Genomic DNA, 57,158 nt, shown 5'->3' on the forward strand with positions numbered 1-57,158 from the left:
AAGAAGAGTTCGATAGATATGTAGAGCATTGGAGTGCTTTTACATCTGATCATGACGCAAGATTTGATCGAGAAATTGTAATTGATGGTTCTGATATTTCACCTATGGTTAGCTGGGGGACAAATCCAGCAATGACAGCTAAAATAGAAGACGCTATTCCAACAATTGCAGATTACGAGACAGACATTGACAAGAGCTCACTTGAAAGAGCATTACAGTATATGGGCCTAAATCAAGGGCAAAAAATCGAAGACATTAAGATTCAGCATGTCTTTATTGGGTCTTGTACAAATTCAAGAATTGAAGATATCCGTAAAGCAGCAGAAGTTGTAAAGGGACAGAAGGTACATCCTAGTGTACGTGCACTAGTGGTTCCAGGATCTCAAGGAGTCAAGCTGCGAGCTGAAGAGGAAGGTTTACATCAAATCTTTATTGATGCTGGGTTTGAGTGGAGAGAATCAGGTTGTAGTATGTGCTTAAGTATGAACGATGACGTCGTTCCACCTGGAGAACACTGTGCTTCTACTTCTAATCGTAATTTTGAAGGCAGACAAGGAGCGGGAGCTCGAACTCACCTTGTTAGTCCGGCAATGGCAGCAGCAGCAGCACTTTATGGTCATTTTGTTGATATTAGAAAATTAACTCCTGCAGAAGTACGATAAGGAGGGAGGAAAAATAATGTTTACTATTTTTGAAGGCGAAGCCGTTGCACTAGATCGTGCACATGTAGATACGGATCAAATTATCCCAAAGCAATTTTTAAAAAGAATTGAGAAAACAGGATTTGGAAAATATTTATTTTTCGACTGGAGATATAACAGTGATGGCTCTGATAACCCTGAGTTTGAATTGAATCACCCGTCCAAGAAAAATGCTTCCATTCTTATTGCGAATGAAAACTTTGGATGTGGATCATCAAGAGAGCATGCTCCATGGGCCCTGTTAGATTATGGCTTTAAAGTAGTTATCGCACCATCATTTGCTGATATCTTTCACCAAAACTGCCTGAAAAACGGGATGCTTCCCATTGCATTAGATGAAGAAAAAGTGAAGGTGTTATTAGAAAAAGGGAAAAATCCAAGTTATAAATTAAAAATTGATCTAGAAAACCAAACAATAAGTGATGCTGAAGGTCTTTCAGAGTCTTTCGAGGTTTCTTCTTATTGGAAAAAAATGCTGATCAATGGCTGGGACGAGATTGAAATTACCCTTCAATTAGACGAGCAAATTAATAACTATGAAAACAACAGAGCATTGTTAACAAAGTAAATGAATGGTCACAGCACTAGCTGTGGCCATTTATTATTTTGTTTTTATAGTAGATTCTGCTAAACTTACCTCAGGTTAAGAATAAGGGGTATGGTAGATGAAAAAAAGGGAACGGGCTCGTAAAGACGGAAACGTAGTGTTTTTCCCCCATTTAGAAAAGAGGCTTTTCGAAAAAGGGTTAGATTTTATTCAAAGAAAGCAATTTAGAGAAGCATTGCCATATTTTGAAGAAGCAAAAAAACATGATCCGGAAAACAGTGATATTTGGTTTGCTTTAGTTCTGGCTTATTATGAATCCGGTGCATATGAAAAGGCAAAAGAATATACTGAAGAAATGCTCAGGGTAGGTATAGGAGAGTATTTCCAAACGGTGGATATGCTTATAATGGTTCTTGTTCAGCTACAAGAATACAATCGTGTCGTACATACCATAGAGGTTCTATTTGAGGAACATGAAGTTCCAGTTGAAAAATACGACCATTTTAAAAGACTGCTCGATTTTAGTAGAAGAATGGTTGATGCAAAAGAAGAAGAACAGTTAATAGAACCTGAATATGAAAAGGAAGTCGCTCCCCAATCGTTAAATTTATTCGATCCAAAGGATGAAAAGGAGCTATTGTTACAAGTGGCTAACCTTGCACATCAAAATATTCAACCTGTCCTAGGGGAAATACGAAACTATCTTCAGTCTAGTGATGGCCAACCTTTTATTAAAACGATGCTCTTACATGTACTTAAAGAACATCAATATCATGACCAAGTTACGGTGACTAAGCTAAGTTCGTCTATGGAGGTAACCCCTAAGGAGCTTTACGATTTGAGGGAGCATCCACAAAAGATAGAGGTTTCAAAGATTTTAGCGGAACAACTTGAACAAGAGAATCCCACGTTACTCGAACAAGCCATTAGTTTAATAGACCGACATCTATTTATATTGTACCCATTTCATTACCCTACGAGTGATATGAGAGCACTTGCTGCCGCTTATCATATACTAGTTTTGATGTTTTTCGCACAGGACTATACGATTGAGGAAATGAGTGATGTTTATCAGTCATCACAACAAGATATTGAAACATTATTACGATATATACAAGAAATTGAAGAATTTTCTTATCCTATTATTTAGTCTAGGATGTTGAAACGAATGCAACCTATGTTATAATGTAGTGGTTGTAATAACTGTATATTAAAAACAAGCTTACATATTCATCTAAATTAAGTAACGAATGAAAATGTAAATAGATTTTGGAGGGAAAGTTCGTATGTCTGTGAAGTTTGAAAAACTAGAAGGGAACCAAGGGGTTCTTACAGTTGAAGTAGATGCAGCAAAGGTTAATGAAGGATTAGACGCTGCATTCAAAAAAGTAGTAACAAAAGTTAATGTACCTGGTTTCCGTAAAGGGAAAATGCCTCGTGCAATGTTTGAAAAGCGTTTTGGAATTGAGTCTTTATATCAAGATGCAATTGATATTCTTCTTCCAGAAGCGTATGCAAACGCAGTTGAAGAATCAGGTATTGATCCAGTTGATCGCCCTGAAATCGATGTAGAGCAAATTGAAAAAGGCAAGAGCTTTATCTTCAAGGCAACTGTTACAGTTAAGCCTGAAGTAAAGCTTGGGGAATACAAAGGACTTGAAGTAGAAAAAGTTGAAACAGAAGTTACTGACGAGGATGTTGCTAACGAGTTAAAAACTCTTCAAGAACGTCAAGCTGAGCTTGTAGTAAAAGAAGAAGGCAAAGCTGAAAATGGAGATACAGTAGTAATGGACTTTGAAGGTTTCGTTGATGGTGAAGCTTTTGAAGGCGGAAAAGCTGAGAACTACTCACTTGAGTTAGGTTCAGGTCAATTTATTCCTGGTTTCGAAGAGCAATTAGTTGGTCTAGCTGCTGGAGAAGAAAAAGATGTAGAAGTTTCTTTCCCAGAAGAATACCATGCTACTGAGCTTGCTGGTAAGCCTGCAGTATTCAAAGTGAAAATCCATGAAGTAAAAGGAAAAGAACTTCCTGAGCTTGATGATGAGTTTGCAAAAGATGTGGATGAAGAAGTTGAAACACTTGAAGCGTTAAAAGAGAAGATTAAGAATCGTTTAGTAGATTCTAAAAAGCATGAAGCTGAGCATCACGTACGTGACACAGTTGTTGACAAGGCAGCTGCAAATGCTGAGATTGATCTTCCAGCTGTTATGATCGATACGGAAGTTGATCGCATGATGCAAGAATTCGAACAACGTTTACAAATGCAAGGTATGAACCTTGAATTATACTTCCAGTTCTCTGGCCAAGATGAAAATGCTCTGCGTGAGCAAATGAAAGAAGAAGGCGAAAAGCGTGTACGTGTAAGCCTAACTCTTGAGGCAATTGCGGCTGCAGAAAATCTTGAAGTATCAGAAGAAGATGTAGATGCAGAATTAACTAAAATGGCTGAAATGTATAATATGACTGTTGACAACATTAAAGCTGCATTAGGAAATGTAGATGGAATTAAGGGTGACCTTAAAGTAAGAAAAGCTGTTGAATTCCTAGTAGAAAACAGCAAAACTGTTTAAATCATATCATAAAAAATGAACAAGGCGCGATTGAATCGTGCCTTGTTTTATACAATTTACATACTTATAAAATCAGGTATCATGACATATACATAACTAATACAGAAAATGAAGTTTTTAAAGATTTAGTAAAAACTTCCGATTTAACTTTAGAATTTATGGTTAAGATTAACTAGTACATATTTATTTACTTTTGCAGATATGAAAATGTTTTCCTTTTCAAGAGTTATCATTTCCTGTCCACCTAGTAAATGTGATACAATGCAATACATAACTATTGATAACAATTGAATAAAGAATACTTGTACGTAAAGATAAAACAATGATATCTGCAGCAAATTATGTGTTTTAGACGCTTTTCAAGGGGTGAAGAAATTGTTTAAATTTAATGATGAAAAAGGACAATTAAAGTGTTCCTTCTGTGGTAAAACACAAGACCAAGTTCGAAAACTAGTTGCAGGTCCAGGTGTGTATATATGTGACGAGTGTATCGAATTATGTACTGAAATTGTGGAAGAAGAACTGGGAACTGAAGAGGAAGTAGAATTTAAGGATGTTCCGAAGCCAAAGGAGATCCGCGATATTTTAGATGAGTACGTAATTGGTCAGGATCAAGCAAAGAAGAACTTATCGGTTGCTGTTTATAACCATTATAAGCGTATCAATTCAAACAGCAAAATTGATGAAGTTGAGCTTTCAAAAAGTAATATAGCAATGATCGGACCTACAGGTAGTGGAAAAACGCTTCTTGCACAAACATTAGCAAGAATTTTAAATGTTCCTTTTGCTATTGCTGATGCCACATCTCTTACTGAGGCTGGTTACGTAGGTGAAGATGTTGAAAATATTCTACTAAAGCTTATTCAAGCAGCAGACTATGATGTTGAAAAGGCTGAAAAAGGAATCATCTATATTGATGAAATCGATAAGATTGCTCGCAAATCTGAAAATCCATCCATTACTAGAGATGTTTCTGGTGAAGGAGTTCAGCAAGCTCTACTAAAAATCCTTGAAGGAACAGTGGCAAGTGTACCTCCTCAAGGCGGTAGAAAGCATCCACATCAAGAATTCATACAAATTGATACTACTAACATTTTATTTATATGTGGTGGAGCATTTGATGGTATCGAACCAATTATTAAAAGACGTCTGGGTCAAAAGGTAATCGGTTTTGGATCAGATGTGAAAAAGAAAGAAGTAGAAGATAAAGATCTACTTTCTAAGGTATTGCCAGAAGACCTTTTACGCTTCGGATTAATTCCTGAATTTATTGGTCGTCTTCCAGTTATTGCGAGTCTATCACCGTTAGATGAAGACGCATTAATCGAAATTTTAACGAAGCCGAAAAATGCTCTCGTAAAACAATACCAAAAAATGCTTGAACTAGACGATGTAGAGCTAGACTTTGAAGAAGATGCTCTAAAGGAAATCGCGAAAAAAGCAATTGAACGTAAAACGGGTGCTCGTGGACTTCGTTCGATCATTGAAGGAATTATGCTTGACGTAATGTTTGATCTTCCTTCAAGAGAAGATATTACCAAGTGTATCATTACGAAAGAGACCGTAGTTGATAACGGTGTACCAAAATTAATCCTTAAAGATGGAAGTATTCTTGAAGAAGAACGCAAAACATCTGCATAATATAAAGAAGAACCGTAGCAATGACTACGGTTCTTTTTTGCTCTCAAAAGTAAAATACATCAATCTTTGTTTATTCCCCTCTGCAGAAGGAGATACTAGCTTATAACTACTACGAAAAGTGCAGGAGGGAATGCAATGAGTTGGACGGGTATTGCCTTATTTATTCAGTTGTTTTTTGGCATCGTTATTGGACTCTATTTTTGGAACTTATTAAGAAGTCAACGGACACAAAAGGTGTCCATTGATAGGGAATCAAAAAAAGAAATGGACCAATTAAGAAAAATGAGATCCATTTCATTAACCGAGCCACTTTCAGAGCGTGTGAGACCGAGTACTTTTGATGATATTGTTGGTCAAGAGGACGGAATCAAATCGTTAAAAGCTGCACTATGTGGTCCGAATCCTCAACATGTGATCATTTATGGACCACCTGGAGTAGGAAAAACGGCTGCTGCTCGACTTGTTTTAGAGGAAGCAAAGAAAAATGCCAAATCTCCATTCCAATCTTCTTCTGTATTTATTGAGTTAGATGCAACGACAGCTAGGTTTGATGAGAGAGGGATTGCTGATCCTCTTATCGGATCTGTTCATGACCCTATTTATCAGGGTGCAGGAGCAATGGGACAAGCTGGAATTCCGCAACCAAAGCAAGGTGCAGTAACAAATGCGCATGGTGGTGTACTATTCATTGATGAAATCGGTGAACTTCATTCGATTCAAATGAACAAGCTTTTAAAAGTACTAGAAGATCGTAAAGTATTTTTAGAGAGTGCTTATTATAGTGAGGAGAATACGCAAATACCGACGCATATACATGATATATTTAAAAATGGATTACCAGCAGATTTTCGATTGATTGGTGCTACAACGAGAACACCAAGTGAGATTCCACCAGCAATTCGCTCTAGATGTATGGAAGTGTTTTTCAGGGAGTTAAGTAGGGAAGAAATCTCTTCCATTGCAGAAAAGGCAGCAGAAAAAGTAAAGTTGAAAATTGGTAAAAAAGGTATAGATACACTTGCATCATATGCTAGAAATGGTCGAGAGGCAGTAAATATGATCCAAATATCTGCGGGGCTTGCGATTACTGAGGACAGAGATTTTATAAGAGATGAAGACATTGAATGGGTAATTCAATCCAGTCAATTAACACCAAGAATGGAACAAAAAATTATGTCCTCCTCTACCATTGGACTTGTAAATGGCTTAGCTGTATATGGGCCAAACTCGGGAGCATTACTTGAAATAGAAGTAACGGTTATTCCTACAAAAGAAAAAGGTTCCATAAATATTACAGGCATAGTTGAGGAAGAGAGCATAGGTGGGCAAGGAAAATCAATAAGAAGAAAAAGTATGGCAAAAGGTTCAATAGAGAATGTTATAACTGTACTTCGTTCGATGGGAGTTCCAGCTGATGAATTTGATATTCACGTCAACTTTCCAGGTGGAGTTCCGATTGATGGACCATCTGCAGGGATTGCGATGGCAACAGGTATTTACTCAGCTATTTACAAGCATCCAATTGACCATACGGTTGCTATGACGGGTGAAATTAGCATTCATGGAAATGTAAAGCCGATTGGTGGAGTATATCCTAAGGTAAAAGCTGCGAAAAAAGCTGGAGCTAGTAAAGTCATTATTCCTAAAGAGAATATCCAATCAATGCTTTACGAGATTAAGGATATTGAGATCATCCCAGTTAGCCATTTGTCTGAGGTGTTCGAACATGCACTATTAAAGGAATACGCAAATGAAGAAGTAATCACAGCATCTATGCAAATATCAAAAAAAGAAAGTATTTAATGGAATGTAAAATAGAACTTCGGTTTGCAGTTTTAAGGAGCCGGGGTTTTTTGTTGGAAGCCAACGCTTTCGCCATAGGATTAAGATTATTGCTTGTAATTAGACACTACAGGTTAAATACGATAGAATTGTACAAAGAATTCCTTTATAAAGAGGGAAAGAAAGCATTTGGAGGTGCAAGGTAATGGCGAAAAAGACAGAAATCATTGTCCCCCTCCTGCCACTTCGAGGTTTACTTGTTTATCCGACAATGGTTTTACACTTGGATGTCGGAAGAGAAAAATCAGTTCAGGCTCTCGAGAAGGCAATGGTAGATGACAGTTTAATCTTTTTAACAACACAGAAGGAAGTTTCGATTGACGAACCTCTTGAAGATGACTTGTATAAGATGGGAACACTTACGAAGGTCAAGCAAATGCTCAAGCTTCCAAACGGTACGATTCGAGTACTTGTTGAAGGCTTAAAGCGAGCAGAGATTGTTACTTTTTTTGAAGAAGACGATCACTATTCTGTTGAAATAAAAACATACGAGGACCCAGTTGAAAAAGATGCGGAATCACAAGCGTTAATGCGAACAATGCTTGATTATTTTGAGCAGTACATAAAGATGTCTAAGAAAATCTCGGCAGAAACCTTCTCAACAGTCACGGATATAGAGGAACCAGGTAGAATGGCTGACATTATTTCCTCACATCTTCCTTTAAAACTAAAGGAAAAGCAGGAGATTCTAGAAACGCTCGATGTTAAGGAAAGAATCCAGAAGATCGTAGACATCATTCACAATGAAAAAGAAGTATTGAACCTAGAGAAAAAGATTGGTCAAAGAGTAAAAAAATCTATGGAGCGTACGCAAAAAGAATATTACTTGCGTGAACAGATGAAGGCCATTCAAAAAGAGCTTGGTGATAAGGAAGGTAAGACGGGTGAAGTGAGTGATCTTACTGAAAAAATCGAACAAGCTGGGATGCCAGAGCATGTAAAAGCAACAGCCATGAAGGAGCTAGAAAGATATGAAAAAGTTCCATCGAGCTCTGCAGAAAGTGCGGTTATCCGTAACTATATCGAATGGCTTTTGGCGATTCCTTGGTCTAAGGCAACGGAAGATGACCTAGATATTCATAAGGCGGAAAAAGTATTAAATAATGACCACTACGGCCTTGAAAAAGTGAAGGAAAGGGTTCTTGAATACTTAGCTGTTCAACAAATGACGAACTCATTGAAAGGGCCTATTCTTTGTTTAGCTGGGCCTCCGGGCGTCGGAAAAACAAGTTTAGCTCGTTCGATTGCGACATCATTAAATAGAAATTTTGTGAGAATTTCTCTTGGTGGGGTAAGAGATGAGTCCGAAATTAGAGGACACAGACGTACGTATGTAGGGGCTATGCCTGGTAGAATTATCCAAGGGATGAAAAAAGCAGGAACGATCAACCCTGTCTTCCTACTCGATGAAATTGATAAGATGTCAAGTGATTTCCGTGGTGATCCATCAGCTGCTATGCTTGAGGTACTTGATCCGGAACAGAATCATAACTTCAGTGATCACTATATCGAGGAAACATATGACTTGTCCAAAGTAATGTTTATTGCTACTGCGAATAATTTGGCAACCATTCCTGGTCCGCTTAGAGATCGGATGGAAATTATTACGATTGCTGGGTATACAGAGCTTGAGAAAATTCATATTGCAAAGGATCACTTGCTACCGAAACAAACAAAGGAGCATGGTTTAACGAAAGCTCAGTTACAAATTCGAGAAGATGGCATCCAGAAAATTGTCCGTTACTACACAAGAGAAGCTGGTGTAAGAAGTCTTGAACGACAGTTAGCGACCATTTGCAGAAAAACAGCTAAGATTATCGTTTCTGGCGAAAAGAAAAAAGTCATCGTTTCTGAAAAAAATGTAGACGAATTTTTAGGAAAGCCAACCTTTCGTTATGGTCAAGCAGAACTTGAGGATCAAGTAGGCGTAGCAACTGGCCTTGCTTATACAACAGTGGGTGGAGATACTCTTCAAATCGAGGTGTCGTTGTCTCCGGGAAAAGGGAAGCTCATACTAACAGGTAAGCTTGGCGACGTGATGAAGGAGTCTGCTCAAGCAGCATTTAGTTATATTCGTTCGAAAGCTGAGGAACTTGGAATTGATCCAGACTTTCATGAGAAAAATGATATCCATATCCATGTCCCAGAAGGAGCGGTTCCGAAGGACGGACCTTCTGCCGGAATTACAATGGCAACGGCTTTGGTCTCAGCTCTCACAGGGCGTGCCATCCGTAAAGAAGTTGGTATGACAGGTGAAATTACGTTACGTGGCCGAGTGCTACCAATAGGGGGCTTAAAAGAGAAATCTTTAAGTGCTCATCGAGCGGGATTAACTAAAATCATTTGTCCAAAGGATAACGAAAGAGATATTGATGATATTCCTGAAAGTGTTCGTGAAGAATTACAGTTTGTTCTCGTGTCACATCTTGACCAAGTGTTAGAGCATGCTTTGACTGGCGGTGCCGATCAATGAAAGTAACAAGCTCTGAAATCGTCATTAGTGCAGTTAAGCCAGATCAGTACCCAGTTGAACCAATCCCTGAATTTGCGCTAGCTGGTCGTTCCAATGTAGGGAAATCATCATTTATTAACAAAATGCTCAATCGAAAAGGATTAGCAAGAATTTCATCAAAGCCTGGTAAAACACAAACACTGAACTTTTATATCGTTAATGAAGTCCTTCATTTTGTTGATGTACCAGGATACGGCTATGCAAAGGTTTCAAAAAAGGAACGGGAAGCATGGGGGAAAATGCTTGAAACGTATTTAACGACGAGAGAGCAACTTAAGGCCGTGTTATTAATTGTTGATTTACGTCACCCTCCAACAGCAGATGATATTATGATGTATGATTTCTTAAAGCATTACGAAATTCCATGCATTGTGATTGCCACAAAGGCTGATAAAATTTCTAAAACAAAAAGAGCACAGCATTTGAAAATCACAAAAGAAAAGCTTGAATTACACCCGCATGATACGATTATTCAGTTTTCTTCTGAAACAGGAGAAGGAAAAGATAAAGCGTGGGCAACGATTGAAAGCTATATGTAGTGTAAAACCGTCAGAATAAAGTGTCTGACGGTTTTTTTGGTAGTTATTTTTTTCGAATAAAGAGTAAATAAAAGCCGATTATTACCAACACTACCGGCCAAGACTTCCAAGCAATCGATACCGTGTTTTCGAGAATACCGAGCCATGAGGTGATTTTATCGTAAAATAAAAGCAATAACGCGAGTACAAGAAATAATATTCCTTGGAAGAGTCCCGATCGGACCTTCTGGTAACGTAGTAAGAATCCAAGGGCAATAATGAGGATAAACGTTCCAATTTGATTTGGCCATAATTGAAAATGGTTAATAATATGGAAATGAAGACCAAAGCCTGTAAGTATGACACCAGGCAAGATGGCTTCGTAATCCTTTGCCCCATACCCTTGAGAGAGAAAGGAGATTCCAACGATTACTAGCAATGTTGGCCATGTGTAAAACTGTTGGAAAAGAGAGATGTCTGCCTGTTGTAAAAAGAAATAAACACCAAAACCAATAAGGATGATTCCAGGAAAGATTCGTTGATTTTTCATTAGCACCACTTCCAGTAAGGATTACTTGATAATCATTCTAATTTTTGTTACTGTACATATGGAGGCTTGTCGTAAAATGACGAGCAAGCAAGGTTTACCAATTAATTATAATAGCATATTTGCATCACAGTTGATTAATTTTTGTTCACATTTTATTCAAATATAGTCCAATTTCATTTTAATCTACAAAAATGGAACATGGTATAATGACTACAGCAAACATGCAAATATTCTGGGGGGTGTATTTCTGTATGCATATATTAGTGATCGGTCTTAATTATAAAACTGCCCCTGTTGAAATTCGTGAGCGTTTGACATTTAACCCTGAACAGTTAGGGGAAGCAATGAACGCTCTTAAAGAAAAAAAGAGTGTGTTAGAGAATGTGATTGTCTCAACATGTAACCGAACAGAAATTTATGCGGTTGTTGATCAACTACACACTGGCAGATATTATATAAAAGAATTTCTTTCAGAATGGTTTTCGATTGAGCAAAGCGAATTTTCACCATATTTATTTATATACGAACATGACGGTGCAATGGAACACCTATTTAGTGTAACATGCGGATTGAACTCAATGGTATTAGGCGAGACACAAATTCTTGGTCAAGTTCGTACAAGCTTTTTATTAGCTCAGGAAAATGTAGCAGTTGGTACAGTGTTTAACCAGCTTTTCAAGCAAGCAATAACCTTAGCTAAAAAAGCACATTCAGAGACAGATATTGGTGCGAATGCGGTATCGATAAGTTATGCAGCGGTTGAACTAGCGAAGAAAATCTTTGGTTCTTTAAATAAAAAGCATGTGTTAATTCTTGGTGCAGGTAAGATGGGGGAACTTGCCATACAGCATCTACATGCAAACGGAGCTAGCAAGGTAACTGTGATTAATCGCACGTATGAAAAGGCTCAAAATTTAGCTGAACGTTTCGAAGGTGAAGCTAAAACGCTAGAAGAGCTTCAGTGTTCTTTAATTGATGCAGATATTTTAATAAGTTCAACGGGTGCAAAAGAATTTGTTATTACAAAGGATATGATGACTCAAGTAGAAAAGATGCGTAAAGGAAAGCCTTTATTCATGGTTGATATTGCGGTTCCACGTGATTTGGATCCAGCATTAGCTGAGCTTGAGAGTGTCTTCTTATATGATATAGATGATTTGGAGGGAATCGTTGAAGCGAACCTTCAAGAACGAAAACGTGCAGCTGCACAAATTATGATGATGATTGAAGAAGAAATCGTTGACTTTAAACAATGGCTAAATTTACTAGGGGTTGTCCCTATTATTTCTGCTTTACGTGAAAAAGCACTTACGATTCAGTCCGGTACAATGGAAAGCTTAGAACGAAAGCTTCCTCATCTGTCTGACCGTGATTTTAAAGTATTAAATAAACATACGAAAAGTATTATTAATCAAATGCTAAAGGACCCAATCCTTCAAGCAAAGGAATTAGCCGCTCGAAAAGATTCAGAACAAGCGTTAGATTTGTTTGTGAAAATCTTTAACATTGATGAACTTGTAAAAGAGCAACAAGTTCTGAGAGAAGCGGAGCCCAATCGAGTGATTGTAACAAACCAACAGCCTTCCTTTCAATCATAAAAGAGGAGAAGCGAATGTTTGACTACTATATGACGAGGCTGCATGAGCTGACCGTTGTCCTGTATGCTTTCTGCGTGCTCTTATATTTTATTGATTTCTTACACCATAACCGGAAGGCAAATCGTGTTGCCTTCTGGTTACTTGCATTTGTGTGGTTACTTCAAACGATGTTTTTATTTTTGTACATGTTAAAAACCGGACGTTTCCCGGTACTTACCATATTTGAAGGGCTCTATTTTTATGCTTGGGTGTTAATTACTTTATCATTAGGAATCAATCGGTTACTTCGTGTTGATTTCATTGTATTCTTCACAAATGTTTTAGGGTTCATTATTCTAGCTATCCATACGTTTGCTCCAGTGCAATTTGAATCTCATGTGATGGCCGAACAACTCATCTCAGAGCTTTTGTTGATTCACATAACACTTGCGATTCTTTCTTATGGAGCTTTCTCTCTTTCTTTTGTTTTCTCTTTTCTTTATTTGATTCAGTACAATTTACTAAAGAAAAAGAAGTGGGGAGCTAGGCTGTTACGAATTACGGATTTATCAAAACTTGAGCATATGTCATATGTTTTAAATGTCATTGGTGTGCCTATGCTAATGCTAGCAGTCATTTTAGGAATTCAATGGGCATACTTGAAAATTCCTGAGATGTTTTGGTTAGATGCTAAGGTCATTGGCTCTTTCGGTGTACTGATTGCCTATAGCATTTATTTATACTTACGTGTTAGCAAGGAGCTGTACGGAAGATCATTGGCTCTTTGGAATATTGCTTCATTCTTAATTGTTTTGATCAATTTCTTTTTAATAGGCAACTTATCATCCTTCCACTTTTGGTACACTTAAGGATACATACATAGGAGGTTTACATGCGGAAAATTATAGTTGGCTCCAGACGAAGTAAGCTTGCACTTACACAAACAAACTGGGTGATTGACCAGTTGAAGAAATTAGACCCATCCTTTGAATTTGAGGTAAAAGAGATTGTTACGAAGGGGGATAAAATCCTTGATGTAACACTTTCTAAAGTTGGTGGAAAAGGGCTATTTGTTAAGGAAATTGAGCAGGCAATGCTTGATGAGGAAATAGATATGGCGGTACATAGTATGAAGGACATGCCAGCGGTCTTGCCAGAAGGTTTAGTGATTGGTTGTATTCCATTTCGTGAAGATCATCGAGATGCATTAATCTCTAAAAATCACACGCCAGTTAATGAATTAAAGCCAGGTTCTGTTGTTGGAACAAGCAGTCTTCGTCGCAGTGCACAGCTGCTTGCGATTAGACCAGACCTTGAAATAAAGTGGATCCGAGGAAATATTGATACACGATTAGCTAAATTAGAAACGGGAGAATATGATGCGATCATACTTGCTGCAGCTGGCCTTTCCAGAATGGGGTGGGCAAGTGAGGTAGTATCAGAGTTTATTGATGATGAAGTATGTATCCCAGCAGTTGGTCAGGGGGCATTATCGATAGAATGCCGAGAAAGTGATGAACAGCTACTTAACTTATTATCTCAATTTACTTGTGTGAAAACCAAACAAGCAGTGACTGCCGAGAGAGCCTTTCTACAAAAGATGGAAGGTGGCTGTCAGGTCCCGATTGCCGGGTATGCAAAAGTTGAAGAAAACGGTGATATTTCTCTTACAGGGCTTGTCGCAACTCCAGATGGAAAAACCATCTTAAAGGAATCAGCAAGTGGACAAGATCCTGAAAAGCTAGGGGAGCAAGTGGCAGATGCACTGATTGCTAACGGAGGAAAAGCATTAATTGACGCGGTGAAAGTGGAGCTTGATAGTGAATGAGTGATGACTACTCTCTCGATGGAATGAAGGTTCTTGTTCCTCGAGGAAAAAAGCATGCAAAACCATTTTCAGATTTAGTCAAGAAATATGGGGGGATTCCAGTGGAAATCCCTCTTATTTCCTTTCGACCAGTTACTTCAGCCAATCTGGCTATCTTCCTTCATAAAAAACTACATAAATATGATTGGATTATTTTTACTAGTAATGTGACAGTAGAAACCTTCTTTTCTTTTGGGATCAACCGGATCGTCCTTAATCATATACAGATTGCTGCTATTGGTGAAAAAACGGAGGAAGCCTTAGTAAGAAAAGGGGTAACAGTTGACTTTAAGCCAAAAGAATATGTAGCTGAAGCATTTGTGAAAGAATTCTCACCGTATATTAGCGATGGGGCGAATGTTCTAATTCCTAAAGGAAACTTAGCAAGAGAACTTATTTCTACTACCCTTGAAAAAAAGGGAGCACATGTGGATGAACTAGTTATTTATGAAACGTTTTTTCCTGACAGCAGTCGGGATGCATTAGTGAAGGCGCTAACAGAAAAGCAGCTAGATATCATAAGTTTTACTAGTCCTTCGACAGTGGATCATTTTATGGCTGTTGTGAAAGAAATGAATTTATTATCAACTATCGATCATTGCCTGTTCATGTGTATTGGGCCTGTTACTCTTCAACGGGCTAATGCTCTAGGTTTACATGTGGACGCCATGCCAGATACATACACAATTGATCATATGCTACAAAGTATAATGAAAATAATAAGAAAGAGGGAGAACAAATGAATCAATCATTTTCTCGTCACCGCCGTTTACGTTCGTCAGCAACATTACGCACAATGGTTCGCGAAAACCACTTACACCTTGAAGATTTGATATATCCAATTTTTGTTGTAGAAGGCGAAAATATAAAAAATGCCATTCAATCTATGCCAGGGGTTTTTCAATTATCTTTGGATCAATTAAGAACTGAAATGGATGAAATAGCAGCATTGGGGATTACAAGCGTCCTTTTATTTGGAATCCCAAATGAAAAAGATGAGTGTGGTACGGGGGCTTTCCATGATCATGGAATTGTACAGGAAGCGACTCGAGTGATAAAAGAACAATATCCTGATATCGTTGTTATTGCGGACACATGCTTATGTGAATACACTAGTCATGGGCACTGTGGAGTGATCGAAGGTGGTAAAGTTTTAAATGATCCTTCACTGAAATTATTAGCGGATACTGCCGTTAGCCAAGCAAAAGCAGGCGCAGATATTATAGCTCCTTCAAATATGATGGACGGATTTGTTGCGGCCATTAGAGCAGGCTTAGATGAGGCGGGCTTTGAGGATATCCCTATTATGTCTTACGCTGTGAAATATGCTTCTTCTTTTTATGGACCGTTTCGTGAAGCGGCTGAGAGTACACCTCAATTTGGAGATCGTAAAACTTATCAAATGGATCCAGCCAATCGAATGGAAGGTTTAAGAGAAGCGAGTTCAGATGTTCAGGAAGGAGCAGACTTCCTAATTGTGAAGCCTGGAATGCCATACTTGGATATTGTACGTGATATAAAAAATAATTTTCACCTGCCTGTAGTTGTCTATAATGTGAGTGGGGAATATTCAATGGTTAAAGCTGCGGCTCAAAACGGGTGGATTGATGAAAAAAATATTGTAATGGAAATGCTAACTGGTATGAAAAGAGCAGGTGCGGACCTTATTATCACTTATCATGCCAAAGATGCAGCAAGATGGTTAAAAGAAAACTAATACTTGATGAAACGAGGGGTACTTATGCGCTCTTATTCTAAATCTATTGAAGCCTTTGTTGAAGCAAAAACACTAATGCCTGGCGGAGTTAACAGTCCAGTTCGTGCGTTTAAATCGGTTAAAATGGATCCGATTTTTATGGAGAGAGGAAAAGGCTCGAAAATTTACGATATAGATGGAAACGAATATATTGACTATGTATTGTCTTGGGGACCTTTAATCTTGGGTCATGCAAATGATCGTGTCGTTGAAGCGATTAAAAAGGTGGCAGAACTTGGTACAAGCTTTGGTGCTCCTAGTTTGATTGAAACGAAACTAGCTAAATTAGTAAAAGAAAGAGTGCCGTCTATTGAAATCGTCCGTATGGTTTCTTCTGGGACAGAAGCTACCATGAGTGCTTTGCGCCTAGCTCGAGGATATACAGGCAGAAATAAAATTTTAAAATTTGAAGGTTGTTACCATGGTCACGGTGATTCTCTGTTAATCAAAGCAGGATCTGGGGTGGCAACTTTAGGTCTACCTGATAGCCCTGGTGTTCCAGAAGGAGTTGCCAAAAATACGATTACGGTTCCATATAATGATTTGGAAAGTGTTCGCTATGCATTTGAGCAATTCGGCGATGATATTGCTGGAATCATAGTAGAGCCTGTTGCAGGAAATATGGGTGTTGTTTTACCTAAACCAGGATTTTTAGAGGGTCTTAGAGAAATTACTACCCAATATGGGGCACTTTTAATATTTGATGAAGTAATGACAGGGTTTAGAGTTGGATATAACTGTGCACAAGGATATTTTGGGATTACTCCTGATTTAACATGTCTTGGAAAAGTTATTGGTGGGGGGCTACCAGTTGGAGCGTACGGAGGAAGAGCAGAAATTATGGAACAAATCGCACCAAGCGGGCCGATCTATCAGGCTGGTACGCTTTCTGGTAATCCTCTTGCTATGACAGCAGGGCTAGAAACACTAAGCCAGCTAACACCAGATCATTATGAGGAGTTTGCGCGTAAAGCGGCATTACTTGAAGAGGGAATAAGAGCAGCAGCAGAAAAATACGAAATTCCTCACACCATCAATCGTGTGGGATCGATGGTCGGATTTTTCTTTACAAACGAAGCTGTTACAAATTACGAGCAAGCCAAAACATCAAATCTTGATTATTTTGCTACTTATTATCAAGAAATGGCAAATCAGGGTGTATTCTTACCACCTTCTCAATTTGAAGGAATGTTCCTTTCAACCGCTCATAGTAACGAAGATATCGAAAAAACAATCCAAGCCATCACAATTGCCTTTTCAAAGCTAAGATAATTCTAAGGAAAGAGACTCTAATGGGTCTCTTTTTTTATGTAAACACGCTCTTAGCGATTACTTTTATTCATAAAAATATTCACTAGTTCATAGAGTGATAATGACATAGTGATTAAACGTATAGGATATGAAGGGAGGAGTCGCTTTGTCTCAGGGTAACGAGTCGTGCTTACGATTTTCATTAGAAGAATCGGTGTGGTTTCAAAAAGGACAGGAAGTAGAGGAGTTAGTTTCTATTTCACTTGACCCAAATATTACGATTCATGAAAACGAACAATATGTCACCATTCAAGGTGCATTAGAATTAACAGGGGAATATCAGCGTTACAATGATGGCTCTAATGAGGAGGAAGATTTGTTTGCTGCTCCTAAGTTCGTTCATCATGTGGAGGAGAGGGAAGAGGGACTCTATGAGTTTTCACACCGTTTTCCAGTTGATATAACCATTCCAAATAACCGTATCCAAAGCATTAATGACATCCATGTTGAAGTGGAGAGTTTTGATTATCTTTTTCAAGAAAGAAGCTGTATGAAGCTTACGGCAGATCTAACGATTACTGGTCTTTATGGAGATCAGCAGCACAAACCAGCACATGAAGAAGCAGAAGTAGAAGAAGTTCAACTTGAAGTTGCTTATCGCGAAGCAACCGTTGATGAGATAGACGAAAAGGTTGAAAGGTCTTATGAGCTTCGTACTGAAGAACAAGAGGAACCAACGATTTTGGAACATGAGTATGAACCATTCGCTGTGGAAGCGAGAAAATCAGCAGATGATACAGAGGAAAAAGTGGTTTCAATAAATAAAACGGTTGAACTATTTGAAGCACCACAACTTCCGGTAAATGAAGCAAAGGAACCTGAAATTACTTTTTCAGCAGCTCGAAGTGAAGGACCTCAAGAGGTTGCAGAAGAAATCGTTGAGGAAGAACCAGAGGTTGAGCTTCAGCAAGTTCCAGAAGCCGAACTTGAGCCTCAAGTAGAAACCCAACCAGAAGTGGAGGTAGAATCCTCTTCTTCTCCTCCTCCTCAGCCTAAGGTTAAGAAAAAGAAGTCTTCAAAAAAGGGGATGTCTTTAACCGAGTTTTTTGCTCGAAAAGAAGAGACGGAAGACTTAACAAAACTTCGTGTGGCTATCGTTCAAAGCGGAGAAACGGTCGAACAATTAGCGTCACGATATGAAGTCCCTGTACAACAATTACTTAAGGTAAACCATCTTGAATTAAATCAAGATATATACGAAGGGCAAGTACTTTATATACCTATTCCTATTGCCCATAAATAGAAGAACAACCATTGGGCAGGTGAAAACTCCTGCCCTTGTTGTTTTTAATGGAAGGGTTGAGCCTCCTTGTCGAATATTAATTATTTGCAGCAAATGGAGCCGGTGTTAAAAAATTACGGAGTAAAGGCACACTTTATTGAGAGATTTGGGAATATTTTTCGTATTTATTGTGATAAAGGAGTATTTGCACTAAAAAAGATAGCTCCTAAACACGGAACCGATTTTATTAGACATATTCAATATCTGTATCAGAAAGGATACAATCGTATTGTCCCTGTTTATCCAACGGTTGATGGACGCTATGCGGTTTTGCATAATCAAGCATTATATTATTTGATGCCATGGTTACCAAATGAGGAAAAAGAAAACAGGAATGAAAGAAATCAACAGCTTTTCCGGGAGCTAGCAAGGCTTCATACATTGTCACTTCATGAAGTGACCATTGATCCTCAAGAAAAAGAAGAACATTATTCTTCTCTTTCATCACTTTGGGAAAAAGAGACGGAATTTATTGAAGGCTATATTGAAGCGTGTGAAGGAAAGCAATATATGTCCCCTACCGAACTCTTGTTTTGCTTGTATTACAATGACATTCGTCAAGCACTAACGTATTCCAAAAACAAGCTAAAAGAATGGTTCGAGCTAACAAAGGAAGAAACAAAGGCCAGAGCGGTTGTGGTTCATGGTAAGATCTCTTCTGAGCATTTTCTGTATGATGATAGAGGATATGGATATTTTGTTAATCTTGAAAGCAGCAGAGAAGGAGCTGCCATTCATGATATATTACCTTTTTTATCAAGACTGTTAAATACGTTTCCAAAGCGTTGTGATGACTGCATAGACTGGTTATATGTGTATTTAAAGTACTTTCCATTAAAAGATGACGAAATGCTCTTATTATTAGGTTATTTTGCTCATCCTGGTCCTGTGTTAAGGGTGGTGGAAGAGTATTATAAATCAAAAGAACACAATGAAAGAAAGTTTGTTCAAAGACTACAGAAACAATATTGGTTATTAAAAAATTCTGAGTATGTTGTCATGCGTATAGAGGAAATTGAGAGACAAAAAAAACAAGCCGCAGCGGCAGCAGCGGCTCAAAGTAACGAGGGAGCCCAAAGTTAATGGGCTCCCTAAATAAATTCAAAGTGAAATGCAATAGCTAGAGCAATGAGTATGGCTAGAAACAATACATCAAATGTTGTGGGGAGAAAAATGGTTCGAATTCCTTGAAAGATACAAAAAGGGAGAATGAATTGTCTGCATACTCCTCTCACCGTCCTTAACCATGGTGGCAATGTATAAGGATTATACCGTCTTTTCACACCAATCCCTCCTAAGTTCATAAAGTAATACCAAAGACGAAAGTGAAAAAATGCTTCTACAACTACTCTATGTATGGTTATAAAAAAATATGGGTATCCTTATTGACGTTAACATACTTTTTTATGTAGTATATGGAGTATAAAATGAAGGTTTACATCTTTAAACTTACATAATTGAATACTGAAATCTGCTTTGAAAGGGAAGAGTAGGTTGGTTACTCGCTTTAAGAGAGGAAAACTCGCGTCTGAAAGGTTTTCTAAGCGTTCCAATTGAAGGTCGCCCTTGAGCATCTTTTACGAACAGCTATGCTTTGTAGTGAAAGACGGGAAGTCCGTTATCTATTTTGAGAGCCAATCATGGTTTATTTATTGATTGGAAAAAAGGTGGTACCGCGAAGCAAACTCCATTCGTCCTTTTTAGACGAATGGAGTTTTTTTGTATTTAGCTTAGGAGGGAACAAAATGGAAACAAATGAATTAACAATGCCAACCAAATACGACCCGAATACGATTGAACGTGGTCGGTACGATTGGTGGCTAAAGGGAAAATACTTTCAAGCACTAAATGACCAAGAGAAAGAGCCATATACAATCGTAATTCCACCACCAAACGTAACAGGAAAGCTACACTTAGGCCATGCTTGGGATACCACCTTGCAGGATATTCTTACGAGAATGAAACGTATGCAAGGGTATGATGTATTGTGGTTGCCAGGAATGGACCACGCTGGTATTGCTACACAAGCAAAGGTGGAAGAAAAGCTTCGTGCCGAAGGAAAAAGCCGATACGATCTTGGTCGTGAGGCATTTGTAGAAGAAACTTGGAAGTGGAAAGAAGAGTATGCGAGTCATATTCGTGAACAGTGGTCAAAGTTAGGTCTAGGTCTTGACTACAGCAGAGAGCGTTTTACGCTGGATGAAGGATTGTCGAAAGCAGTAAGAGAGGTTTTCGTTTCATTATATAAAAAGGGTCTTATCTACCGCGGAGAGTATATTATCAACTGGGACCCAGCAACAAAAACAGCGCTTTCTGATATTGAAGTAATTTATAAGGATGTTCAAGGTGCTTTTTATCATATGAAGTATCCTTTAAGTGACGGCTCAGGGTTCATTGAAGTGGCAACCACAAGACCAGAAACCATGCTTGGAGACACGGCAGTTGCTGTTCACCCTGAGGATGATAGATATAAGGACTTGATTGGGAAAACAGTTATTTTACCAATTGTTGGTCGTGAGATTCCAATCGTCGGTGACGATTATGTAGATATGGAATTTGGTTCAGGCGCAGTGAAAATAACTCCGGCACACGACCCGAATGACTTTGAAATTGGAAATAGACATAATCTTGAACGTGTACTAGTAATGAACGAAGATGGAACGATGAATGGAAATGCCGATAAGTACCAAGGGCTGGACCGTTTCGAGTGTCGTAAGCAAATTGTTAAGGATCTTCAAGCAGATAACGTATTATTTAAAATTGAAGAGCATATGCACTCCGTTGGGCACTCAGAAAGAAGTGGTGCAGTAGTTGAGCCATATTTATCAACACAGTGGTTTGTTAAAATGCAACCATTAGCAGATGAAGCAATCGCCTTACAAAAGAAAGAAGAAAAAGTGAATTTTGTTCCTGACCGATTTGAGAACACGTACCTGCGCTGGATGGAAAACATCCGTGACTGGTGTATTTCTCGCCAGCTTTGGTGGGGCCACCGGATCCCTGCGTGGTATCACAAGCAAACAGGAGAAGTACATGTTGACCATGAGCCTCCTGCAGATATTGAAAACTGGGAACAGGATAAAGACGTATTAGACACATGGTTCAGTTCTGCACTTTGGCCGTTTTCGACGATGGGCTGGCCAGATATTGAATCAAGTGATTACAAGCGCTACTATCCAACCGATTGTCTTGTAACCGGTTATGATATCATCTTTTTCTGGGTATCGAGAATGATTTTCCAAGGCTTAGAATTCACGGGAGAACGTCCATTTAAGGATGTCCTTATCCACGGACTTGTTCGTGATTCTGAAGGGCGTAAAATGAGTAAGTCACTTGGAAATGGTGTTGATCCGATGGAAGTCATTGATAAGTATGGTGCAGACTCATTGCGTTATTTCTTATCAACAGGAAGCTCTCCAGGGCAAGATTTACGTTATAGCACGGAAAAGGTAGAAGCAACTTGGAACTTTGCTAATAAAATCTGGAATGCCTCACGCTTTGCGTTAATGAATATGGACGGATTAACATATGAACAAATTGACTTAAGTGGTGAAAAGTCTGTAGCGGATAAATGGATTTTGACTAGACTGAATGAAACCATTGAAACCGTAACAAGACTATCGGATCGATATGAATTTGGTGAGGTTGGTCGTGTTCTATACAATTTCATTTGGGATGACTTCTGCGATTGGTATATCGAAATGGCGAAGCTTCCACTTTATGGTGAGGATGAAGCGGCAAAGCTAACAACAAGATCTATATTAGCTTATGTGCTTGATCAAACGATGAGACTTCTACACCCATTCATGCCGTTCATTACAGAGGAAATTTGGCAGAATCTACCTCATGAAGGAGATTCAATTACGGTTGCACCATGGCCTGTAGTAAATGAGGAGTTAACAGATCATCAAGCTGCTTCTGATATGAAGCTATTGGTTGAGATTATTCGTTCTGTTCGAAATATCCGTGCAGAAGTAAATACTCCGCTAAGCAAAAAGATCAACATGATAGTAAAAGGTAAAGACGACCAAATCTCTGCTGTGTTGGAAAAGAACCGTGCATATATTGAGCGTTTTTGTAATCCTGAGGAATTAGTCATTGGAACGGTAGTTGATGAACCAGAGAAGGCGATGACAGCTGTTGTAACAGGAGCAGAAATTATTCTTCCGCTAGCTGGCCTGCTAAATATAGAAGAGGAAATTGCTCGACTTGGAAAGGAATACGCTAAGCTTACCCAAGAGGTAGAACGTGTTCAAAAGAAACTCAGCAATGAAGGCTTTGTAAAGAAGGCGCCTGAGAAAGTAATTAATGAAGAGCGTGCCAAAGAGAAAGACTACATGGAAAAACGAGCACTAGTAGAAACACGTTTAAATGAATTAAAAGGACTATAATATTTAGTAGGACGAATCTACAATAGATTCGTCCTCACTATATTATGAAAGGTGAACCATCATGTTTTTGACTTATGAAGAAGCAGTGGCATGGATTCATGCTAGATTAAGGCTCGGAATCAAGCCGGGTCTTACAAGAATGGAATGGATGATGAACAGGCTTGGTCATCCAGAGAAACATTTTCACTCCGTACATATCGGGGGGACGAACGGAAAAGGTTCGACTGTTACTTTCCTAAGATCCATTTTAGAAGAGCAGGGCTATAAGGTTGGCACCTTTACATCACCGTATTTTGAGCAATTTAACGAACGAATTAGTGTGAACGGAAAGCCTATTGCTAACGATGATATTGTTCGTTTAGTCAATATTATTAAACCTTTAAGTGATGAACTTGAGCAAACGGAACTAGGGGGACCAACGGAGTTTGAAGTCATAACAGCTATGTCGCTCTATTATTTTGGTCAGTTGAGCTCGGTTGATATAGTACTATATGAGGTCGGGTTAGGGGGTAGGTTTGACTCAACAAATATTATTAAGCCTCTTCTGTCGATTATTACGAGTATTGGTCTGGACCATACTGCCATCTTAGGTGAGACCCATGAAAAGATCGCATTTGAAAAAGCTGGAATTATAAAGCCACATGTACCCATTATTACAGCTGTTCATCAACCGGAAGCGTTACAAGTAATAAAAAAGAAAGCACTGGAAGAGGAAGCGGATTGTTTGGTATTAGGGGAAGACTTTTATGTGATGAACCATCAATCATTAGCAAATGGAGAGGAGTTTGATTGGAAGATGGAGGTTAAAAACTGGCCTTCTATTCAAACGACGATGATAGGTAGACATCAAATTGAAAATGCTTCCTTAGCGATTATGGCTGCTCAGCTCTTAAATGATAAGAAGCAATTTCTAATTGATTCTACGTCTATTAGAAATGGCATAAAAAAAGCCTATTGGCCAGGGAGATTTGAAGTGGTAAGTAACAACCCTACGGTTATTATGGATGGAGCTCATAACGAAGAGGGAATTCACACATTGGTCCGTGAAGTGAAGAAACGCTACCATAATAAGGAAATTCACATCATTTTTGCGGCATTAAGAGATAAAAAGCTAGACGGAATGATTCAAGAGCTAGATGGGATCGCTTCTCAAATCACTTTTGTATCCTTTGATTTTCCACGTGCAGCAACAAGCAAGGAACTTTACTCGATAAGTATGTCTGAACATAAAAAAGAAAACATGGATTGGGAGACAAGTATTGAAGAGAAACTACTTCATCTAAGGGAAAGTCAAGTACTTGTTATTACGGGGTCGCTATATTTCTTAGCGGAGGTAAAACCCAAATTACTAAAGCTACTAGAATCAATGTAAAATAAGCTATGACAAATATCTGAATCTTTGATAAACTTAAGGTAAAATAAGTCTTTTCACCCATTAATAAAGGAGGAGGAAGGAATTGGATCAAAAAGCAAAGAAAATGATTTGGATATCTTGGTTATTTATTGTCCCAATTGGTCTCTATTTAACATATTCCTTTTTCCCACCATTAATTAGTGGGGTTGATTTTGATCTGTTTGCTTTTCTTTTGTTAATCTCTTTCGTAGCATCTGTCCCAATGGTTGTAAATAATACTCCTATTTTTCTTATTCAATGGGTATCCTTGGCGGTGTTTTTAACATTTGGTCTATTTTATGAAATGATTCTTGTGCAATTTGGTATCATTGTCCTTTTAATTAAACTCCGTGTCACCAAACAGCAATTATATCGATTTCCCCTTAATTCACTTATGTTTTTTATTTGCTCGCTTCTTAGTGGAGTGATTTATTATGCTTTAGGTGGCGTTCACGGCCTTGCTTTGGTAGAGAATCCAAAGCTCCTACTGATTTCGATTACATACGCAGTCGTTAATTATGCTCTTAATCAGTTGATTCTATCAGGTATAAGATATGCTTTATTTAAGCAAAAACAGCAGTACTTTGGTAAGGATTTTATTTGGGAGACTATTACTTCTACGCTTACATTGCCAATAGGGCTAGTGCTATACACGTTATATATTGAGGTAGGTGTTGTGGCTCTATTATTTGTTGGAGTACCGTTTGCTAGTCTATCGATCATATTAAACCTTTACTACTCCACAGAAAAGGTGAATAGTTATCTCCAAAAAGCGGCGAAAATTGGTCACGAGCTTGCTGAAAGACTGGATGTGGACGGGGTATTGGGACTCTTCTTACAAAAATTAAAAACCTTGCTTCCGGTAGATGAAGCGTATGTGTTAGATAAAGAGAATGGGCAATTACACATCATTCGGATGGAGAGGAATAACGAAGAGTATCGATCCTTTGAGACCATGAAAGCTTTAAAAAAAGGAGAAGGAATTGGTGGGAAGGTTTGGGCAGATAAGAATGCCCTTATTTTCTCGAGTAGCAAAGAGTGGAGACCTATAACAAAGGAGCCGCTTTCTCCGGGTATGGAGAGTGTTCTTTGCGTTCCTATTGTTAAAAGTAACGAAGTGGTTGGGATCTTATTGCTAGCTTCCTCTGAAAAAAGGGCGTATGAAAAATCACAGCTTATGATTCTTGAAATATTATGCTCTTACTTAGCTGTAGCGGTGGAGAACGCGAGACATTATGAGAAGACAAAAGAAATAAGTGAGCGATGTGCGCTTACCAATCTGTACAACTATCGATACTTAGATAATGAGTTGCAAGCAGAGTACAAGAAATTGGTGGCTGCTGAAAGAAAGAAAATCTCTCTTATTTTGTTAGACATCGACCATTTTAAGACTGTAAATGACACTTATGGGCACCAAAGTGGGAATGAAATTTTAAGAGAAATAGCAGGTCGATTAGAGAATTTGATTGGAAAAAAGGGAACGGTTGCAAGATATGGTGGTGAGGAATTCACGATTCTTTTACCTGATGTTGATAAGCAAGAGGCTCTCAAACTAGCTGAACTTGTACGATTAACGATTGCTAATTGGCCCTTTACCCTTGAACAACATATTTCGGATAGAAATAAAAAGCTGCTAGTGAACATTACAGCATCAATTGGAGTAGCTACTTCCCCGGACGATGCGGATGATCCTCAATCTTTAATACGACACGCGGACCGTGCATTATATGTAGGTGCGAAGCGAGCGGGAAGAAATAGAGTAGCTCAATACGTAAAATAAATGAGAAATTACAAAAATAACCAAGAAATTTGGCGAAATCATTCCATGACAAGACGACAAAAGTCTTGTTATTTTTTTTGTACTCTATGATAGGATGAAACAAGCACTCATCTTCGAAGGAGGCAAATGTAGTGGAAAACCAGAAAAAAAATACTATCACGATTAAAATTGATGGTAAATCAAGAATGTATCAAGAGAATAAGCAAAACTTAAAACCAGAAAAAATGACTTCTAGTAAAACTTTTGTCGAAGATGAAGGTCGAAAACTAGAATTCAATAAACGGGCAGTAGAAAAGGCAAGTATAAAGGAACCGAATTATGAGGAAGTTGCAGCGGCTTCTGCTGAGAAGAACGAAGAAGATTTTGACTGGATTCTGCCAGAAACTAGTGAGGAACCAGAACTAGAGGAGTACAAGATTGCTAGCTATACAAGTAAGCCAAATAAGGGAAAGAGCGTAATCAATGCCCTTAAGAAAAATAAGAACAATCTATCTCCTTCCATTTTCTTTGCCCTCTTTTTTGCCGTAATTATTGGGATGAGCTTCGGGTTTATCCTCTTAAGACTTGTCATAAGTGACCAGACGCTTGGAGGACAAGAAGTAGTAACGACTGTTCCCCCTACTGAACAACAAAGCGAGCAGGCAAATGTTGTGAGTTATTCATTACCGGTTGTATCTACTTTTGTAGTCCAAGAAAGTGCTTATTCTTCGGTTGAAGCAGCAAATGAAGGCAAAAAAGTTCTAGATCAAAAGGGAATTCCTTCATCAGTTGTTACAACGGATAGAAGTTATCTGCTTGTTGGCATTGGTATAACGAAAGAAAGTGCTAAAGCAATAGGAGGAAGTTTAACGGAAAAAGGTATCGACATATATGCCAAAGAAATAAAAGTTGGTGGCATACAACTTAACGAAATCACCAGTGCGGAACAAAAGCTACTAGAGCAAGCATCACAATTATATGCACCACTAGTGACAATTAGTACAAGTCTCACACTCGAACAAACCATTCCTGAAGAAGCTTCAAATAATGTCACACAAATGAAAGCCGAATGGGATAAAATTAATAGTAAAGAAATGAAAAGTGAAAGATTTATTCATCTCAAAGAGGAACTAGACAAAGCTATTACTATTGCCATAAATCCATCAAAGGAGAAGAACTCGGAGCTTCAGCAGCATTTATTAAGCTTTTTGTCTTTATACCAATCAGAAAAATAAAAATATCGACATTTTCGGATATTTTCCGGGAAATGGCGAGAAAATAGCAGAGTCTTGTCAATCCATTGACGAGCTCTGTTTTTTTAAGTAAAAAGTTCAGTTTAAAAATGACTATCATCCTAATTTTTGTTACGATAAAAAGGTATCTCCCCTATGATCCAAATAAAAAGGTAAGGTGATCTTATGCAAAACCTCATTTTAGCCTCTTCCTCTCCACGACGAAAGGAACTGTTATCCATTCTTCAAATCCCGTTTGAGGTAAAAGCAAGTGATGTGGATGAAACCTTTCATTCTGAACTTGCACCACATGAAGTAGTGATCCATTTAGCAGAGCGCAAGGCAAAGCATGTGTCAAAAAATGATTTTTCATCTATCGTCATTGGCGCAGACACGATTGTTGTTGCTGCTGGCGAAATTTTAGGAAAACCTAATAACCCAACTGAAGCTTTTGCGATGTTAAGGAAATTATCTGGTTTGACACATTCTGTTTACACAGGAGTAGCGATTGTATCGGCTGCTCGTACTACGACTTTTTTTGAAAAGACGGATGTAACATTCTGGGAGTTAACGGACGAAGAAATTCACTCCTATATAAGTACCGGTGAACCGTTCGACAAGGCGGGAAGCTACGGTATACAGGGATTCGGGAGCACATTAGTGAAACGAATTTCAGGTGATTATTTTACGGTTGTTGGATTACCTATAGCACGCCTTGTCCGCGAATTACAACCATTTAGGTGATGAAGGTTCAACGTCTACCTCCCAAAAAATTAGGAGGTACGATATGCGAACAGAAGCACTAATGATTAAGGACTATCCTCAAGAAGACCGTCCCCGGGAGCGCTTTGTTCAAAGCGGTCCAGAAAGCCTTTCAAACCATGAACTACTTGCTCTTCTTTTGAGAACGGGAACAAAGGAAGAGTCCGTTCTTCAATTGGCGAATCGACTATTAAATCATTTTGAAGGACTTAGACTTCTAAAAGAAGCGACCTTAGATGAAATGACACAGATTAAAGGGATTGGTATGGCTAAAGCTGTACAAGTACTTGCTGCCGTAGAGATAGGAAGGCGAATAACGAACTTGAATTATGATGATCGGTATGTGATTCGTTCACCTGAAGATGGTGCAAAGTATGTGATGCAAGATATGAGATTCCTTAGTCAAGAACATTTTGTATGTCTGTACTTTACACAAATACAAATAAAAGACGTTCAAAAAAAATGAACGTCTAATACCGTTACATCAAGGTTTTCTTCTTTTTGAAAGATGATTTTATCAATAAACATTGTGAGGAATTGTTTCTTCTCTTGGTCGTTTAAATAAAGCCAGTTCAATTCGAATTCTTTTACAATAGCAAGTATCTTTTCTGGATCCACTTCGTTTTTCTTTGTTTCTGGAGGAGCAATACTTTTCTGCTTTTCCATTAATTCATTTAAGACTTTTTTGGTTTCTTTCATACGTTCTGAAAACTCATCATCTGATATTAAATCAGTAGACCAAGCGCGTTGATATTTTTCACGTTGTCTTTCGACTTGTTTAATTTGATGTAAGACTTTTTGCAATTCTGAGTCAGTAGTATCTGGCTCAGGTTCTTTTGTTTGTGGAAGGTTATCTTTATTTAAGATTAGTCCGTTCATAAATTTTACAAAACCCTTTTCAACTCTTTTCTCACTTACCCTTACTGATCCCCGTTTATTAAGCGTACATGGTTGGCAGCGGTACCCGTTAACTTCAACCCGTTCATTTGTTTTTTTTCGAGTATATTTAGAACGCTCAGCTGATAAATGATTTCCACATACAGGACATATTAACTTCATTTGAAAAATGAATGTCGAGTAGGTCTCACGTTTCTTTACATTTTTTCTGTCAGCTAATACCTTTTGAATCTCTTCAAATTCATTTTTACTAACTATACCTTCATGAGCATTCTCAGTGAGCTCATCTAGCCATTGTACAGCTCCATAAATTGCCGGATTGTGCAATATGTCTAGGATGGTTCTAATATGCCATTTATAGCCTCGTATGGGATCAATGCCACTATCATTTAGATAATTAGATAATTGCCTGATTGAATACCCTTCTCTTAGCTTATTCACCATTTTAAGAATAATTTCAGCTTCATTTTTGTTTATTACTAACCTATGGTCATTGCCTTTATCAAAACCAAAAGGTGCTTTAGCAGCGTATTCCCCTTGTCGTGCTTTTTCAATTTGACCCATTCTTACACGTTCACCTAAGTTTTCACGCTCCCATTGTGCAAGAGCTGCTACTAGTGTGAGGAATAATCTCCCCATCGCGGTACTGGTGTCATATACTTCTGTTGCTGATTTAAACTTACAACCATATTGTTCAAATGTATCCAGTAATTTATAAAGGTCCAATACCGAACGAGTAAGTCGATCTAACTTATAAACTAGTACGACTGATATACTTCCTTGTTGTATATGATCAATCATTAATTGTAATTGTGTACGATTTGTGTCCTTTGCTGAGAGACCTTCATCGACATAAAAACGGTAATCAGACCATCCTTGCGACAAACAAAAAGCTACTAGTCGTTCCCTTTGAGCCGCGATAGAATAGCCTTCTTGCGCTTGTTCCTCGGTTGAAACCCTTATATATATTCCAACAGCCATTGCTTTTTATCTCCTTCGTTTTGTCGAAATTTAGGGTATGAAATTGTAAAACAATTAGGTATTTTGTAATATAATGTATCTATGTTCGCTAATGTTGCGAACTCGAACATTTCGGTCGGGACGGTGCAAAGTACAAAGTACATACCGTCCTATCTAGACTGGGTTCTCCTGGATTTTTTCCATTCATACAAATCCTCGATATGACAATTAAATACAGCAGCAATATTTTTAAGATTCTTTAGTTCAGGTTTACTATAATCGTTTTCATACTTAGAAATATTTGAACGATTAACTCCTGAAATATGCGCTAGTTCTTCTTGTGTCATATCAAGTTTTTGTCTCCAGTCGCGGATTAAACACCGTCCGACCGTATACAGTTTTCATCACCACCTAACGATTGAGGGGATACTGCTTATGAAAAAACTATCTGAAGAAAAAATTAAAAAATTGGTTGAGCTACTTTCTAGAAGTGTCCCGAATCTACATCTTCAGAATAAAGTTAGGGTTCAAAGATAACTCGAATGACTTTACCAATAATTCTCGAATCTTTATTTAATGCGATGGGTGCGTATTTTTCATTTGTTGATACTAACCATACGGATCCATCGTCGTATTTTTTTACTTTCTTTAAAGTAGCATCGTCTCCGTTTACATTAACCACAGCAATTTCACCGTTTTCAACTTCTGGTTGCGATTTAACTAATACTTTATCTCCAGGAAAGATCCTACTACCTATCATCGAATCACCTTTGACCTCTAATAGAAAATAACCATCTCCATAGACTCCTGGCATAAGCTCATATCCAACAATTTGTTCTTGAACCATAATAGGTTGTCCAGCTGCAATGTATCCAAGTATAGGAACATAAGCCGTCTCGACAACTGGTTGTAACTCATTTACATTGTATAAGTCATTCTCCACAGGTAGATCAATATCATCTTTGATTATTAATAGAAATTCTAATTTTTCTTGGAAAGTTAGATTTTCAAAAAACAACCTCCAAGTTGATGGCTTCTTTAAATCTTCATCAGTAAAAACTGAATATACTTCCGAACCTTTTGGCATGAGCATAATTCTGTAATTCTCATCAACTTCTCCATTTGTAGTAACGCTATTTATAAAAATATTAAAGGCATATTCAAATACATCTTCTATATTTTCAATGTCCAATAATTCTAATGAACCTTCGCTAATATCATCATTGATATGCCCAGCTGCTTTCATCAACTCTTTATAAGAAACGTTAAGATGTGGTGCTATTTTCTTAATAATATCTGGTGATGGTACTCCACGTTTACCGTTTTCAATTTGTGATAAGTAAGCGTGGGAAACACCTGATTTTTCGCTTAATTGACGGATGGATATTTTTCTTTCGACTCTTAGTTTTTTAAGATAAAGACCTACTTCTTTTATTTGGTGTTCGTTCATAAAATGTTCACCTCGGTTTTCATTATAAATGAATCTGTTTACTATTGTTAGCATTTATTTTTCTTTTTATAAAATAATGGTTGCAATAGTTTCCAATACGTGATAAATTTACCTCATAAGGTGGAAACAAAATCAAACAGAGAGGAGGTTGCTTATGAAAGTAATGTTTAAGGATAAGGTTGAATTCAAAAAAATATTGATCAAAAATGGTTTTTCTCAAAGTGGGTTCGCCAAATCAATTAATCTATCTCATCCTCATATGAGCCAAATTATTAATGGGGATCGTTGTCCGAGTGCTGAGGTAGCAGGTCGTATCACTACTAAACTAGGTTTAACTTTTGATGATATTTTTTTTATTGATGATGGTAACAATAGCAACCGATTGGATGATGAACATGAAAAGGCAGCCCAGTGAAGAAATGAAAGCTAAAATTGTTGATTTCTTTTTAAAAACATCCGTTCCTAGAATTCTAGAGAAAGAGTCTTTAGAAAAACAGAAGGAAGTTATCGAGGCTAAATAGCCTTCTCTTTTTACCAGATTAGCAGATTTTGATGAACGATTTAAGTTCTAAAAACTAGATTACCAGAATAGGAGGTTTGCTCAATGAATCCGGTAGCTATCTATTTCTTAATGACTCTTTGTTTAGTTGGTGGCATCTTGATTGGTTCTTTTCCTAATAAGGGTGATGAAAAGTGAAGTCGGCTGGATGTTATGCAGTCTACAAAGGTGATGATTTTATCTGTCTAGGTACCGTGAAAGAGTGCGCAAAAGAGTTAGGAGTTAAGGAAGATACAATCCGATTCTATATGACTCCTGTATATAAAAAGCGAATGACTAAAAGTTCATCTGGAAACTACATAGAGGTTTTTCGCGTGGAAGATGATGAGTAGTCAATCGACTCTTACTGCGACATAAAAGGAGATGGAGAAATGGATAAAAAAACAATGAAAAAGATAGAGATTGTAGATGTTGTTATAAATACATTAAACAGCCATCAAGATATGACAGGTGAATATAACACGAATTGTGATGTTGATTTTATGTTAAGCGAACAAATACAATTCAATATTTTTAATAAAGAATATGTGATTGATAGGGTGAAAATGGGTGTTAAATGGGATGTGGTTACAGTTGAATACGCTCAAAAAGACAAGGTGTTTTGTTGCTTTCCTGTATCTAAAATTTTCGTTCATAAAGTGTTAAATAGAGTTATACAAGAACAAAAGGGTGGAGTTTTATCTGGGTGGATGTTTGCTGACGACTTATTTGAAATTCTTACAGATGAAAATGAGTTAGCCAATTGTTATTACTAATGCACAGTGCGAAAATGTTGTGAACGTAAAGGAGGTAATTATATGGAATGGGTACTCTTAGCTCTCGTCGCTTTTGGATCACCATTCGTTTTAGGTTTAGCGATGGGAGTTAGCTTGCAGCAAAGAGCAATAAATAAAAAGTTAGGGAGGAAATAAAGTGATCTTCATCCTATGCTGTTTGGTCAGTGGAATGGTCGGTGCGTTTGGGATGGCAATAATTTCAGCAGGAGCTTATGAAAAAGGATATAAGGATGCCAAGAAAGGACTTTAAAGGAGGTGATATATATGTGTGAAGCGTGCAACCAATTAGTTGAACAAGAGTACCTAACGAAACACTGGGGCATTGATGCTATGGGTGATGAAATCTTAGAAGGTGATGAAATCATTGAGTTTCCAAATGGTGAAGTCGTTTTAACTACTAACCTAGAAGATTACTTAATTGAACATTTAGGTGCTGTTTACAAATCAGCACTTTGAGGAGGTGGTGTAAAAGAAGTGAGCAAGCTCGGTGCAGTGGAATACTATGGTGAAATCATACCAATCACCTGGAACGATTACATGAACCTCATGTGGCTTTCAGATCCTAATGTAGTAATCGTGAAAGTACCAGAAAGACCAAATCATTGAATGGAGGTTAAAGGGATGGACTTAAAAACACTTGAGTACATGGAAGAGCGTACTAAAAATGCTCGTAAATTAGTAAACAGAATCGAAAAGCTAGTGAAGGAAGTCGAAAAAATTAGGATCGCAGACAAGGTTATGTTCTGCACGAACAACACTAGCGGAAATTACGTTGAACTTACATCATCTTATGAGCTTATACAAGAAATAAGAAAGTCGACAATTGAAGCTATCACTAAAGAAATTACCCGTTTAGAAAAAGAACTTGCAGAACTATAAGAATCGAATGGAGGAAAAACGGTGAACATTAAGTTTCAATCTCTTAAACTTGAAAACTTTAAAAGCCACCAGGATCTTGAAGTTAAGTTTGGCGACCTGACCAAGATCACTGGTGACAATGCAAAAGGTAAAAGCTCCTTATTAGAAGCTATTACATGGTTATTTTACGGTGTAGACCCACTTGGAAGCAAGAACGATCCTACACCAATAACATATTCAGCAGAACAGACTTTAGTACAAGCTCTTTTAAATGTTGATGAAAAACCTTTATTACTAGGCAAGACACTGAAGAAAGGCAAAGCCTCTTATTACATTAATGAGGTGCCTAAAAAGGCTACAGAATTCAATGAGTTAATAGCTCAATTATTTGATAAGGACCTATTCCTTTCCCTGTTAAATCCGAATTACTTCTTCACTTTGAAATGGGAAAATCAACGGTCCATGTTACTCCAATATGTATCAGCACCAGCTAATAAAGAGGTGTTAAAACAACTTCCAGAAGTCCAATCTGAAAAGCTTGGAACCTTACTTAAGAAACACAACCTCTCAGACATAGAAAAGATTCATCGTGAAAATAAGACAAGCCTAGAAAAGAAACACATTGCAGCTCAAAGTCGGACAAAGACCTTGAAAGGTCAATTAGAAGTGTTCACCATTATGACACCTGTTGATTCTTTAAAGGTTGAGCTCGCTCAAATTGATAAACAAGTACGTGAGAAAGAAGCTCTTATGGATGAAGCATTCGAAAAGAACCAGGCTTATAACAAATGTCAGTCGGAACTAAGAAACATTCAGGATCAGATTGATATGTCTAAGGAACGTTGGCCATCCCTTAAAAATGAGGTCATTGAAGATACTTGTAAGACTTGTCAACGCCCATTGGATGAAGAATCGGTTGAAGCTGTTAAGGCTGATAAGGATAAGCGCATCGAGGAATACAAAGCGAAACATAATGAGTTGCTTAATAAGCGCGATTTGCTAAAGAAACAACTGGAGACATTAGAATACATCGATGTTTCAGAATTACGTGAAGAGATCCGTCAAATCGATTCTACTGGTACTCAATTACGTGAAGCTATTCGCTCTTACTCAGAATTTGAAAGACTCCAGACTCAAGTAAATGAAGCTCAGGAGGAAGAAAACAAGGTTCTTGAAAACCTTAATGACTCCATCTTTGTAATTGATTCAGTCAAAGCATTTAAAGCTAAGGAAGCTCAAATACAAGCTGAAAAGGTACAAGCCTTGTTTGAAACATTATCCATTCGTCTCTTCGAACAGCAAAAGAACGGAGAGTTTAAAAACACTTTTGAAATCGAGTTAGATGGCAAGCCATACAGAAAGCTTTCCTTATCAGAGGGCATTAGAGCAGGACTTGAACTTAGAGAAGTGCTCAGCAAACAAAGCGAAGTGAACGTTCCTGTCTTTGTAGATAATGCTGAGTCAATCACAAGCTTTAAACAACCTACTGGGCAGTTAATTACCTCTCGTGTGGTTGCTGGGCAAGACTTAACGATTGAGGTGGGAGAATGAAACATACACCAGGTCCATGGAAGTTAGGGGGAATTGGTGACACTGTTATTACTAATGCTGAAACACCAAGTTCAAAGGACACTTTTGAATATTACGGTGGACAGGTAATTGCTGAAAGTATTTCTTCTGATAATGATCGTCATTTAATTTCAGCTGCACCAGAACTTCTTGAGGCATGTATTAAAGCACATGAAGTATTAGAAGCAATATTGAGCTTCTATGGTCAGAGTCTCCAAGTACATGGGTGGCATTTAAACGGAGATGCAGAACCATTCGACAACTTCATAGACGAAAACATGGATGGAAATGAAGTGGAGTTACTATATAAGGCTATCCAGAAAGCTCGAGGTGATAAGGAATGAAATCAGGTAAAAAACCTACTCGTGCTCAAAGGAAGATTTTATTGGAAAACGGATTAAACCCACTTAACTGGCTAATCGTGAAGAATCAAGACTTGCAAATGGAAGTAGTCCACCGGGAAACAGGTCGCTTAAAAACTCTAAATCTATAAGAAAAGGATGATATCAATGTCAAAAAACTTACCTAGCACTTTACCTTTAACACCAGCCATTACAGAGGCTTTTGCTCCACAAGTTTTAGAGGTTATTCGTACTTCAATCGCTCCAACTGCTAATGACCAAGAGTTCTTATTGTTTGCACACAAAGCAGCATCTTATGGACTGGATCCATTCAAGAATGAAATCTTCTTTATCAAATATGGAAGTACTGCCCGAATTCAATTTGCTGCTGAGGCTTATCTTTCAAAAGCTCGTGAAAAGGAAGGGTTCCAACCACCAGATACTCAAATGGTTCATGAAAATGATGAGTTTAAGATTCGAATGAATCCTGAAACAAAGGAAATGGAAGTAGTCCTCCATGAAATTGGATTCCCTAGAGGAAAGATTATTGGTGCTTATTCAATTGCTTACCGTGATGGTTATAAGCCAGTTACGGTGATTATGGATATCGAGGAAATTGACCACATGTTTAAAGGTCAAAACAAAGATAACTGGATTAAATGGACAGCAGATATGTTCGGTAAGCATGTTCAACAACGCGCTCTTAAAAAGCAATATGGCCTTGAATTTGATGATGAAACCATTACTACTGGTGAAGCAGAATCAAACATTCCTGAATACAAGCCACAAGAACGAAGAGATATTACCCCTGAACAAGAAGTAATTGATGCACCACAAAAACCAAAGACGGAAGAAGACCCGGTTAAAAAACTTAGAACTGAAATTACTAAGAAACTGAAAAAACTTGGTGTAAACGGTAAAGAAGCTGTTTCAGATTATATCAACATGCATGCGCCTAACATGGGAGAACATCCTTCACTAGCTGAATTAACAGGTCTGCTAGACATCATTGATATGGACCTTGATATGAAACAAATGCAAGAGTCCAACGGAGATGAGCTTGTCTAATGAAAGTAGACATTCTAGCTTCTGGATCGAGTGGCAACGCAATTGCCATTCGGTCTGGTAACTCAGCGATATTAGTTGATGTTGGAATAGCCAAAACAAAGATTGAAGCCAGGTTAATGGAAGTGGGGATTGTACCAAACGAGATTAAAGGGATCTTCATCACTCATAGTCACGGAGATCACATAAAAGGTTTACCACTAGCGAATAAGTACAAGATACCTGTTTTTGCAGGTGAGAAAGAATGGCAGAGTTTAAACGTTGTAGATGAAGAGTTAAGAAGAATCATAAAGCCAGGACAAGCCACAGACTTCCAAGAGAGCTTTTACATAACGGCTTTTCGGACACATCATGACGCTTATGATTCATTAGGCTTTGCCATTCAGGACTATAACCGGGTCAAGTGCTCCATTTGTTTAGATACTGGTCATGTAGATGAAGAGATGATTGCAGCTATGGAATACTCACACATTTATGTTATTGAAGCGAACCATGAACCGAATATGCTCGAGGTTTCAAATTATCCAAACAGCGTAAAAGCAAGGATTCTTTCTCATATTGGACATTTAAGCAATTTACAGACTGCAGAAGCCCTTTCTAAGCTTGTGACAGGGAACGGAGAACAAATATACCTGACACATCTTTCGAGCTCTAATAACATGCCTAAATTAGCTCAAATGACGGTTATGAGAGAGCTCATTAAGAAGGGTTTGAAAGCAGATAAAGATTATAGGTTAGAGGTGATTTGAATGAACTTAAAAAAACTGCAAGCTCAGGCAGCATGGGAACAATTACAGATAGTAAAGGTTCTAAAGGCAGAAGAAGAAAAGAAGCTTGCACAAGATTTCGTCCGCGAATTACAACGTGTGCTCCATGAAAAGAACGTCCGGATTGAACAACTGGAAGATCAATTAAAAAAGGCAACTGCACCAATAAACATAACTATCAATTTGCCAAGTAATTGAGGGTGAGGTGAATGCAAGGCTACATCAAGCTTTATCGCAAGACCATGAACTCTCCTATCTGGCAGGATCCTTACTACTTAAAGCTCTGGCTTTATTGCTTGATGAAAGCCACGCATAAAGAACACGAGCAATTAGTTGGAAATAACATGGTCGTATTAAAACCAGGAGAGTTTGTGACAGGGAGAAAAGCTCTTGCTCTTGATTTAAATAGTGGTGCTAAACCAGAACAAAGGCTGTCTGATAAGACTTGGTATCGATACTTAGAAAATTTACAGTCTTTTGAGATGTTGAGCATTCGTAAAACCAACAAGTTTAGTATTATCACTATTTTAAAATGGGCGGAATACCAAGAAGGTGAGCAACAAGTTAAACCTCCAGGTGAAGGGAAGAAAAAAGGTACTAAGAAGAAATATGACGAGAATTCAAAGCCTTATAAATTAGCTAAGTACCTGGTCGAAGAAATTCGAAAAAATCTACCCGAATTTAAAGAGCCTGACCTTCAAAAGTGGGCTGACGATATGAGGAAGATTATTGAGCTCGATAAGAGAGATCCAAGACAGGCAGCTCAACTTATTAAATGGACTCAGCAAAATAATTTCTGGTGGAAGAACGTTATGAGCCCTTCGAAATTTAGAGATCAATACGACAAGTTACTTGCTAACGCAAAGAATGAAAAATTGAAACAGTCACCACAACAACCAGTGAAACAAAATGATTCAAGAGATAAAGAAATAGAATTCCAACGTTGGGTACAGGAGGGGAATGATCCAGATGCATTTAATTGGGGAGCATGACGTTGTCAGGGAGCAAGCAGAGGAATCAGTATTAGGAGCTGTGTTAGTTGATTCAAGTGTTCTCGATGAAATCACCTTTTTAGAACACCGCGACTTCCTCTCTGAGAGACACCAACAGATTTATAAGGTTATGAGATACCTAGAAAAAAAGAACGCTCCTGTGGACATTGTGACCATTACAGAAACATACGTAAAGTTTGGTCGCATTGAATCTATGGGAGGTGTTTCTTACCTCTCGAAGTTAGCTGAATCTTGTCCTACTACTGCCAATGCTGATTATTACGCTCGTATTGTTCGTTCAAAAGCATTGGAACGTAGAGCTAAAAACATGGGTGAGATTATTACAGGAATGTCCAGAGACGATTATGAAACGGATGAAGACTTTTTTACTAACATAGAGCAATTAGTGTCGGAAATGAGACCACAAGACACTGCCAAAATGAAGAGCTTTTCAGAGTCCAGGACAGATTACTTTGACCACTTAAAAAAGAAAGCTCAGGTAATCAAAACTGGTTTTAAACAATTCGATAATTGGGCGAAAGGTGCATGGAGAGGTTGGCTTTGGATTGTAGCTGGTAGACCATCGGTAGGAAAAACAGCCATGCTCCTACAAAGGTTGTTCGGAATGGCCAAACAACATGAAGGAGTAGTGCTGCTCTGGTCTCAAGAAATGGATGAGAATCAAGTGAAAGACCGAATGATTTCTAATATTACGGGTATTCCTTACAGCAAGTTTAGAGACAAGGACTTCGATGATAAGAAATGGGATACGGTCAAAATGGCTTATGAAGAGCTTGAATACTTGCCAATATTCATCCAAGACAGCGCAGGAGTAACCATTGAAGAGATAAAAGCAACTGCTAAGCAATTCAAGAAAAAGTACGGAAAAGTTGCTTGTATTGCAGTGGATTACTTACAGATCATGAGGATTCCACAAAAGAAGGGTGAAACCAGGGCGCAAGCCATTGGAGAAGTAACCAGAACAGCTAAGCAAATAGCCAGAGAAATGAATTGTTGTTTCCTTATGTTGAGTCAATTAAGTCGAGGATTTGAACAAGCACTAAAACCTCAGTTTTCTCACTTAAAAGAGTCTGGATCCATTGAACAAGATGCTGATGTAATTGAGTTTCTTTGGCACAATCCAGATGATACGGATAAAGAAGGCAAGGTCATTCAACAGACGTTTGCCAAAGGTCGGGATACTGGGCTGAATGAATTCCGGTTACTGTTTAAAGGTTGGATACAACGATTTGAAGAGATTGCTAAACCAAAATAAACGGAGGGGAGAACAATGGAACAAGAAGAGCTGTTAAAAATTGGTCAATGGGTTCAATTAACTGGTGTTTTTAGAATAATCAATGGTCATATCGGTTTTGTTGAAGCGTATAGCGATAAACATGAAATGTACTATGTAAGGTTTGTAAAAACCAGAGATGGGGTTCCGATTAAAGAAAAAGGATATTGGGTTGAAAATGAAAACCTAGATCCTCTTGATACATGGCCTCACTTAGATGACATAACAGAGTTAATAAATATGGCTTTGGACATGGGTGACAAAGGGTGGTTTGAAGAGTTAACAAACAAGTTAAAACCCCAGGAAATGCCATGGTGAAAGATATCTCAAAGGCTACTAATCAACAATTGTATACCATTGCAAGGGATAGCTCGGAAAGGTTAAGAGACCGATACGAAGCTGCTCGTGAATTACAAAAAAGAAAGGTGAAGAAACGTATGGCTAATCCCGTTTGTCCGAAGTGCGATACAGAAGGACATATTATCTCAATGCGCCATGCTAATAACTTAAAGATTGAATGCCCTAGTTGCAAGCACATATGGAAAAGTGAATCGGAAGTATGTCCATCTTGTTATAAATCTAATGGTTATGCGGTACCAGGACTTTGCATCAAGTGTTACGAGGAAACACGGCCATGAGTAAGAATCCGATAATCCAAAAAGCTAAAAAAGAAGCCTACGATATGGGTTATAAGAACGGTTTACTTACAGGCAAAACATTAGGACAGGATGCAGCAATCAATTTTATTGCTGATCGTTTTGACGGTTTAGATAAGATTCCTGGAATTGGACCTAAGCTTTATAAAAAGATTGTCCATCACTTTGGGATTGAATATTTCAAGAAAGTTGAGGTGGTCAAAGGTGGCAAACAAGGCAAAGCAAAGAAAACGTCTGGAAAAGTCTCTGAGACACAGACAGAAGGAAAATGAAGCCATTGTTAAGGAACGGATAGATAAAGCCTGGAGAAATATCTTTGTGAAAGCAGGGATACTCAAATGAGATTTGTAGGAATTGACCCTTCAACTAAAACAGGCTTTGTTGCAATGGACAGATACGGTAATATTCAGGTCCAGAAAGAGTTAAAAGGCATCGGTGCTGTAGATCCAAAACGAATTGTCACACTCACTGATGAGATTATGAGGCATATTCAACCAGGTGATGTCATTTGCATCGAGGGTGTCCCGTTTGACACTCAACGAGCTGCACAAGCCGGTTGGATCCATGGGAGTATTCGAAATGCTTTGTTTAGAAGCAAGTTTAGCTATTACGAGGCTACTCCAAATCAGGTTAAGAAGTTCGTGAATGTTACTGGATGGGTTGGAGATATAGGCAGCAAGAAACGGTTAACAGGTAAGGACAAAAAGAAGGCAGTTGCTGAAGCTGTTATTGAACATTATGGGTTTATTAATAAGAACGACAACATTGTGGATGCTTATGTATTAGCTCAAATTGCTTTTGCTTTGTGGACTCGAAAAACATATCAGTCTTATCAAGAAGAAGTCGTACAAGCCATTTTAAATCCAGTTAAAAAAGCTAAATAGGGAGTGTTGTAGATGAGAGAGAGACCGGAAACAAGTCAGATTGTAATTGATGGAATTGCTAGTGTAGTAGATGGTCAGGATTTAAAAGGTATTGTGAAATACAACGAAACCATCGATGAAGCAAAAGATGTTAATTACAACTGGGAGCTCATGGGCCTAGAGGAATCAGTGGACTTAAATAAGTATCTTGTAAAGAGAATAAAGCAATTGTACGGATTAACGATTGATCACCTTTGCCAAGAAGCTTTTGCAACAGCCATTAGCAAAGGTTGGCACGATGAAGAACGAGAAACAGGCACAATGTTAGCCCTAATACACAGCGAAGTAAGTGAAGCCTTGGAAGCCGACAGAAAAGGTGATGAAGAGAACTTTGCTGAAGAATTAGCCGACATTTGCATTCGGGTATTTGATCTTTCTGGAGCTAAGGATATTGATTTGCAGACTGCTATTCTCAAAAAGATGGAGTTTAATAAGTCCAGACCTCATAAACACGGTGGGAAGTTGTACTAATGGGGCATCCATTTAACTCTCCAAGAGTTTTGAAAAAGGTTGTTTATGCCATGACCGAAACAAAACTGGAGAAGAACGTAGATGCGCATAAAAGTCGAGGGTGGAAAGAAGTGAGTGAAGTAAAACCATATGGTTATGGTCTAGGTGTAATGATGGAATTTGATCCATATAATCGAGGTGAAATTAATGGCTAGTTACTCTAAAGAAGAGCAAGAAACTACATTGGTTTTTGATAACAGTACAGGCAAGTGGAACGTTTACTCCACTGTACCAAAACACATTAGAAAACTCTCTAATTTATGCGAGTTAATCACCTTAGATAACGAGGATGGTAGACCGACAGCCGTAAAAGGTGTTCTCGAAGAAAAGCAAGTGAGTATGAAACAATTAAGAATTTTTACGGAGGAACAAAAAGAACAAGCTGCCAAACGATTAGCTAAAGCTCGCGAAAAACAAATAAAGTAGCGTAGGAGTGAGGTCCATGCAAGACAAGGTTGGATATTTATTCTTCTGTCAGCATTGTGGAATACCTCAAAGAATCCCTGAATACGTGCTAAAAACTTACTTATGTAGTGACCAGGTAAAAAGATATTACTGCAGCAATTGCAGTAGTGAAAACTCTATTCCAGAGTACGTAAAAAAACTTAAAAACGAATTATAAAGGAGCTAATATCATGCAAGTAACGGTCAAAGCCAATTTCAATAAGCAAACAAAGGACAGCAAAAAGGAGCTCGTTCAGTTTTATGTCAAAGGTGAGGATGAGAAAAAACCAGAGCTTAACCAAATGACACGTGAAGTAGTCGAGTTAACCATTGAAGGTATTGAACAAAAACTAACTTGTGAGTTTAATAAAATCTCGAAAGATAGCAAGAAAACAGTCTTAGATTTTATTGTTAAAGGTGACACTTCTTCTGATCAATCATTTAACTTCTACAAAAAAGCTGGGTCAGATGTTACTTTAACTATTGTTGAGTCTCAAATGAGCATTGATGAGTTTTATGATAACGACCATGAAGGTGTAGAATACAAGGTTGGTCAAGATGGAACAGTTGAGGTAACTCCTAACCAAATGAGTTTGGAAGATGTTCCTGAAGATGATCCAGAAGAGGATATCTTCAGTGAAACAGACGAAGATCTTTTACAGTAAACATAATGGCCCTGAGAGTTTCGACTTTTGGGGCTTTCTCTTAGCAAAAATAAAGGGGGTCTACTCCTAGTGAGCTTTGAACCAGAAGAGTTTTTACCCATATTAGACAGAAAACAAGTACAAGCCGATTTAATTAAATACTTTTCTAAATATCGGCTATTCAAATACTTAACATTTGAAGAAAGAGAAGCATCCATCACTTCGAGTAGTACACCAAGAGAACACGGAGCCACTAATGTCACAAGCGACCAGACAGCTTCTATCGCGATTTACAACACCGATGAAATGAGATATAGAAAGAACTTCTGTGAACGTCTAGAACGGTCTGTGAGAGCTTTACCGAAGATGGAAAGGTTTCTTATTGAGGAACGGTATATGTCAGAAGAAGCCGAGTACACAACGGATCTACAAGTCTATAACTTTAAGTTTCAACCACCTATTTCAGAAAAGACCTACAGCAAAATCCGGTGGAAAGCTTTTTATAAATTAGCTATTAGTTTGAATATTGTTGTGCCGAAGAATTGACACCTACTATTCACTAAGGAGTTGAGGAAATGGATTGGGGAATTGCGTTTCTTATTGCTGTAGTTAGTGCCTATATAGGTTTTGGGTTTGGACTAATGGCAAAAAGTCATGGGAAGAATTTTGAAAAGTAATAAACAGTACGAGAAAAACATCTAAAAATATTACAAAAACAATCCAATAACTTTACGGTTTTAAGTTGTGTCACTTGGATTTATACATGTTAAAGTTATATCATCGGGAATTGATTAAGAGGCAAGGGTGTTTGACACTTCTACTTCTTTTCAGTTCCTATTTTCATTTAATCGAATACTCCAATCCTGGTTGCATTCTGATTGCCATAATCGACAGAATGTCGCTCATACCCTTACGCTTTCATAGAAGCACCTCCAGGGCTAGCAGTGATCTCAGCTGTCCAAGGATTGGATCGAGACGGTTTTCTCTGTTTTTCCGCAGTAAAAAACGGGTGATAAATACGTAAAAATCCTGTCCAAATTCTGGTCAAATTCTGTCCCGTTTTTGTCCATCAAATTTGTGTTTAAAACCCTTGGTATGACTGACTTTGTAGACATACTCATAAAAATTTTGTCCCGCAAATGTCCAGCAGTTGTCCATCAGTTGTCCACAAACAAGAATGGTAAGAATGTAAAGAATATAAATAATATACGTCACTAACGTTCGTATGAATTTTTTAAAACTTAATTATTGGTTAGTAAGCATCCAAAACAACGGGTGCTTTTTATATTTCCTAAAGAAGGTGGTTGCATGTTATTTTCGGATCATTTAACCAGAGAAGAGATTCAGCGTGTAAACAACTTGAGAAAAGCTATTAGGAATCAGAAGGAACATAAGTCTAAGTCTTTGCCTAAAGAACAACGAGTAAAGGTTAAGAAGAAAGAGAATTTATCCAGAAGAGACATTGAGGATCTAATGGGTATTCGTAAAGATACTTATAAACGAGAGAGAGGAGCAGTGAAGAGACGATGATATTTACTCAGAGATTAGATGTGAATGGAGCTTTTATTAAAGGTTCAATTGCTAACGGTAAATTAGAGATTAAACAATTCATGGGTGGAGCTCCTATCAGTAGAGATGTACTAACTAAGTCTATGGTTGAGGAGTTCATTAAAGAGTTAGAACAAATCAAAGGACAGTTGAAATGATTACAGGACTTATCTTTGGTTTCTATATCGGTTGTATCTTTACGTTCTTTCTCTTGTACATGGGTGAGAATCGGAGGAAGTTTATGGACAAGAGTGGGATTGATTAGATGCTGAGAAGTTGTAAATATTGTGGAAGTATTCATGACCGTAGTTATCAATGTCCATATAAACCAGTACGAAAGAAAGAAGCCACGTATATTGATAAGTTTAGGAGATTACGAGTATGGACTAATAAGAGTAAAGAAATAAGGGAAAGAGACAGGCACCTGTGTCAGATGTGTATTAGGGAATTTCCTGCACGATATACCTTTACTAACATTGAGGTCCATCATATTGTCCCAATCATAGAAGATTGGAGTAAGAGATTGAACAATGATTATCTTATTTCCCTGTGTGCTCCACATCATAAGCTAGCTGAGGATGGACAGATAGACAGACAGACACTCATTGATATTGCAAAGAAACAAGAAGAAAACAATAAGATATGACATGAAACGATATGAAATGAGTCGAATTTTGATCCCCCCCGGGTCAATTTGTCGAAATGAGGACTGGCCGGAGACCACGCCTGCCGTCAGGATCGCAAAAAATCTGTAAAATGGAATTTTAAGGAGGTGAGGAAATGGCGAGACCAACGAAAAGTGCTAAATTATTGTCCGAGTGTTCTCAAACAAAAGCAGAAATTGAGGAACGGGTATTAATCGAGAACAAGCTCAAAGGAGCAGCCGATAGTATTTCCCCTCCTAGTCATTTGAATGCCAGACAGAAAAAGATTTTCCGTTTCATCGTGGGAGAACTTGAGGCTAGTGGGATTCTAGGAAACTTGGATATTTACATTTTAGAAACCTGTGTATTTGCCCTTGATCGAAAGCAACAAATTCAGAAGGAAATTAATAAAGGTCAGGGAGATGAAGCCGAGCTCCTAAAGAATCTGGATAAGTACACAAAAATCTTTTTCCGTTGCTGCAACGAATTGAGCCTATCTCCACAAAGCCGAGCGAAAATGGGTACTATTAACTTCCAAGTGAAACAAAAAGAAGATGATCCATTGCTTAAAGTTTTGGCTGGTGGTAAGAAGTGATATTTGAAAAAGCAATAAGATACGCAGAGAGAGTTGCTGCAGGAAAAGAGATTACTACAAAAGAGGTTATTATCCAGTGTAAGTGGTTCCTGAAAGAACTTGAAGCGCAGGAAAATGATGATTTCCCTTACTACTTTGATGAAGAAGAAGTTGAGAAAATCGAAGGTATACTTACGCTTCTACACTTTGCAACAGGGTTAGGAGTAACAGGTAAAACCATTTTAGAAGGTCTGGAAGGATTCCAGGCTTTTTTTCTTGTGAATATTTTCGGTTGGAGATTTAAAGAAAATCCTGAAAAATTCAGGTACCGAGATGTGACTTTGTTTATTCCACGAAAGAATGCTAAGACATTCATTTGTGCTCTTATATTAATCATTCTGATGCTTACTGAAGATGACTACTCAGAATTTTATTCCATCTGTCTGGATCGTGAGCTTGCTGGGGAAGTCAAAAAGGCAATGACTCAAATTATCCAAGCGAGTCCTAATATCAGCAAATACTTTGTCATTCCTAAAACATTGAGTGGTCGTATAATCTGCAAGCTCACCAACAGCTTCTACCAAGCTCGAACAGCAGAAGCAAACAAGAACAACTCCATTCGTCCTTCTGCCTTTATTGCCGATGAAGTGGGAGCTCTTAAGGATTACAAAAACATCAATGCTATGAAGTCGGGCCAATTGAACGTAAAGAATCCACTTCGTTTTAAATTGACCACAGCCTACGCAGAAGATAAGTCTATCATGTTGGAAGAGTTGGCATACATCAAAAAAGTGTTTGCTGGAATTATCGATGATGACCGCATGTTTGCTTTGTTATATTACGCGGAACCTGAGCATCTGTGGGATGAAACAGGGCTTTATCAGGCGAACCCTCTTCGAATTGAAGAGAACTACAATGAAATTCGTGATGCTCGTAAAACTGCCATTGAAAAGCCGGCAGAGCGTGAAGAGTACCTATGTAAACACATGAACCACTTTTTACCTTCTAACAGTGGTGAGGAATTTATTAATGTGGAAGACCTCAGAAAATGCAAACTAGACTCTTTTGAATGGAAAGGCCGACAAGTATGGGTGGGAATCGATTTAGCGATGACAAGCGATAACTGTTCATACTCAATGGTCACTGAGGAAGACGGAAGGATTTATTCAAAATCAGTTGCTTTTGTACCTACTGAAAGGATTCCTGAGAAAAATAGGCTCGAAAAGATTAACTATCATGATTTTATTAAAACCGGTGATTGTTTTTCTTGTGGAGATATGACAGTCGATTATGGATTTATAGAGGATATGATCCTGAAAATAGAAGAGGAACACGGAGTGGTTGTTGTGAAATTTGGTTATGACCGTTACAACTGTTTATCTACAGCACAAAGGCTTGAACGCGCAGGCTACATTACTGTTGAAGTTAAACAGCACTCAAGTGTTCTTCACCCAGCAACCAAATTATTAAAAGAGAAGATTCTAAACCAGGAATTTCACTACACTGAAAACAAGCTTTATGAGGAGAACTTTCAAAATGCAAAAGTAACTGAGGATAATAACAAAAATATGTATGTGAACAAAAAGAAATCGAATGGAAAAGTAGACATGGTTGTGAGTACAATCAACGCCATTTATCTGCTGCAGCAAGATGTGATCTTCAATCCAGACAGCGATTGGGGAGCTCAGGTAATTTAAGGAGGTGAGAATGTGGGATTTTGGAAGCGAATGTTTGGATTAGAAAAACGTGAAGTAACAGTTGATGAAACTCTTGAAGACTTATTAATTAGTGCTGGTATCTTAACCAAAAGGATTGAAAGAGATCAAGCTATGAACATTCCGGCCCTAAGTGCTGGTGTGGATCTCATTAGTGACACAGTGGCATCTATTCCGATTAAGCTCTTTAAAGAGGAAAACGGGAAGGTTACAGAGGTGCAAGATGACCGAGTTAGGTTGTTAAACGATGAGACAAAAGACACTTTGGATGGTTTTCAGTTCAAAAAGGCTCTTGTAGAGGACTATTTACTTGATGGATCGGGTTACGCATATATCAATCGAGAGAGAAACCAAGTAAAAAGTCTGCACTATGTTAAACACCAAAATGTTTCAATCAACATGAATGTGGATCCAATTTTCAAAGCATATGATCTTTTAGTCCATGGAGCTACTTATCAACCATATGAATTCTTGAAGTTAATTAGACGATCTAAAGATGGTGTAACTGGTATAGGGTTTATTGAACAAAATAACAAACTGTTGTCCGTTGCATATAACACATTGATTTTTGAGGAAATCCTGGTCAAAACAGGTGGTAATAAAAAAGGGTTCCTAAAGGCGCAAGGAAGGCTATCTCCAGATGCTATTACTGAATTAAAAACTGCTTGGAAAAACCTATATGCTAACAATAGTGAAAACGTAGTGGTTTTAAACAACGGATTAGACTTCCAAGAAGCCTCAAACACATCTGTGGAAATGCAACTCAATGAGAACAAAAAGACCAATTCTAACGAGGTCCTTAAAGTACTTAAAATACCTACTTCTATTCTGGATGGTTCTGCAACCGATGAAGAATATAACCATTGGATAAAAATCTGCATATTGCCTATATTGGCTGCGCTAATCACGGCCATAAACAAAGACTTATTGCTCCCTAGTGAGAAAAATGAGTCTTTTTATTTTGCCTTTGACACAACAGACCTTTTAAAAGGTGACATGCTCAAGCGTTACCAGGCTTATGAAATTGGGATTAAAAACGGTTGGATGCAATGGGATGAAGTCCGTTTCAAAGAAGATCTTGAACCATACGGAGTAGATTTCATCAAGTTAGGACTCCAAGACGTACTTTATAATCCGAAAACAAAAGAAATTTACACACCTAACACCAATCAAACCAACAATATGGACGAGCTGAAAGGAGGTGAGACGAATGCGAATAGAGATTCGGGGAAATCAGGTGTTACTTGATGGGTACGTTAACGCAGTTGAAAGGGAAAGTCGTGTTTTACCTTCACCACGCGGGCGATTTAAGGAAAAAATCAGACCGAAAACGTTTGAAAAAGCTCTTAGAAAAGCCGATGATGTGGAATTACGTTTTAATCACGATCCCAACATGCGCCTAGGTTCTATCAAAGAAGGAAATCTTCAGTTATTTGAGGATAACATCGGATTACGTGCAATTACTACCGTAACAGACGAAAATGTGGTCCAAAAAGCCAAAAATGGCGAATTAAGAGGCTGGTCGTTTGGATTTATCGACAATAATCCAACATGGGAGGACGGTCCAGAAGGAATTGCTCTTCGATATCTTGATGATATTGACCTCATTGAGGTGTCTATCCTGGACAAAACTCCAGCTTATATTGCTACAAGCATTGAAGCTCGTGGAGAAGAACAGGTCATTTCAGAGCAACGCGGTGACGAATTTCGAGCAGAAATTGAAGATCTCACCAAGGTTGAGGAAAAACGGGAGGAATCACTTGTGGATTACTCTGTTTTTGAAAAAGAAATTGAATTTTTAAAGATGAAAGGTGGAAACCATTAATGAAAATGCCTATTAACGTATTTAACAAACCTGTAGTTGAAGTTCGCTCTATGCCTACACTTGTGGAGCAACGTAACAATCTTTTAGATGAAGCCGACGGCCTTTTAAAGAAGAGTAAACAAGAATCCCGTGCTTTTTCCGATGAGGAAAGCAGACGTTTTGATGAAATTAAATCAGAAGTTGCTAAAATCGATAAGACCTTAGCTGCTGAGGCGGATGTTCTTAAATTCGGAGAGAAAAGAACAGTACCATCAAAAATTGAAGAAAGAGCGGTTATTGAAGCTCGTGCTTTTGCTAACTACATTCGTGGAGTTGCTGGTGAAGAACGTGCTGATATCAACTTTACAACTGGTGATAATGGAGCGGTTATTCCACAATCCATCGCTAACAAAATCATCAGTAAAGTTTATGATTTGAGTCCAATTTATCAATTGGCTACACGTTACAACGTTGGTGGATCGCTTACCATTCCTTACTACGATGAAACTACGCAACAAATTACAATGGCCTATGCTGACGAATTTGTTGAGCTTGAAGCGACTTCTGGTAAATTCACTAGCATTACACTTACTGGTTTCTTAGCAGGAGCATTAACTAAAATCTCTAAGAAATTACTTAACAACTCAGATTTCGATTTAGTAAACTTCATTATTGGTAAAGTTGCAGAGTCTGCAGTTAAGTGGATTGAAAGAGAATTGCTAAATGGGACAGCTGCTAAAATCTCTGGATTAAGTACAGTTACTCAGACTATTACTGCAGCTAGTGCTACAGTAATCACTACTGACGAATTAATTGATGTTCAAGAAGAAGTTCCAGACGTTTTCCAAAGTAGTGCGATTTGGATTATGAACAGAAAAACACGTAAAGCCATCCGTAAATTAAAGGATGCAGATGGAAACTATTTACTAAACAAAGATGTATCAGCTAAGTGGGGGTACACATTGCTTGGTAAAGATGTTTACACTTCTGATAATATGGCTCAAATGGCAACAGGAAAAACTGTTATCTACTACGGAGATATGTCAGGTCTAGCTGTAAAAGTTGCTGAAGAAGTAACTATCGAAGTGTTACGGGAGAAGTACGCTACTCAACACGCTATTGGTGTAGTGGCATGGCTTGAAATGGATTCAAAAGTAGAAAATGCTCAAAAAATCTCTCGATTAAAAATGCTTTAATACTTAGGAGATGGGGTTTCCCATCTCTTTTCTTTTAGAAAGGTGTGAATCACATGAAGGTAAAGGCTCTTGTAAGTTTTGCTGGAGTAATTTCAATGGCATTTAAAGAAGTCAGAGAAATTGAAGATAAAGACATTTGTGAAGATTTAATTCGTGCAGGTTACGTTGAACCTTTAGAGTCTGAAGAACAAGATGAAAATTTAAATCCAGATGACAATGGTTCAAGTAGAGAATCACAAGATGCTGATTTTAATGAAAGTAACTCACCTGACGAAAACACAGAAGCTCCAACCCCTGAGGAGGGCGAAGCAGTTCCGTCTCAAGAAGAAGAGAAACCTGTTGTTAAACGCAATAAGAAGGTGAAAGCTGATGAAGATCAGTGAAATCACGATAAAGGATATTAAAGATCACACTAGAGTGAGCCATAACGAAGAGGATTCTTTATTTTCGATTATCCTTATAGCGTGTAAACATTACATCAAATCCTACACAGGTTTAACCTTTGAATCAATGGACCTAAAAGAAGATTTAACCATAGCTCTTTTAGTCTTAGCTACTGAGATGTACGAGAATAGAACCTACACTGTAGAAGAGGACAAGGTTAACCCAGTAGTGAAAACATTACTAAACTTGCACTCTATAAACTTACTATAGGTGGTGTTTAGTATGAATCCAGGAAAGTTAAATAAAAGGCTGCTGTTTTCTTTTGGAATGGTATGGGGCCAAAGAGTAATTAAAACCAAACGTAGAGACTTTGAACAAAATGAGGAGTCTTATCAATTTATTATTAGAAAAGATTCTGACGTTGCTGAATATCAAACGTTCACCTGTGACGGTCTCACGTACCTCATTTTGACGTTCGAAGAAGTTCCCAAGGGGTATCTTACCCTAAACTGTGAGAAGGCTAGAAAACACTCGTTCTATGATTCTTGTAATGTAAGTCGAATGGTTAACTATAAGACTGATTCTGGAGCCACGAGAGAACGTTTAGAGGTCGTTCTAAGCCAAATACCTTGCGAACTCATTCGACTCGTCAGTGGGTCTGCAAATGAGTCTGAACAGGAACGAGATGTGATATATCGGTTTGAACTCCATCTTGAAAACGAACATGTTCTAAAAGCTGGGGATCAATTAGAGATAACCCATAAACTTGATGTATATAAAGCGACTGTTCAAAGTTATTTCCGTACTCACACTCATCAAACGGTTGAGCTCTTAATGGAGGATGAGGCCTAATGATCAGAATGGAAATGAGAGGCTTCAAGAAGTACAATGAACAGTTGATGTTCATTAAGAATAACTTCCCGGAAGAGTTGGAGAAGTTTCTACTCGATCTCGGAAAATCATTAAATCGTGCAGTGTTGAAACGTACTCCTGTTGATGATGGAGAGTTAAAAGGAGCTTGGAAAATCTCAGGTATTGAACGTGATGGCGATACTGTGTATCTAATGATTTACAATACAGCCACCACCACTTATGAGGGGAGAGAGGTACCACTTGCGCCATTTGTTGAGTTTGGTCATAAGATTGTGGACAAATCAGGAAATACAGTTGGAAAAGTGGACGGCTATTACATGCTTACAACCTCCATAAAGACGATCAACAGAACTATTCCTCGTAGATTAAGAAAAATGTTCAATGAGTTGGTGAGTCGCGCATGATGGTGAAAATTAAAGACAGTATTGTAAAAGTCTTATCAGATACATTTACAGATCATCAAGTCTACGATGAAAAGAAAACCCAAGGTCTAAAAAGGCCTTGTTTTTTTGTGGATATAATTCCAGTCGCATTTGAAAAACCGACTCCTAACCAACAGGAACGGTCAATAATTGTTGATGTTCAATATATGTCATTAGAAGAAACAAAGGAAGAGAACCTAGTTATGTCAGAGGAACTTGGCCAGATGTTTTCAGTTATTTCTTTTGACACATATAAGATAAAACCGTCTGAAGAACGGTATGAAATTGTAGACGGCATTCTGCATTATTTATTCGATTTAGATTTCACTGTGTATGGAACACAAGAAGATTCTACACCGATGATCGGTCAAGTGAATCTCACTAAGGAGGTTAATTGATGGGACTCCCACAAGTAAATATTTTATTTAAACAGTTAGCAGCAAGTGCAATTCAGCGTGGTGCTAGGGGAATTGTTGCTCTTTTATTAAAAGATACAGCTGCACTCGGGACATACACTGTTCTATCCTCTACAGATATCCCAGCTGCTCTTTCAGATGCGAACAAGAAACAAATGGAGTTAGCTTTAATCGGGGGCCAGCAAGCTCCATTGAAACTTATTGTTCGAGTGGGGAATGAGGCCGATTGGACAGCAGGTCTTACTTGGTTAGAGACTCAAGTATTTGATTACCTGGCTATACCAGAAGTAACAGGTGCTCAACTTGCTGGTATCTATACTTGGTTAGGAAATCAGCGTAACAATGGAAAAATGGTTAAGGCTGTTTTACCAAGTGCGGCAGCAGATAAAGAGTATGTTATTAACTTTACTACTGGAAGTATTGTGAATGGTGCAACCACTTATACAGCTGCACAATATTGTGCTCGTATTGCAGGATTAATTGCTGGAACACCTCTAAGTATGGCAACTACATTCCAACCTCTTCCTGAAGTAACAAGCTGTCAGTCTTATACAAAAGCTCAACTGGATACAGCCATTGATAACGGTGAATTTGTAATTTTCCATGATGGTGAAAAAGTAAAAGTTGCTCGTGGAGTGAATAGTTTCAAAACAACTACAGCTGATAAAGGGGCAAGCTTCAAGAAGATTAAAATTGTTGATATTCTTGACCTTTACTACTCGGATATTACAAAGACCATTAACGACAATTACATCGGAAAATATCCAAACAGCTACGATAACAAAGTGCTTCTACTAACTGCCATTGATGCTTATCACATGCAATTAGAAGCAGACCAATTACTTGATCCAGGAGTAAATTCAGTTGAGATTGATATCGATGCTCAACGTGTATTCCTACAAGGAATCGGAGTAGATACCTCTCAAATGACTGATGAAGAGATTAAAGAAGCAAATACTCAGGATGATGTATTTATTCGCTCTAATATCAAGCCATTAGATGCAATGGAAGATATCACAATGAAGGCATATCTGTAAGGGAGGGATAGTCAATGACTTTTAAACCAGAACAAGCTATTTCCGGTACTTATGGAGAAGCGTGGATAAACGGTGAAAAGTTTGCTGAGGTTTTTGGACTTCAAGCAAAGATTAACATTTTAAAAGAAGATGTTCCTATGTGCGGTGTTCCTAGTGGCCGTGGTAAGAAAATGATGGGATGGGAAGGTACCGGGTCAGTGCGTTTCACTAAAATTAATTCAAAGCTGTTAAAACGTCAGTTGGATATGTTGAAGCAAGGAAAAGAATTAATGGTTACTATCGTTTCTAAGGTTAAAGATCCTGCAGCACTTGGAGCGGAGCGTGTGTCAATTCCTAACTGTACCTTTGATGATATCACTCTAGCTGACTGGGAAAATAACACGATTCTTCGTGAAGAAAAGCCATTCACATTCAGTGATATGCCAACATTAATCGATTCAATTGGAAGGTAGGATACTATGAACGCTATAGAGAAATTATTAAAGCTTGATGCCAGTAAATTGCAAATGCCTACGAAAGAAGTTGAAGTAAAGAGGCTTAGTGATCTTCTAGGTGAGCAGTTTATTGTAAAGATTAAAGGGATTTCATCTGACAAACTGGATGAGATTCGTGACATGGCCATTAAGGATGATGTCCTTGACGTAAATGAAGTAAGAAAAGCAACTGTTCTGTCTGGAATAGCAGAACCAAACTTAAGAGATGAAGAATTATGCAAGCACATTGGCGCAGCAACTCCTTATGACCTTGTAGATAAGCTTTTCTTGCCTGGTGAGAAGGATGCACTTTATGAACAGATTAACAAGCTAAGTGGCTACAATGAAGGTGCTGTAGAAGACATAAAAAACTAGTGAAGAGGGACGGAATGGCGGAGATGTGCTACTACTATTGGTTGCATGGTCGTCAGCGTCCCTCTTTCTTTTATAATATGCCTTCTGGGGAAATAACCATTATACGAGCTTTTTATGAACTCGAGATTGAAGGACACCTTTTAGGGTAGGAGGTGGTTAAATGGCAAGAAGAAAAGATGTGGAAGAATTAGGAGCGAAAGTCACCGTAGAAGACAAGGCTTCCAAAGAGTTTGAACGTATTACTAAAAGTGTACAAAAAACACACAATGAATTAATGCGTATGAAGGTCTCGATGGAGAAGTTAAGGCAGCAGTCCAATAAGAAAATAAAACCCGATGTCGATACGAAAAAGGCGGTTCATGAAGTCGGTAAACTAGAAAAGGCCTATCATGCTCTACATCGCGCGGTATCACGAACTAAGAATCTGTTAAGTTCGGGACATGGTATGCACGGTGGTATGGGCGGAGGTCTTATGAATAGTTGGCTAGGTCCGACTTTGTTGTTTGGTGGAATGTATGCTGGTAAACAAACCTTTGACAGTACTTTTTTGAATGCGGCAAATTATGAAATGTCAGCAAAAACGATAGAAGCGATGTTCAATGACAAGAAAAAATCAGACTTGTACATGAAGAGCATGGAACAAATGGCCATTGGATCTCCATTATTAAACTCTCAAGATATCTTCGGGAATTCAAAATCTTTTATTGCTCTTAGTAAAAACCAAGGGCAACTTGATCAAATGTGGGACTTAGCCGAACGTTTACTTGCTGTGGATCCGAAGCAAGGGGTTGAAGGTTCTGTATTTGCTTTGCGTGAGTTATTTAGTGGTGATTCTCGGTCTATGGCTGAGCGTTTCGAGTTATCTAAAAGTGTCTTGAATGATATTAAAAACTTACCAATAGAAAAGCAATTAAAAGAATTAGATAAGTATTTTACTAAAATGGGCATGACTAAAAAGCTCGTAAATGAAATGGGCGACACCACTCTTGGAGTGTGGAACCAGATAAAAGAAACGATGGAAGTTGGACTTAGAAAAATTGGTGATCCAGCGGTTAAAATAATCAAACCTCTTCTTGATGATATTAATAAAGGTTTGCAAGCAGGCAAAGGAAATAACCTGATTAAGATTGGTCAAGATTTGGCTTCCAGCATTGCTACTGGTTTTGTTACGGCTGCAAGAGGAATAGGCGGATGGGTTGAAGGTATTTATAATAATCCAGACTTCCAAAAGCTCACTAGCATTCAAGCGAAAGTTGGATTTGTGTTTGAGGACATAACTAAGAGGTTTAGTGAATGGTATGAAGCAGAAGGAAAGCTCAAGGTTCAAGAAGCATCAAATACCATTGTACAAACTATGCTTTCTAGTTTAGAAGCTTCCATGCCTGTTCTCGTGCCAATAGCAGTTCAAATTGGTACGGCAATTGGCCAAGGGTTAATTAGTGGCTTAGATGCACAAATCAAAAGCTCAGGAATCTATACAGCGATTCTTGGTAGTCCACAAGATAAAAATGCTTATGTAAGAAAAAGAGCAGTTGAACTTGTTGGGAAATTCGCTGTAAGCGCAGGGGAAAAGACAGAAAGTGTGAAGAACAGTTTGGTGACTTCTGCAGTTAAATATCTTTTCAATAAAACTGAACAAGGTTCACCAAAAGCATTTGGTATGAAGCGTGTACCTCGTAATAACTTTCCAGCCTTGCTACATGAAGGTGAAAGAGTACTTACGAAGCAAGAGGCAAACCAATCAAGCGGAGGGTCTATTTCTATTGCTAAATTAGCAGATCAGATTATTGTTCGTGAAGAGGCTGATATAGACCGTATTACCACTAAGTTGGTGACAAGAATTGAACAAGAACTAGTTAGTTATGGAGGTGCAGCGTACTAATGGAATTTTGGTTAGTGGATGGAAATAACAAAAAGAAGTTACGTTTACCTGTACTTCCGGCTGACTTCACTGTAGAAACAGGGCATCAAATTAACATTGTGGAAGTGAATGACTTTGGAGAATACTCCAGAAAAGGAGATCAAAAGCTAGATCGTATTTCCTTCAAGTCCTTCTTTCCGAATCAGTATTATCCATTCTGTCAGTATCGAAATTTCCCTAAACCTTATGACTTTGTAAAGATTATTGAGAGTTGGGAACACAACAGTTTGCCTTTTCGGTTGTTTATTACTAACACCAACATTAATAAACTCTTTTTTATCGAGAGTTTCAGTTACGGAGAGAGAGCCGGTTCAAGAGATGTAGAGTTTGAACTAACCTTAGTTGAATATCGAGTAATTACAATACCGAAGTTAACCACAACAGTAAAAAAACCTAGTACTAGGTCAACAACAAGTAAACCAAAACCAAGGACTTATAAGGTTGTTAAAGGGGATACCTTATGGGCGATTGCTAGAAGATTCTACAACAATCCATACCGTTGGACGGAGATAAAAGCTAAGAACGGTATCAAGAATGAAAGATTGTTACAAATTGGAACGGTGTTGATTATTCCATGAAGCTCTATGTAGGAAAGCAACAAATCCACCACACAGACCTAACCTGGTCAGGGTCTAAATACAATGCGGCTAGAAGTCTTGAATTCTCAGTTCCTAGCAATTTACCTTATCAAGTATCTCAAGGGCAAGCAGTCTCTCTTGTGGATGGGAAAACAACATTATTTAGTGGGTATTTATTTAAAAAAGAATTATCTTATTCATCAAAGGCTATATCATTTCTTGCATATGATCCGATGGTTTATATTCTAAAAAGTTCAGGATCCTATAACTTCACCAAGACAA

General features: G+C 38.1%; 68 protein-coding genes, 1 pseudogene and 1 other annotated feature (2 of these 70 only partly in view). Of the genes and pseudogenes, 64 read left to right on the forward strand and 5 right to left on the reverse strand.

The genetic code is table 11. The features are described from left to right. The 8 genes from leuC to yihA form a co-directional block, all read left to right on the forward strand. On the forward strand, positions 1 to 662 hold the 3' portion of the coding sequence (gene leuC / locus M3175_RS01200; RefSeq protein ID WP_251513734.1) for a 3-isopropylmalate dehydratase large subunit. The gene continues 751 nt to the left of window position 1, outside the view; 662 of the gene's 1,413 nt are visible here — the last part of the coding sequence; its start codon lies off the left edge, out of view; its stop codon occupies positions 660 to 662. Between the two features lie 16 nt (positions 663 to 678). Continuing rightward, positions 679 to 1,269, forward strand: coding sequence for a 3-isopropylmalate dehydratase small subunit (gene leuD / locus M3175_RS01205; protein WP_251513735.1), 591 nt, complete (start codon positions 679 to 681; stop codon positions 1,267 to 1,269). A gap of 97 nt (positions 1,270 to 1,366) precedes the next feature. After that, on the forward strand, positions 1,367 to 2,398 hold the full coding sequence (locus M3175_RS01210; RefSeq protein WP_251513737.1) for a tetratricopeptide repeat protein: 1,032 nt from the start codon (positions 1,367 to 1,369) through the stop codon (positions 2,396 to 2,398). A 136-nt stretch (positions 2,399 to 2,534) separates the two neighbouring features. Then, positions 2,535 to 3,818: a trigger factor gene (gene tig, locus M3175_RS01215; RefSeq protein WP_251513738.1), complete on the forward strand. Its 1,284-nt coding sequence runs from the start codon at positions 2,535 to 2,537 to the stop codon at positions 3,816 to 3,818. 375 nt (positions 3,819 to 4,193) lie between these two features. Beyond that, positions 4,194 to 5,459 (forward strand): ATP-dependent protease ATP-binding subunit ClpX, encoded by a 1,266-nt coding sequence (gene clpX, locus M3175_RS01220; protein WP_251513740.1) that lies wholly within the window; start codon positions 4,194 to 4,196, stop codon positions 5,457 to 5,459. A 135-nt stretch (positions 5,460 to 5,594) separates the two neighbouring features. Beyond that, a complete protein-coding gene (gene lonB, locus M3175_RS01225) occupies positions 5,595 to 7,262 on the forward strand; it encodes an ATP-dependent protease LonB (protein WP_251513742.1) in 1,668 nt (555 codons plus the stop codon). 184 nt (positions 7,263 to 7,446) lie between these two features. Beyond that, positions 7,447 to 9,774, forward strand: a complete 2,328-nt coding sequence (gene lon, locus M3175_RS01230) for an endopeptidase La (protein WP_251513744.1) — start codon at positions 7,447 to 7,449, stop codon at positions 9,772 to 9,774. Next, positions 9,771 to 10,352: a ribosome biogenesis GTP-binding protein YihA/YsxC gene (yihA, locus tag M3175_RS01235; RefSeq protein WP_251513746.1), complete on the forward strand. Its 582-nt coding sequence runs from the start codon at positions 9,771 to 9,773 to the stop codon at positions 10,350 to 10,352. The genes lon and yihA overlap by 4 nt, the downstream gene beginning before the upstream one ends. Before the next feature lie 43 nt (positions 10,353 to 10,395). On the opposite strand, the gene M3175_RS01240 is transcribed toward yihA, so the two are convergent. Further along, entirely contained in the window at positions 10,396 to 10,881 is a 486-nt protein-coding gene (locus M3175_RS01240) for a LiaI-LiaF-like domain-containing protein (protein ID WP_251513748.1), read from the reverse strand. Between the two features lie 251 nt (positions 10,882 to 11,132). Here M3175_RS01240 and hemA point away from each other — a divergent pair, with 251 nt between their 5' ends. From hemA to ysxE, 8 genes are all read left to right on the forward strand, one after another. Then, positions 11,133 to 12,479, forward strand: a complete 1,347-nt coding sequence (gene hemA, locus M3175_RS01245) for a glutamyl-tRNA reductase (RefSeq protein WP_251513750.1) — start codon at positions 11,133 to 11,135, stop codon at positions 12,477 to 12,479. Positions 12,480 to 12,493: 14 nt separating this feature from the next. Further along, positions 12,494 to 13,327 carry a cytochrome C assembly family protein gene (locus M3175_RS01250; protein WP_119709290.1) on the forward strand — a complete coding sequence of 278 codons (834 nt, stop codon included), beginning with the start codon at positions 12,494 to 12,496 and terminating at the stop codon, positions 13,325 to 13,327. Between the two features lie 23 nt (positions 13,328 to 13,350). Further along, the gene (gene hemC / locus M3175_RS01255; protein WP_251513753.1) at positions 13,351 to 14,286 is read left to right on the forward strand and encodes a hydroxymethylbilane synthase; all 936 of its coding nucleotides are present in this window, start codon (positions 13,351 to 13,353) and stop codon (positions 14,284 to 14,286) included. Then, complete coding sequence (locus M3175_RS01260; protein ID WP_251513755.1) at positions 14,283 to 15,068, forward strand: uroporphyrinogen-III synthase; 786 nt, start codon at positions 14,283 to 14,285, stop codon at positions 15,066 to 15,068. The genes hemC and M3175_RS01260 overlap by 4 nt, the downstream gene beginning before the upstream one ends. Further along, positions 15,065 to 16,042, forward strand: coding sequence for a porphobilinogen synthase (gene hemB / locus M3175_RS01265; RefSeq protein ID WP_251513757.1), 978 nt, complete (start codon positions 15,065 to 15,067; stop codon positions 16,040 to 16,042). The genes M3175_RS01260 and hemB overlap by 4 nt, the downstream gene beginning before the upstream one ends. A 24-nt stretch (positions 16,043 to 16,066) precedes the next feature. Then, positions 16,067 to 17,353 (forward strand): glutamate-1-semialdehyde 2,1-aminomutase, encoded by a 1,287-nt coding sequence (gene hemL / locus M3175_RS01270; RefSeq protein ID WP_251513758.1) that lies wholly within the window; start codon positions 16,067 to 16,069, stop codon positions 17,351 to 17,353. A gap of 145 nt (positions 17,354 to 17,498) precedes the next feature. After that, positions 17,499 to 18,635: a stage VI sporulation protein D gene (spoVID, locus tag M3175_RS01275; protein ID WP_251513760.1), complete on the forward strand. Its 1,137-nt coding sequence runs from the start codon at positions 17,499 to 17,501 to the stop codon at positions 18,633 to 18,635. 66 nt (positions 18,636 to 18,701) lie between these two features. Then, positions 18,702 to 19,757 carry a spore coat protein YsxE gene (gene ysxE, locus M3175_RS01280; RefSeq protein WP_251513762.1) on the forward strand — a complete coding sequence of 352 codons (1,056 nt, stop codon included), beginning with the start codon at positions 18,702 to 18,704 and terminating at the stop codon, positions 19,755 to 19,757. 8 nt (positions 19,758 to 19,765) lie between these two features. Here ysxE and M3175_RS01285 read toward each other — a convergent pair whose 3' ends face one another. Beyond that, entirely contained in the window at positions 19,766 to 19,957 is a 192-nt protein-coding gene (locus M3175_RS01285) for a YszA family small membrane protein (RefSeq protein ID WP_371321643.1), read from the reverse strand. Positions 19,958 to 20,141: 184 nt separating this feature from the next. Next, positions 20,142 to 20,376 (forward strand) — a binding site (T-box leader). A 43-nt stretch (positions 20,377 to 20,419) separates the two neighbouring features. Here M3175_RS01285 and M3175_RS01290 point away from each other — a divergent pair. The 6 genes and pseudogenes from M3175_RS01290 to M3175_RS01315 form a co-directional block, all read left to right on the forward strand. Further along, entirely contained in the window at positions 20,420 to 23,065 is a 2,646-nt protein-coding gene (locus M3175_RS01290; protein WP_251513764.1) for a valine--tRNA ligase, read from the forward strand. A gap of 61 nt (positions 23,066 to 23,126) precedes the next feature. Next, a complete protein-coding gene (locus M3175_RS01295) occupies positions 23,127 to 24,437 on the forward strand; it encodes a bifunctional folylpolyglutamate synthase/dihydrofolate synthase (protein ID WP_251513766.1) in 1,311 nt (436 codons plus the stop codon). 85 nt (positions 24,438 to 24,522) lie between these two features. Next, positions 24,523 to 26,238 carry a sensor domain-containing diguanylate cyclase gene (locus tag M3175_RS01300; protein ID WP_306663931.1) on the forward strand — a complete coding sequence of 572 codons (1,716 nt, stop codon included), beginning with the start codon at positions 24,523 to 24,525 and terminating at the stop codon, positions 26,236 to 26,238. Between the two features lie 131 nt (positions 26,239 to 26,369). Beyond that, positions 26,370 to 27,452, forward strand: a complete 1,083-nt coding sequence (locus M3175_RS01305) for a hypothetical protein (RefSeq protein WP_251513767.1) — start codon at positions 26,370 to 26,372, stop codon at positions 27,450 to 27,452. A 183-nt stretch (positions 27,453 to 27,635) separates the two neighbouring features. After that, positions 27,636 to 28,193 (forward strand): Maf family protein, encoded by a 558-nt coding sequence (locus tag M3175_RS01310; protein ID WP_251513769.1) that lies wholly within the window; start codon positions 27,636 to 27,638, stop codon positions 28,191 to 28,193. 43 nt (positions 28,194 to 28,236) lie between these two features. Further along, positions 28,237 to 28,638: pseudogene (locus tag M3175_RS01315) on the forward strand (UPF0758 domain-containing protein); the annotation flags it as partial. A gap of 26 nt (positions 28,639 to 28,664) precedes the next feature. Here the strand turns inward: M3175_RS01315 and M3175_RS01320 are convergent. The 3 genes from M3175_RS01320 to M3175_RS01330 all read right to left on the reverse strand — a co-directional run bounded on the left by M3175_RS01320 (position 28,665) and on the right by M3175_RS01330 (position 31,518). Then, positions 28,665 to 30,089, reverse strand: coding sequence for a recombinase family protein (locus M3175_RS01320; protein WP_251513771.1), 1,425 nt, complete (start codon positions 30,087 to 30,089; stop codon positions 28,665 to 28,667). Positions 30,090 to 30,238: 149 nt separating this feature from the next. Next, a complete protein-coding gene (locus M3175_RS01325) occupies positions 30,239 to 30,466 on the reverse strand; it encodes a helix-turn-helix domain-containing protein (RefSeq protein WP_285852137.1) in 228 nt (75 codons plus the stop codon). A gap of 122 nt (positions 30,467 to 30,588) precedes the next feature. After that, complete coding sequence (locus tag M3175_RS01330; protein ID WP_251513775.1) at positions 30,589 to 31,518, reverse strand: helix-turn-helix domain-containing protein; 930 nt, start codon at positions 31,516 to 31,518, stop codon at positions 30,589 to 30,591. Positions 31,519 to 31,672: 154 nt separating this feature from the next. On the opposite strand from M3175_RS01330, the gene M3175_RS01335 reads away from it, so the two are divergent. The 42 genes from M3175_RS01335 to M3175_RS01535 all read left to right on the forward strand — a co-directional run. After that, complete coding sequence (locus tag M3175_RS01335; protein ID WP_251513777.1) at positions 31,673 to 31,933, forward strand: helix-turn-helix domain-containing protein; 261 nt, start codon at positions 31,673 to 31,675, stop codon at positions 31,931 to 31,933. Between the two features lie 278 nt (positions 31,934 to 32,211). After that, entirely contained in the window at positions 32,212 to 32,409 is a 198-nt protein-coding gene (locus tag M3175_RS01340) for a MerR family transcriptional regulator (RefSeq protein ID WP_251513779.1), read from the forward strand. 39 nt (positions 32,410 to 32,448) lie between these two features. Further along, entirely contained in the window at positions 32,449 to 32,832 is a 384-nt protein-coding gene (locus tag M3175_RS01345) for a hypothetical protein (RefSeq protein WP_251513780.1), read from the forward strand. 285 nt (positions 32,833 to 33,117) lie between these two features. Beyond that, a complete protein-coding gene (locus M3175_RS01350; protein ID WP_251513783.1) occupies positions 33,118 to 33,309 on the forward strand; it encodes a YqaI family protein in 192 nt (63 codons plus the stop codon). An 18-nt stretch (positions 33,310 to 33,327) separates the two neighbouring features. Next, on the forward strand, positions 33,328 to 33,459 hold the full coding sequence (locus tag M3175_RS24830; protein WP_285852095.1) for a hypothetical protein: 132 nt from the start codon (positions 33,328 to 33,330) through the stop codon (positions 33,457 to 33,459). Between the two features lie 15 nt (positions 33,460 to 33,474). Then, entirely contained in the window at positions 33,475 to 33,732 is a 258-nt protein-coding gene (locus M3175_RS01355; protein ID WP_251513785.1) for a hypothetical protein, read from the forward strand. 21 nt (positions 33,733 to 33,753) lie between these two features. Further along, on the forward strand, positions 33,754 to 35,262 hold the full coding sequence (locus tag M3175_RS01360) for an AAA family ATPase (RefSeq protein WP_251513786.1): 1,509 nt from the start codon (positions 33,754 to 33,756) through the stop codon (positions 35,260 to 35,262). Beyond that, positions 35,259 to 35,624 (forward strand): XkdD/Y8K6 family phage-associated protein, encoded by a 366-nt coding sequence (locus M3175_RS01365; protein WP_251513788.1) that lies wholly within the window; start codon positions 35,259 to 35,261, stop codon positions 35,622 to 35,624. Before M3175_RS01360 ends, M3175_RS01365 begins: the two co-directional genes overlap by 4 nt. Further along, positions 35,621 to 35,773, forward strand: coding sequence for a DUF6906 family protein (locus tag M3175_RS01370; RefSeq protein ID WP_251513790.1), 153 nt, complete (start codon positions 35,621 to 35,623; stop codon positions 35,771 to 35,773). Before M3175_RS01365 ends, M3175_RS01370 begins: the two co-directional genes overlap by 4 nt. 16 nt (positions 35,774 to 35,789) lie before the next feature. After that, positions 35,790 to 36,689, forward strand: a complete 900-nt coding sequence (locus tag M3175_RS01375; RefSeq protein ID WP_251513792.1) for a RecT family recombinase — start codon at positions 35,790 to 35,792, stop codon at positions 36,687 to 36,689. Continuing rightward, positions 36,689 to 37,435, forward strand: coding sequence for an MBL fold metallo-hydrolase (locus M3175_RS01380; RefSeq protein ID WP_251513793.1), 747 nt, complete (start codon positions 36,689 to 36,691; stop codon positions 37,433 to 37,435). The genes M3175_RS01375 and M3175_RS01380 overlap by 1 nt, the downstream gene beginning before the upstream one ends. Then, positions 37,436 to 37,651: a hypothetical protein gene (locus tag M3175_RS01385; protein WP_251513794.1), complete on the forward strand. Its 216-nt coding sequence runs from the start codon at positions 37,436 to 37,438 to the stop codon at positions 37,649 to 37,651. A 44-nt stretch (positions 37,652 to 37,695) separates the two neighbouring features. Continuing rightward, positions 37,696 to 38,445, forward strand: a complete 750-nt coding sequence (locus M3175_RS01390; RefSeq protein WP_251513795.1) for a phage replication protein O — start codon at positions 37,696 to 37,698, stop codon at positions 38,443 to 38,445. Beyond that, complete coding sequence (locus M3175_RS01395; protein ID WP_251513797.1) at positions 38,414 to 39,721, forward strand: replicative DNA helicase; 1,308 nt, start codon at positions 38,414 to 38,416, stop codon at positions 39,719 to 39,721. Before M3175_RS01390 ends, M3175_RS01395 begins: the two co-directional genes overlap by 32 nt. 15 nt (positions 39,722 to 39,736) lie before the next feature. Continuing rightward, complete coding sequence (locus tag M3175_RS01400) at positions 39,737 to 40,057, forward strand: IDEAL domain-containing protein (protein ID WP_251513799.1); 321 nt, start codon at positions 39,737 to 39,739, stop codon at positions 40,055 to 40,057. Beyond that, positions 40,051 to 40,377: a hypothetical protein gene (locus M3175_RS01405; protein ID WP_251513801.1), complete on the forward strand. Its 327-nt coding sequence runs from the start codon at positions 40,051 to 40,053 to the stop codon at positions 40,375 to 40,377. The genes M3175_RS01400 and M3175_RS01405 overlap by 7 nt, the downstream gene beginning before the upstream one ends. After that, positions 40,374 to 40,667 carry a hypothetical protein gene (locus M3175_RS01410; RefSeq protein ID WP_251513803.1) on the forward strand — a complete coding sequence of 98 codons (294 nt, stop codon included), beginning with the start codon at positions 40,374 to 40,376 and terminating at the stop codon, positions 40,665 to 40,667. The genes M3175_RS01405 and M3175_RS01410 overlap by 4 nt, the downstream gene beginning before the upstream one ends. Positions 40,668 to 40,733: 66 nt before the next feature. Continuing rightward, the gene (locus tag M3175_RS01415; RefSeq protein ID WP_251513805.1) at positions 40,734 to 41,279 is read left to right on the forward strand and encodes a hypothetical protein; all 546 of its coding nucleotides are present in this window, start codon (positions 40,734 to 40,736) and stop codon (positions 41,277 to 41,279) included. A 12-nt stretch (positions 41,280 to 41,291) separates the two neighbouring features. Continuing rightward, positions 41,292 to 41,789, forward strand: a complete 498-nt coding sequence (locus M3175_RS01420) for a pyrophosphohydrolase domain-containing protein (protein WP_251513807.1) — start codon at positions 41,292 to 41,294, stop codon at positions 41,787 to 41,789. Further along, on the forward strand, positions 41,789 to 41,983 hold the full coding sequence (locus M3175_RS01425) for a hypothetical protein (protein WP_251513810.1): 195 nt from the start codon (positions 41,789 to 41,791) through the stop codon (positions 41,981 to 41,983). The genes M3175_RS01420 and M3175_RS01425 overlap by 1 nt, the downstream gene beginning before the upstream one ends. Continuing rightward, the gene (locus M3175_RS01430) at positions 41,976 to 42,254 is read left to right on the forward strand and encodes a hypothetical protein (RefSeq protein ID WP_251513813.1); all 279 of its coding nucleotides are present in this window, start codon (positions 41,976 to 41,978) and stop codon (positions 42,252 to 42,254) included. Before M3175_RS01425 ends, M3175_RS01430 begins: the two co-directional genes overlap by 8 nt. Before the next feature lie 209 nt (positions 42,255 to 42,463). Beyond that, positions 42,464 to 42,937, forward strand: a complete 474-nt coding sequence (locus tag M3175_RS01435; protein ID WP_251513815.1) for a hypothetical protein — start codon at positions 42,464 to 42,466, stop codon at positions 42,935 to 42,937. Positions 42,938 to 43,006: 69 nt separating this feature from the next. Continuing rightward, on the forward strand, positions 43,007 to 43,462 hold the full coding sequence (locus M3175_RS01440; RefSeq protein ID WP_251513818.1) for an ArpU family phage packaging/lysis transcriptional regulator: 456 nt from the start codon (positions 43,007 to 43,009) through the stop codon (positions 43,460 to 43,462). A 762-nt stretch (positions 43,463 to 44,224) separates the two neighbouring features. Beyond that, on the forward strand, positions 44,225 to 44,446 hold the full coding sequence (locus tag M3175_RS01445) for a hypothetical protein (RefSeq protein WP_251513821.1): 222 nt from the start codon (positions 44,225 to 44,227) through the stop codon (positions 44,444 to 44,446). Next, positions 44,443 to 44,622: a hypothetical protein gene (locus M3175_RS01450; protein WP_251513822.1), complete on the forward strand. Its 180-nt coding sequence runs from the start codon at positions 44,443 to 44,445 to the stop codon at positions 44,620 to 44,622. The genes M3175_RS01445 and M3175_RS01450 overlap by 4 nt, the downstream gene beginning before the upstream one ends. A 107-nt stretch (positions 44,623 to 44,729) precedes the next feature. Next, a complete protein-coding gene (locus M3175_RS01455; RefSeq protein ID WP_251513825.1) occupies positions 44,730 to 45,110 on the forward strand; it encodes an HNH endonuclease in 381 nt (126 codons plus the stop codon). A 134-nt stretch (positions 45,111 to 45,244) separates the two neighbouring features. Beyond that, on the forward strand, positions 45,245 to 45,703 hold the full coding sequence (locus M3175_RS01460) for a phage terminase small subunit P27 family (protein ID WP_251513828.1): 459 nt from the start codon (positions 45,245 to 45,247) through the stop codon (positions 45,701 to 45,703). Beyond that, entirely contained in the window at positions 45,700 to 47,379 is a 1,680-nt protein-coding gene (locus M3175_RS01465) for a terminase large subunit (protein WP_251513831.1), read from the forward strand. Before M3175_RS01460 ends, M3175_RS01465 begins: the two co-directional genes overlap by 4 nt. A 12-nt stretch (positions 47,380 to 47,391) precedes the next feature. Continuing rightward, on the forward strand, positions 47,392 to 48,645 hold the full coding sequence (locus tag M3175_RS01470) for a phage portal protein (RefSeq protein ID WP_251513834.1): 1,254 nt from the start codon (positions 47,392 to 47,394) through the stop codon (positions 48,643 to 48,645). Further along, the gene (locus M3175_RS01475; protein WP_251513837.1) at positions 48,608 to 49,222 is read left to right on the forward strand and encodes an HK97 family phage prohead protease; all 615 of its coding nucleotides are present in this window, start codon (positions 48,608 to 48,610) and stop codon (positions 49,220 to 49,222) included. The genes M3175_RS01470 and M3175_RS01475 overlap by 38 nt, the downstream gene beginning before the upstream one ends. Further along, on the forward strand, positions 49,222 to 50,397 hold the full coding sequence (locus M3175_RS01480; RefSeq protein WP_251513839.1) for a phage major capsid protein: 1,176 nt from the start codon (positions 49,222 to 49,224) through the stop codon (positions 50,395 to 50,397). The genes M3175_RS01475 and M3175_RS01480 overlap by 1 nt, the downstream gene beginning before the upstream one ends. A 53-nt stretch (positions 50,398 to 50,450) precedes the next feature. After that, the gene (locus M3175_RS01485; RefSeq protein ID WP_251513841.1) at positions 50,451 to 50,780 is read left to right on the forward strand and encodes a hypothetical protein; all 330 of its coding nucleotides are present in this window, start codon (positions 50,451 to 50,453) and stop codon (positions 50,778 to 50,780) included. Further along, positions 50,767 to 51,051 carry a head-tail connector protein gene (locus M3175_RS01490; RefSeq protein ID WP_251513844.1) on the forward strand — a complete coding sequence of 95 codons (285 nt, stop codon included), beginning with the start codon at positions 50,767 to 50,769 and terminating at the stop codon, positions 51,049 to 51,051. Before M3175_RS01485 ends, M3175_RS01490 begins: the two co-directional genes overlap by 14 nt. 12 nt (positions 51,052 to 51,063) lie before the next feature. Beyond that, positions 51,064 to 51,633 (forward strand): head-tail adaptor protein, encoded by a 570-nt coding sequence (locus tag M3175_RS01495; RefSeq protein WP_251513847.1) that lies wholly within the window; start codon positions 51,064 to 51,066, stop codon positions 51,631 to 51,633. After that, positions 51,633 to 52,058: an HK97 gp10 family phage protein gene (locus M3175_RS01500; protein WP_251513850.1), complete on the forward strand. Its 426-nt coding sequence runs from the start codon at positions 51,633 to 51,635 to the stop codon at positions 52,056 to 52,058. The genes M3175_RS01495 and M3175_RS01500 overlap by 1 nt, the downstream gene beginning before the upstream one ends. Then, complete coding sequence (locus M3175_RS01505) at positions 52,058 to 52,474, forward strand: phage tail terminator family protein (RefSeq protein WP_251513853.1); 417 nt, start codon at positions 52,058 to 52,060, stop codon at positions 52,472 to 52,474. The genes M3175_RS01500 and M3175_RS01505 overlap by 1 nt, the downstream gene beginning before the upstream one ends. After that, positions 52,474 to 53,529, forward strand: a complete 1,056-nt coding sequence (locus M3175_RS01510) for a phage tail sheath C-terminal domain-containing protein (RefSeq protein WP_251513855.1) — start codon at positions 52,474 to 52,476, stop codon at positions 53,527 to 53,529. The genes M3175_RS01505 and M3175_RS01510 overlap by 1 nt, the downstream gene beginning before the upstream one ends. A 14-nt stretch (positions 53,530 to 53,543) precedes the next feature. Beyond that, positions 53,544 to 53,981, forward strand: coding sequence for a phage tail tube protein (locus M3175_RS01515; RefSeq protein WP_251513856.1), 438 nt, complete (start codon positions 53,544 to 53,546; stop codon positions 53,979 to 53,981). A 6-nt stretch (positions 53,982 to 53,987) separates the two neighbouring features. Next, positions 53,988 to 54,377 carry a phage tail assembly chaperone gene (locus M3175_RS01520; RefSeq protein WP_251513858.1) on the forward strand — a complete coding sequence of 130 codons (390 nt, stop codon included), beginning with the start codon at positions 53,988 to 53,990 and terminating at the stop codon, positions 54,375 to 54,377. A 160-nt stretch (positions 54,378 to 54,537) separates the two neighbouring features. Continuing rightward, positions 54,538 to 56,259, forward strand: a complete 1,722-nt coding sequence (locus tag M3175_RS01525; RefSeq protein WP_251513860.1) for a hypothetical protein — start codon at positions 54,538 to 54,540, stop codon at positions 56,257 to 56,259. Continuing rightward, positions 56,259 to 56,876 carry a LysM peptidoglycan-binding domain-containing protein gene (locus M3175_RS01530; protein ID WP_251513863.1) on the forward strand — a complete coding sequence of 206 codons (618 nt, stop codon included), beginning with the start codon at positions 56,259 to 56,261 and terminating at the stop codon, positions 56,874 to 56,876. Before M3175_RS01525 ends, M3175_RS01530 begins: the two co-directional genes overlap by 1 nt. Beyond that, positions 56,873 to 57,158 carry the beginning of an XkdQ/YqbQ family protein gene (locus tag M3175_RS01535; RefSeq protein ID WP_251513866.1) on the forward strand. It continues 629 nt past the right edge of the window, so only the first 286 of its 915 coding nucleotides appear in the window; its start codon is at positions 56,873 to 56,875; its stop codon lies beyond the right edge, outside the window. Before M3175_RS01530 ends, M3175_RS01535 begins: the two co-directional genes overlap by 4 nt.

The sequence above is a fragment of the Robertmurraya korlensis genome (assembly GCF_023715225.1).
Classification (GTDB): Bacteria; Bacillota; Bacilli; order Bacillales; family Cytobacillaceae; genus Robertmurraya_A.

Coding starts and splice junctions, on each gene's coding strand:
- M3175_RS01250 (WP_119709290.1), top strand. CDS start 12,494: ATGTTTGACTACTATATGACGAGGCTGCATGAGCTGACCGTTGTCCTG.
- M3175_RS01460 (WP_251513828.1), top strand. CDS start 45,245: ATGGCGAGACCAACGAAAAGTGCTAAATTATTGTCCGAGTGTTCTCAA.
- lon (WP_251513744.1), top strand. CDS start 7,447: ATGGCGAAAAAGACAGAAATCATTGTCCCCCTCCTGCCACTTCGAGGT.
- M3175_RS01240 (WP_251513748.1), bottom strand. CDS start 10,881: ATGAAAAATCAACGAATCTTTCCTGGAATCATCCTTATTGGTTTTGGT.
- M3175_RS01400 (WP_251513799.1), top strand. CDS start 39,737: ATGGAACAAGAAGAGCTGTTAAAAATTGGTCAATGGGTTCAATTAACT.
- M3175_RS01380 (WP_251513793.1), top strand. CDS start 36,689: ATGAAAGTAGACATTCTAGCTTCTGGATCGAGTGGCAACGCAATTGCC.
- M3175_RS01410 (WP_251513803.1), top strand. CDS start 40,374: ATGAGTAAGAATCCGATAATCCAAAAAGCTAAAAAAGAAGCCTACGAT.
- M3175_RS01430 (WP_251513813.1), top strand. CDS start 41,976: ATGGCTAGTTACTCTAAAGAAGAGCAAGAAACTACATTGGTTTTTGAT.
- M3175_RS01330 (WP_251513775.1), bottom strand. CDS start 31,518: ATGAACGAACACCAAATAAAAGAAGTAGGTCTTTATCTTAAAAAACTA.
- tig (WP_251513738.1), top strand. CDS start 2,535: ATGTCTGTGAAGTTTGAAAAACTAGAAGGGAACCAAGGGGTTCTTACA.
- M3175_RS01415 (WP_251513805.1), top strand. CDS start 40,734: ATGAGATTTGTAGGAATTGACCCTTCAACTAAAACAGGCTTTGTTGCA.
- M3175_RS01375 (WP_251513792.1), top strand. CDS start 35,790: ATGTCAAAAAACTTACCTAGCACTTTACCTTTAACACCAGCCATTACA.
- leuD (WP_251513735.1), top strand. CDS start 679: ATGTTTACTATTTTTGAAGGCGAAGCCGTTGCACTAGATCGTGCACAT.
- M3175_RS01510 (WP_251513855.1), top strand. CDS start 52,474: ATGGGACTCCCACAAGTAAATATTTTATTTAAACAGTTAGCAGCAAGT.
- M3175_RS01425 (WP_251513810.1), top strand. CDS start 41,789: ATGGGGCATCCATTTAACTCTCCAAGAGTTTTGAAAAAGGTTGTTTAT.
- M3175_RS01435 (WP_251513815.1), top strand. CDS start 42,464: ATGCAAGTAACGGTCAAAGCCAATTTCAATAAGCAAACAAAGGACAGC.
- M3175_RS01520 (WP_251513858.1), top strand. CDS start 53,988: ATGAACGCTATAGAGAAATTATTAAAGCTTGATGCCAGTAAATTGCAA.
- M3175_RS01515 (WP_251513856.1), top strand. CDS start 53,544: ATGACTTTTAAACCAGAACAAGCTATTTCCGGTACTTATGGAGAAGCG.
- M3175_RS01365 (WP_251513788.1), top strand. CDS start 35,259: ATGAAACATACACCAGGTCCATGGAAGTTAGGGGGAATTGGTGACACT.
- M3175_RS01405 (WP_251513801.1), top strand. CDS start 40,051: ATGGTGAAAGATATCTCAAAGGCTACTAATCAACAATTGTATACCATT.
- M3175_RS01345 (WP_251513780.1), top strand. CDS start 32,449: ATGGATAAAAAAACAATGAAAAAGATAGAGATTGTAGATGTTGTTATA.
- M3175_RS01480 (WP_251513839.1), top strand. CDS start 49,222: ATGAAAATGCCTATTAACGTATTTAACAAACCTGTAGTTGAAGTTCGC.
- M3175_RS01395 (WP_251513797.1), top strand. CDS start 38,414: ATGATCCAGATGCATTTAATTGGGGAGCATGACGTTGTCAGGGAGCAA.
- M3175_RS01350 (WP_251513783.1), top strand. CDS start 33,118: ATGTGTGAAGCGTGCAACCAATTAGTTGAACAAGAGTACCTAACGAAA.
- M3175_RS01385 (WP_251513794.1), top strand. CDS start 37,436: ATGAACTTAAAAAAACTGCAAGCTCAGGCAGCATGGGAACAATTACAG.
- hemC (WP_251513753.1), top strand. CDS start 13,351: ATGCGGAAAATTATAGTTGGCTCCAGACGAAGTAAGCTTGCACTTACA.
- M3175_RS01525 (WP_251513860.1), top strand. CDS start 54,538: ATGGCAAGAAGAAAAGATGTGGAAGAATTAGGAGCGAAAGTCACCGTA.
- M3175_RS01505 (WP_251513853.1), top strand. CDS start 52,058: ATGGTGAAAATTAAAGACAGTATTGTAAAAGTCTTATCAGATACATTT.
- M3175_RS01495 (WP_251513847.1), top strand. CDS start 51,064: ATGAATCCAGGAAAGTTAAATAAAAGGCTGCTGTTTTCTTTTGGAATG.
- M3175_RS01530 (WP_251513863.1), top strand. CDS start 56,259: ATGGAATTTTGGTTAGTGGATGGAAATAACAAAAAGAAGTTACGTTTA.
- lonB (WP_251513742.1), top strand. CDS start 5,595: ATGAGTTGGACGGGTATTGCCTTATTTATTCAGTTGTTTTTTGGCATC.
- M3175_RS01290 (WP_251513764.1), top strand. CDS start 20,420: ATGGAAACAAATGAATTAACAATGCCAACCAAATACGACCCGAATACG.
- M3175_RS01355 (WP_251513785.1), top strand. CDS start 33,475: ATGGACTTAAAAACACTTGAGTACATGGAAGAGCGTACTAAAAATGCT.
- M3175_RS01485 (WP_251513841.1), top strand. CDS start 50,451: ATGAAGGTAAAGGCTCTTGTAAGTTTTGCTGGAGTAATTTCAATGGCA.
- M3175_RS01335 (WP_251513777.1), top strand. CDS start 31,673: ATGAAAGTAATGTTTAAGGATAAGGTTGAATTCAAAAAAATATTGATC.
- M3175_RS01310 (WP_251513769.1), top strand. CDS start 27,636: ATGCAAAACCTCATTTTAGCCTCTTCCTCTCCACGACGAAAGGAACTG.
- M3175_RS01370 (WP_251513790.1), top strand. CDS start 35,621: ATGAAATCAGGTAAAAAACCTACTCGTGCTCAAAGGAAGATTTTATTG.
- hemB (WP_251513757.1), top strand. CDS start 15,065: ATGAATCAATCATTTTCTCGTCACCGCCGTTTACGTTCGTCAGCAACA.
- M3175_RS01450 (WP_251513822.1), top strand. CDS start 44,443: ATGATATTTACTCAGAGATTAGATGTGAATGGAGCTTTTATTAAAGGT.
- hemL (WP_251513758.1), top strand. CDS start 16,067: ATGCGCTCTTATTCTAAATCTATTGAAGCCTTTGTTGAAGCAAAAACA.
- M3175_RS01490 (WP_251513844.1), top strand. CDS start 50,767: ATGAAGATCAGTGAAATCACGATAAAGGATATTAAAGATCACACTAGA.
- M3175_RS01475 (WP_251513837.1), top strand. CDS start 48,608: ATGCGAATAGAGATTCGGGGAAATCAGGTGTTACTTGATGGGTACGTT.
- M3175_RS01420 (WP_251513807.1), top strand. CDS start 41,292: ATGAGAGAGAGACCGGAAACAAGTCAGATTGTAATTGATGGAATTGCT.
- M3175_RS01455 (WP_251513825.1), top strand. CDS start 44,730: ATGCTGAGAAGTTGTAAATATTGTGGAAGTATTCATGACCGTAGTTAT.
- M3175_RS01210 (WP_251513737.1), top strand. CDS start 1,367: ATGAAAAAAAGGGAACGGGCTCGTAAAGACGGAAACGTAGTGTTTTTC.
- M3175_RS01390 (WP_251513795.1), top strand. CDS start 37,696: ATGAACTCTCCTATCTGGCAGGATCCTTACTACTTAAAGCTCTGGCTT.
- yihA (WP_251513746.1), top strand. CDS start 9,771: ATGAAAGTAACAAGCTCTGAAATCGTCATTAGTGCAGTTAAGCCAGAT.
- M3175_RS01260 (WP_251513755.1), top strand. CDS start 14,283: ATGAGTGATGACTACTCTCTCGATGGAATGAAGGTTCTTGTTCCTCGA.
- M3175_RS01445 (WP_251513821.1), top strand. CDS start 44,225: ATGTTATTTTCGGATCATTTAACCAGAGAAGAGATTCAGCGTGTAAAC.
- M3175_RS01500 (WP_251513850.1), top strand. CDS start 51,633: ATGATCAGAATGGAAATGAGAGGCTTCAAGAAGTACAATGAACAGTTG.
- hemA (WP_251513750.1), top strand. CDS start 11,133: ATGCATATATTAGTGATCGGTCTTAATTATAAAACTGCCCCTGTTGAA.
- M3175_RS01320 (WP_251513771.1), bottom strand. CDS start 30,089: ATGGCTGTTGGAATATATATAAGGGTTTCAACCGAGGAACAAGCGCAA.
- M3175_RS01295 (WP_251513766.1), top strand. CDS start 23,127: ATGTTTTTGACTTATGAAGAAGCAGTGGCATGGATTCATGCTAGATTA.